Here is a 54936-nt window from a genome sequence, read left to right on the forward strand (position 1 = left end):
GGAAGGCACCGAGATGGTCATGCCCGGCGACAACATCGCCATGGAAGTCCACCTCATCGTCCCGATCGCCATGGAAGAGAAGCTCCGCTTCGCTATCCGTGAAGGCGGACGCACCGTCGGCGCCGGCGTCGTCGCAAACATCATCGAGTGAGTTCCGCACCAGCGGACTGACGGGACAGGGCGGCCTCGCGGCCGCCCTTTTCTTTTGCCCGCGGCGCCACGCGCAGGGCAACCGGCGCCCGCATCTCCTGAAGGGTCGAGCTTCGCCGCGATCCGTGCTGAACTGATCCCCGCAGGCCGCGCAGACGGCCGCGCCAGGGAGGTCCAGCCGATGCCGTTCCAGCCGCCGTTCACCGGCATCCACGCCATGCTCTTCGCCCTGTTCGACGACCAGGAGCGGCTCGACCGCGAGACGATGCGGCGGCAGACCGAGATCTGCCTGTCGCTCGGCGTCCACGGCGTCGCGGCGCTCGGCCTCGCCACCGAGGTCTCGAAGCTCAGCCTGCCCGAGCGTCGCCGGCTGATCGACTGGGTCGCCGAGGACGTCGCCGGGCGCGTGCCCCTCGCCTTCACCATCTTCGGCGGCTCGGTGGCCGAGCAGGTCGAGCAAGTCGCGGCCGCGCAGGCCGCCGGTGCCGACTGGGTCATCCTCCAGCCGCCCATGGTCGGCAGCTTCGGCGCCGGCGAATATATCCGCTTCTTCGGCCGCATCGCGGACGCGACCGGCCTGCCGGTCGCGATCCAGAACGCGCCGGCCTATATGGGCCGCGGCCTCTCGGCGCAGGATATCGGCGAGCTGGTGCGCCAGCATCCCAATATCTGTCTGATCAAGGGCGAAGGCCCGGTGACCGAGATCCGCCAGCTGATCGAGGTCACGGAAGGCCGCCTGCCGGTGATGAACGGCCGCGGCGGGCTGGAGCTCGCCGACAATCTGCGCGCCGGATGCGCCGGGCTGATTCTCGCGCCCGACACGATCGACCGCGCGCTGACCGTCTACGCCCGCCTGCGCGCCGGCGACGACGCGGGCGCCGAAGAGGCCTATCGCGAGGTGCTGCCGGCGATCGTCTTCATCATGCAGTCGCTTGAAAGCTTGGTCTGCTACGGCAAGCGCGTCTTCGGCGCCCGCGCCGGGATCGCGATCTACGACCGCGCGCCGGCACTGAGGCCGAGCGCCTACGGGCTGGAACTGGCCGCGCGCTACGCCGAGGCGCTGGGCCCCTACCCCGCCGGCTGAGGCCGTCGACGGAAATGGCGGGAGCGCGCACGATTTCGACTTGAAAACCGGGGCGCGTTCAGGCTAAGCAACCGCCACTGCAGGGGTATAGCTCAGTTGGTAGAGCGGCGGTCTCCAAAACCGCAGGTCGCGGGTTCAAGCCCTGCTGCCCCTGCCAGCAGTTTCGTCCGGACCGGCCCCTGAGGCCGGCCGAGACGCAAAACCGCAACGATCCAGCTCATATCATCGCGATCCAGCTGCCGGCGCCCGCGCCGCACGGCCTTGCCGCGTGCACCTCGTCTCCCCCGGCTGGCGCCGCCCGCTCGCGGAAAGGTGAATCACGCTGCCGATCGCGCTGTTGCGGCCGCCGCCCCGCCCTCTACGCTGCGCCGGCCTTTGACCCATGGGCATCCCCTTCGCAGCCATTCCGGGAGCCTCGTCATGATCCTGTCCGACCCTTCCCGCCGCGCGCTCTTCGCCGGCGCCGGCGCGCTGGCGACCGCCTCGACCCTCGGCGTCGCCGGCCCCGCCCTGGCCCGGTCCGTGCCACCAACGCAGAACCCAGGCTTCTACCGCTACAAGGTCGGCGACATCACCGTCACCGCCATCAATGACGGCTTCGCCCGCCGCCCGCTCGAAGGCTTCGTGCGCAATGCCGAGCTGGCCGACGTGCAGAAGGCGATGGAGGCGGCCTTCCTGCCGAAGGACGCCCTCTCGATCACTTTCACCACGCTCGCCCTGCAGATCGGCGACCGACTCGTGCTGATCGACACCGGCAACGGCGATTCGGGTGCGCCGACCTCCGGCTCCTGGATGGCCAACTTCAAGGCCGCCGGCTTCGATCCGAAATCCGTCTCCACGGTGATCTTCAGCCATTTCCACGGCGACCACATCAACGGCTTCCGCCTCAAGGACGGCACCGCCGTCTTTCCGAACGCCGAGGTGCTGGTGCCGGCCGCCGAATGGGGCTTCTGGACCGACGAGGCCCGCGCCGGCGCCGCGCCGGAGGCGATGAAGGGCGCCTTCGCCGCCGTGCGCCGCGTCTTCGGCCCGGTCTCCAAGGATGTGAAGCCCTTCGAGCCCGGCAAGGAGGTCGTCCCCGGCGTCACCGCGATCGCGGCGCCCGGCCACACGCCCGGCCACACCGTCTTCGCGATCAGCTCGAGCAATGGCCGACTGATGGTGATGTCGGACACCACCAACCATCCGGCGCTGTTCGTGCGGAATCCGGACTGGTCGGCGATCTTCGACATGGATGGCCCGGCCGCCGCCGCCACGCGGCGCAAGCTGCTCGACATGGCCGCAGCCGACAGGATGCAGGTCGCTTTCTATCACGCGCCCTTCCCCGCCACCGGCCACATCGCCCGGATCGGCAACGGCTTCGAGCTGGTGCCGTTGCAGTGGAGCAGCGCGATCTGAGCCGCGCGGCCCGCGCCTTTTTGCGCGGGCCGGCTCGCGGTGGCGGGCGCTCGCATGCTAAGCCCGGAAGCATGCCTTTCCGGATCGATGCATGACCGAGCACTTCACCGCCATCGCCTTCGTGGCCAGCGACACGGACGAGGCCCAGCAGGCGCGGACGCGGCTGTGCGAGCTCTATGGCGACGCCGACCCGACCGAGGCCGAGGTCGTCGTCGCGCTCGGCGGCGACGGGCTGATGCTGCAAACGCTGCATCGCTTCATGGGCACCGGAAAGCCGATCTACGGAATGAACCGCGGCTCGGTCGGCTTCCTGATGAACGAGTTCCGCGAGAAGGGCCTGCGCCGGCGCCTGCTCGCGGCGCAGCGCTCCGTCGTCCACCCGCTGGCGATGACCGCCGTCGACCGCGACGGCCGCCGCGTCGAGGCGCGCGCGATCAACGAGGTCTCGCTGCTGCGCCGCTCCTATCAGGCGGCCAAGCTGCGCCTCTCGGTGGACGGCCAGGTCCGGCTGACCGAACTTGTCGCCGACGGCGTGCTGCTGGCGACGCCGGCCGGCTCCACCGCCTACAATCTCTCCGCCAACGGGCCGATCCTGCCGCTCGACGCGCCGCTGCTGGCGCTGACACCGCTCTCGCCCTTCCGTCCGCGCCGCTGGCGCGGGGCGCTGCTGCCCGACCATGCGCGGGTCACCATCGCCGTGCTGGAAGCGGAGAAGCGCCCTGTCAGCGCCGTCGCCGACCATACCCAGATCGAGAACGTCGTCTCGGTGGCGATCGCGATCGACCGGACGGTCGACCTCGTCATGCTGCACGATCCCGGCCACAGCCTGGAAGAGCGCATCCTGCGCGAGCAGTTCGGCTATTGAGGCGGCGCGCTCAGGCCGCGCGCAGATCCGCCAGATCGAGTTCGACCAGAACGTCCGGGTCGGCCTCGACCAGCAGCGCCAGCGCCGCGTCGTCGGCCAGCGAATCGGCCAGCAGCCTCGCCTCCTCCCGCGCGGCCTCGGCATCGAGCCGGCGCAGCAGCGCCATCAGCGCGTGGCCTTCCAACCCCTCCGACAATTCGCAGGCGATCAACACCTCGGTGAGCAGGCCCCGGTCGAGCCCGCCGGCGGCCGGCCCCGGCTCGTGGCGCCCGCGCCGCTTCAGCGCCGCCACCGCGGCCCGGAAGGCCGGCAGCAGCGCCTCGGGCAGCCCCGCCTTGCGATAGAGCGCCTTGAGCCCGGCCCCGCCGCGATCCCACAGCAGGGCGCGGGCGCGGGTTTCCGGCAGCCCCGACAGATCGGCGAAGGCGGCTTCGGCCAGAGCGGGCTGGCCGCTCAGCAGCGAGCGCAGGATGACGCCCGGCGTCAGGCGGCCGTTCTCGCGCAGGCAGGCGACGATCGCAGGCGCGTCGCTCTCCTCCCCGCCCGAGGCCAGTGCCACGGCGACACGCTCGGTCGATTCGCGCGCCAGCCTGGCGCTGCGTTCCTCGCTCAGCCAGCCGCAGCCCGAGACGAAGGCCGCGAGCGCGTCTGAGACACGGCCGGCGATCGCCTGGCGCAGGCCCGCCGGCAGGTCGTTGCGGGCGAGCAGCGCCTCGCGGACGCGGCCAGAGGCGCCCTCGCGCTCGAAGATGCGCTCCAGCGAGAACAGCGGCAGATCGGCGGTCGGATTGCCGAGCAGCACGACCAGCGCCTCCTCGACGCCGACCTCGGCCAGGGCGGCGGCAGCGCCGCAGCCGAGATGGGGGCGCTGCGCGATCGCGCGCTGCGCCAGCCCGTCGCCGATCGCGGCGGCGTCGACGAGGTCCGCCTCGGTCAGTACCGGCAACTGCGCCAGCAGAAGCGCCGCGATGTCGCTCTGCTCGGCGATCAGGCCGAGCACCAGCACGCGCGGCGCTCCGGCGGCCCCGGCGATCGCCTCGGCAATGGCGCGACGCACCAGCGGCGACGGATCGTCGATCAGCGAGATCAACGCGGTCTCGGCCTCGCGGCGATCCTCCGGCGCCATGGCCGAGCGCAGATAGGCGCCGGCCAAAGCGGCTGCGCCGGCAGCGCGCGCATCGGCGGGAGCCGTGCGGGCCCAGAGCAGGAAACGGCGCACGATCATCCGCGCCTCCCGGTGGTCATGAAGGCGCTGAGATCGAGCGGGGCGCGGCGCGAGCGCGCGGCCGGGCGGCCCGCCAGCTCGGCCTGCGCAGGCGCGGGCTTGTCCAGGTCACGCGGGCGTCCGGGCGGCAGCGGTGCGACGACGGAGACCGGCGCCGGTCTGGTAGCTGCCTCTTCGGCCGTATCGGGGGCTGTGCTGGCCGTGCCGTCGAGCCGGGGGAAGTAGCGGCTCGCGCCCTCCTCCGCACCCTGGCGCGAGGCGACGCCGCTGCGCGGCGTGGTCCAGAGATTGGCGACCGCGCTGGAGACCGGCTGTCGCGAGCCCTCGGTCGAGAACAGGCCGATCAGCCCCTTGGCCCGACCCGGCGCCAGCGCAGCCGCGATCGGCACCGGCGGCGGCTCGGCGGACTGCGCCGTCTGCGCCGACTGGACCGAAGCGGCCGCGACCTGCGTCCCGGCATGGCTGGAGGCGAGCAGGGCGTAGACCTGCCGCACGCTGCGCGGCTGCCCGCTCTTGTCGAAGAAGATCGACCGGTTGGCGCTCGCGGCCTCGGGGAAGTCGCGCGCCGCGGCACGGTCGGGATCGCTGCCCGCGGTGCGGATCAGGTCGCTGGCACCGCGCGCGCCCAGCACATGGGCGATGTAGAGTTCGCCGGCATGCGGCTGGCGGCCGAGCGTGGCGGCGAGCTGCTCGCCATTGCGCTGCGTCAGCGCACCGGCCATCACCGCGGAGACCTTGGGATCGTTCCGCAGCTGCAGGATCGCCTCGCGCATCTGCGGATCGGCGACGGTAAGGCGGCCATTGCCGCTATCGCTGATCGCTTCCGCATAGGCGGAGAGCCCCTGCTTCGGGCCTTCCTGCCGGACGATCGACAGCCAGGTCTGCTCGATGAACTGGAAGAGCCCGGTGGCGCTGGAGGTGCGTGCCTTCGCCTCCGGCGTCAGCGACGATTCGCGCTGGGCGGTCTTCAGCAGATAATCGAAATCGGTCCCGGTCCGGTCCGCGCCCTGCTTGATCGCAGTGACGACCGGGTTCGCGGGCGTTGTCTCTCGGGCGCTCGACGTGCTGAAAAGGAACATGAAACCACTCGGGCAGCCACGGCTCCGACCGGACGGGCGGCAGCTGCGGAGACTGCTCCGATTATGGTAAGCGAAGCGTTAAGAGCGCGCGTCCGACGCGTCAGGAGGGCCCATGGCTGAAGCAGGCAGACACAGGCGCGGAGGCCTCTATTTCGAGGACTTCGAGATCGGCGTCGTGATCGAGCATCGCCTGACGCGCACCGTCACGCAGATGGACAACATGCTGTTCTCCAACATGACGCTGAACCCGCAGCCCCTGCACATCGACGCGCATTTCTGCGCGACCGAGACCGAATGGGGCCGGCCGCTGATGAACTCGCTGTTCACGCTCGGCCTGATGATCGGCATTTCGGTGAACGACACCACGGTCGGCACCACGATCGGCAATCTCGGCATGACCGACGTGACCTTCCCGGCCCCGCTCTTCGAGGGCGACACGATCAACTGCACCACCGAGATCGTCGCCAAGCGGGAATCGCGCTCGCGGCCCGATGCCGGCATCGTCGATTTCCACCATCGCGCCTACAAGCAGGACGGGACGCTCGTCGCCCAGTGCCGCCGGCAGGCATTCATGCGCAAGCGCCCGACCGGAGACGCCGCCTGATGCGCTCGCTGCTGTTCGTGCCGGGCGACAGCCCGAAGAAGCTGCAGAAGGGGCTGGAGAGCGCTGCCGACGCGCTGATCGTCGACCTCGAGGATTCGGTCGCGATCGACGCCAAGGCCGACGCGCGCGCCATCGCCTGCGAGTTCCTGAAGGAGGCTGCGCTGCTGCCGCGCCGGCCGCGCCTGATCGTCCGGATCAACGCGCTGTCGACCGGGCTGACGGAAGCCGATCTCGACGCGATCATGCCCGGCGCGCCCGACGCGATCATGCTGCCCAAGGCCGAGGGCGGCTCCGACCTCACCCATCTCGCCGCCAAGATCGCGGTGCGCGAGGCCGAGGCTGACCTGCCCGACGGCTCGACCCGGATCATTGCCATCGCCACCGAGACCGGCAAGGGCGTCTTCGGCCTGTCGAGCTATGCCGGCGCCAGCCACCGGCTGATGGCGCTGACCTGGGGCGCGGAGGATCTCTCCGCCGAACTCGGCGCCGAGACCAACCGACTGGAGAACGGGCAGTTCACCGATCCCTACCGGCTGGCGCGCTCGCTGCTGCTCTTTGCCGCCTCGGCGGCACAGGTCGACGCGATCGACACCGTCTTCACCGCCTTCCGCGACGAGGCCGGGCTGCGCGCCGAATGCCTGGCCGCCCGCCGCGACGGCTTCACCGCCAAGATGGCGATCCATCCGGCGCAGGTCGCGACGATCAACGAGGTGTTCTCGCCCGCGCCCGAGGCGCTGCGCCGCGCCGAGGCGATCATCGCGCTGTTCGAGGCCAATCCCGGCCTCGGCGTCGTCGGCCTCGACGGCGAGATGCTCGACCGGCCGCATCTGCTGCGGGCGAAACGGCTGAAGGCCCGTGCCGACAAACTGCGCGAATGAATCCGTGCAGCCCGTTGCGGAGACTCCGCTTTCGCCGGCGCGGATGGCAATGAGCTCTGGCCGCAGAACACGGCTCGCCCGCTACGCTTGCGCCCTGGCCCTCCTCGCCGCGTCAGCCGTGATGGCGCCCGTGAACGCCGCCGATCCGTCCGAGCCGCCGGCCGGGCTGGCCGATCCGGCCGTGACGCTGGCGCTGGAAGCCGCGCTCGCCGATGCCCTCGCGAGCCGGCCGCCGTCGGACGCGACCGAGCCCTTCGCCGAACGCGCCGAGGCGGTGCTTGATTGGGCTGTGGCGCTGGCTGCGCAGCCGCCGGAGCAGGTGGCGAAGCGGGCGATGGCGCTCGACGCCTGCGCCCATGCCGGCCTCGCGCTCAACCGGATCGTGCTGGGACTGGCGGATGGCGAAATCGCGCCCCTGCGGCAGGCCGGCGGCGGACCGCCGTCATGGACTCTCGCCGGAGACCTCGCCGAAGCCTATGCCGAGGCGATGGGGCGCTGCGAGCGCCTGCGGAACCTGCCCGCGAGCCCGCGCCGCATCGGCCCCGCGCCGGAATGAGCGGCGTGGCCTCGTGACTAGCCGCCGGGCGGGCGGGTCAGCGAGAACATCTCGGTGACCGCGGCATAGTCGGCATAGCCACAGCGGGCGACCGGCCCGGCGGCGGCCGTGTCGAAGCGCCCGTCCCGGACGAAGGCCTCGTCGAGATAGGCGGCGACCACCTGTCCGATCACCATCCAGCGCGGCAGTTCCTGCCCGTCGAGATCGCGCAGCTGCTGCAGCGAGATCAGCTTGCACTCCAGCGCTGCCGGGCTGCCGGCGACGCGCGGCGGCTTGACCAGACGCGAGGGCGCCATGGCGAGGCCGGCATGGGCATATTCGTTCTCGCCGCGCGGCAGCGGCGCCGAGGTCAGGTTCATCTGCTGCACCAGCGCGCGGGTCACCAGGCTGCAGGTGAACTCGCCAGTCTCCTCGATGAAGCTAACGGCGTCCTTGCGGTTCTCCGAGGAGAACATCACCAGGTTCGGCTTCGAAGAGATCGCGTTGAAAAAGCTGTAGGGCGAGAGATTGACCTCTCCCCGCGCGCTCATCGCGCTGATCCAGCCGATCGGGCGGGGCGCGACGATGGCCTTGAACGGGTCGTGCCGGAATGCGAGCTCGCGCCCGTCCTCGCCATAATACATGCCGCTCACGCTCCGAAATGGCTGACGATCGCCGCCATGTCCGGCCGCTCGCGATCGGCAGGACGGGTCTGCGGCGTGCCGATATGGACGAATCCAGCGATACGCTCCTCCTCCGCCACGCCGAAGGCGCGCAGCACCTCGCGGTCGAAGGAGAACCAGTTGGTCAGCCAGCTGCCGGCGAAGCCCATCGCCTCGGCCGCGATCAAGAGGTTGAAGCAGGTGGCGCCGGCGGACAGCTCCTGCTCCCAGACCGGGATCTTCTCGTGCTTGCGGGCGCGCGAGACCACAGCCACCACCAGCGGCGCATGCAGCAAACGGTTGCGCTCGAACGTGACCTTGTCCTCCGGCGCGTCCGGGGTGCGCTTGCGGAACACCTCGGCGACGCGCTCGGCGGCCTTCACCTTGCCCTCGCCGGCGAAGACGATGAAGCGCCACGGCACCAGCTTGCCATGGTCCGGCACCCGCGCGGCGATGGCGAGCAGCTCGGCGAGCTGGGCTTCGCTCGGCCCCGGCGCGGCGAGGAACTGCGGCGGAACGGAGCGGCGGTGCTTGAGTAGGGCGAGCGTGTCGGTCATGAGAGTTCCGGCGGCTTGGGATGTCGCGGCCGCCTCCGGGCCGTGGGACCCGGGGGCGTCGGCTAGCCCGCTCCGGCCGCGGGGCCGAAGGCGGACTGCGCTTCGTTCATGAGTTAGGGTTTTGCCATGATGAGGACAAGCCGAGCTGCTCCTTCTCCGGCGCAGGCAGGATGATGGCGCAACGCATGTTTCAAGGCGAGCAATTCCAGGGTGGCGTGATCCGGCGCGCCCCGCAGCAACCCCCGGCACGCCTGCGCGCCGCCGGTCGTCTCGCCTGCCTCGCGGCCCTGCTCGCGCTTCCCCTGCCCGCCGGCGCCCAGACCGGCATGCAGGCGCCCTCCATGCTCTCGCCGGACGGCTTCGTGCCGCCCATGCCCGACGCCCGTCCCGGGCAGGCGCTGATGACGCTCGGCGCCCGCTTCAGCGGCGGCGAGGGCAAGCCGATCCAGTCCGGGCTGGTCTGGCGCATTCTCTCGGAATCGGTCGACGGCTCGGCGCCGCGCATCGTCGCGCGCTCCACGGAGCCGCGCCCGCGCTTCACCCTGCCGCCCGGCGTCTATCTCGTCCACGCCGCCTATGGCTTCGCCAGCGGCACCAAGCGCGTCGCGCTCGGCCCGCAGGGCATCACCGAGCAGATCCCGATCAGCGCCGGCGCGCTCTCGCTGGCAGGGTCGATCGGCGAGACGCCGATTCCGGCCGGCCAGATCAAGTTCTCGGTCTTCGTGCCGCTGCAGGGCAATTCGGAAGGCCGCCTCATCACCGCCAGCGCCAAGGCCGGCGAGCTGATCCGCCTGCCCGAGGGCGCCTATCACGTCGTCTCGACCTATGGCGATTCCAACGCGATCCAGCGTGCCGACATCCGTGTCGAGGCCGGCCAGGTGACGCAGGCGACCCTGCATCACCGCGCGGCGCAGGTGACACTGAAGCTCGTCGCCGGCCCGGGCGGCGAGGCCTTCGCCGGCACCGCCTTCAGCGTGCTGACGCCGGGCGGCGACATCATCCGCGAGGCGATCGGCGCCTTCCCGCAGGTGATCCTCGCCGAGGGCGACTATGTGCTGATCGCCCGGCAGGAGGGCCAGGTGTTCTCGCAGGAGTTCAAGGTCGAATCCGGCCGCGACCGCGACATCGAGGTCATTGCCCGCTGACGGGCGCCGGGGCCGGCGTCGGCTCGGCAGTTGCGGGTGAGGCCTGCGCGGGTGAGGCCGCCCCGCCCTCGCCCGCCGGCAGCAGCGCCGCCGCGATGCCGTCCGCCAAGCGGATGGCGAGGCAGCGATAGCCGGCGTCGACGACCTGGAGGCCGTCCATGCCGACGAGCTCCTCGGAGGTGAATTGGCGGGTGCGCGACCAGCTGTTCATCATCGCATAGCGCGGAAAGACCGTGACGCCGTTCTTGGCCGCCGTCTTCGCCAATACGGCGCGATAATCGTCGTAATGCGGATAGCGGCTCTCGCGCGGCAGCCAGAGCAAATCCATCATGATCAGCTCGATGCCGGAATCGTGCAGCTTGCGGATGCCCTTGCCGAGGATGCGCGCCAGCTTGTCCTCGCCGATGTCGCGCACCGCGTCGGCGACAGCCGTCTGCCAGATCACCAGGCCTGGTTTCTCGTCGATGACGTCGACATCCATGCGCGCCAGCATCTCATAGGCCGACTGGCCGCTGGCACCGCGGTTGAGCACCGTGATCTCGCGCCCCGGCAGACGGCGCCGCAGCTCCGCCTGCAGCACCGCGGGATAGCTGCGGTGCTGGCCGCTGGCACCCGGCCCCGCCGTACTCGACGAGCCCAGCGCCACGATGGTCAGGCGCCCGGTCTCGGCCAGTGCCTGGCGCGACAATGGCAGCTTGGGCTCGAATGCGGCAACCGTCGCGGCCGCGCGGCAGCGATCGTCAGGCGTGCGGAAGGCGGGTTTCGGCTGCGCGAGGGCCGGCGCGGCAAGCACCAGCAGCGCGGCGATCAGGCCGTGGCGGCCCTTTCGCGCGCCACACCGACCGGACGTGCCGTAAGCGACTTGTACCACGACAGGAATAATCCTAGCCCTATCAGGAGGATAAGACCGCCGGCGACGAAAAGCAATTGAGCCCAGAGGGCGAAGGACATCTCGGCCATGACGATCTGGCCGATGATCGACAGCACGATGCCGACGCAGAACACCTCGAGCGAATGGCGGCCGGTCGCCGCGAGGCGGGTGCCGACGGGGCCGCGCAGCAGCCGGCTCTCGGCCGGGATCAGGCGGATGACGATCCAGGCCAGCGCCAGCAGGTGCAGCAGGCGGATCGTCGCGAGATTGGTCTTGTCGACGCCCATCTGCAGCCCCTCGATCCAGTCGGAGAGGAAGGCGACGCCGAAAGGGTTGCCGGTGCTGAGCTTCACCGCCGCCGAGAACAGCAGCAGCCCGGCCGCGGCGACGTCGATCGCCAGGATGCGCGGCTGGCGCACGCCGAGCGTGGCGAAACGGCCCATCACGATGCCGATCACGAAGATCGCCTGCCAGGCGAAGGGATTGAAGTACCAGCCGCTGCCGCCGGGTTTGCTCGGCAGGTTGAGATCGAAGGCCGAGGCCGCCTGCCAGAGCGCGAGCGAGGCGAGCAGCGCCGCCAGAGGGCTCGTCCGCACCGCGAGATAGGCCAGCGGGAACGCGGCCAGCAGCACGATGTAGAGCGGCAGGATATTGAGGTAATCCGGCTGGTAGCTCAGCTGCAGCGCGTTGATCACCGCCTCGACGGTGTCGCTGAAGAAGGGCAGGACGTTGATCCACTCCATGTAGAGCGAATTCTGCGTGCGGGCGATCGCGGTGGCGACCACGCCGCAGACCAGCACGAACAGCGCCAGATGCGCGACATAGAGCGTCCAGATCCGCGCGCAGACCTTGAGCGAGCCGACCAGGAGGCCGCGCTGGTCGATCTGCCGGCCATAGGCGAAGGCCGCCGAGATGCCGGCGAGCAGCACGAAGACGTCCGCCGCGTCGGAGAAGCCGTAATTGCGCGGTGTCACGAAGGAGACAACGTTGCCGGGGATGTGATTGACGAAGATGATCAGCAGGATCAGGCCGCGGATCACGTCGATGCGCAGGTCGCGGGCGGGGGCTTCCGCTTCGCGCGGCCCCTTCCCGTACAGCATCAGGCGCCAGAAACCGCTCACCTCGTCACCCATCCCCAAAGCTGTGTCACCAGCTGCGTCAGCCGCCGCATCGCGGCCAGCTACAGCGCCGCATTGTGGCGCCGGCATGGCCTGCAACGGGGCTCACGACACTGTGTGCGGAGTCTCAACGCCCGGAGGCGGCGCGCGTTCCCTTGGGTCACCGGAAAGCCGCTCGCCTCAGTAGGGCGGCTCGTCATGGACGCGCTTGCCGTCGATCAGCAGGCGCTTGATCGCGGCCGCCCCGGAGGCGTCGACCGCCGCCACGACCTCGATGCGGGCCCGCTCCGTCCGCTCGATCGCCAGCCCCGTGCCCTGCGGCACGAAGTAGCTCTCCAGCCCGTAGGCGACGTTGAGGCTGCTGACGCCCTTGGCGCAGTCGAAGATGCCGCCCTCGTCGCGCGCGCAGCTGGTCGAGAGCACGCGGGCCTTGAGCACCGTCTCGCCCGCGCCGACCGGCGGGAAGGCGCGATAGACCCCGCGCGCCTCGGCGAAGCCGCCGGCGCCGGGCGCCACGCGGACATAGACCCACTGGTCGCGCGCGAAGGTCTTGTCGCCGGCCAGCTTCGTCGTATCGAGCCGGCCGATCGTATAGCCGAGGACGACATAATCGCCGCGGAACAGGTCGCGCGGATCGACCGGGGCGGTCTGCAGGCGGATCTCGACGCCCGAACGCAGGATGCGGGCGCGCGATTCCACCAGCATCAGGATCAGGCCGGAGAGCACCAGCATGGCGGCGAGCATGCGCCAGAGCAGCGGAATGCGCCCGACCAGCGCGTCGGGTGTCGGCAGGCTGCGGATCACGACACGGCCTCCTGGCGCGGGGAGAGGCGGGCGAACAGGCGTCGCGACGCGACCGCGAGCCCGATCAGCAGCGCGCCGGCGACCAGGAAGAACAGCGACTGGTCGAGCAGCGTGCCGATGGTCTGCCAGAGCAGCACCATCACCGAGACGAAGAACAGCAGCGAGCCGGCGATGCTGAAGTGGCGCATGCCGCCGCCGGCACCGGCGACCACCAGCCCGATCGCCGTGCTGAGGACCAGCCCGGCCACGACGACCTTGCCGGCAAGCGTCGCCGCGCTGCCGCTCCAGAACACCACCGGCACCAGCAGGGCCGCGACCAGAGCCGCCGTCAGCGGCCAGGCGAAGCGCCGCGACCGCACCGTGAGGACGAGCGCCGCGACCGCCGGCAGCGCCAGCGCGTAGCCGACATAGCTGTGCCAGATCGCCATGGCGCCGCGCGCCTCATGCGCGTCGAGGATGCGCACGAGCTCGACGCCGAGCGTCAACACGAGCCCGACCAACCCCCAGGGCAGGAAGGCGCTGAACAGCCGCGGCCCGCCGCGCGACAGCGCGAGCGAGCCGATCGCGACGAAGGCGACGGACAGCGCCAGCCCATAGGCGATCAGTCCGTATTCGAAGCGATGGAGCACCCAGCGCTCGGGCAGCAGGCAGAACCACATGATAAGCGCCAGCACCGCGGCATGGTGGACGAGGCGGCTGCTACGCGTCGCCGAAAGCCAGAGGATCGGCAGGAAGAAGGCCCAGAACAGCGAAGGTAGCTGGCCGCCGGCCTCGTCCCAGCGCCCGACCGTCCAGGCGCAGAGCGCCGCGATCGCGATCACCAGCGCGCCGCTGGAGCGCAGCAGGATGGCGGCCACCAGCGCGCCGAAGCCGACGAGCAGGGCCCCGCCCGGCCAGTCGCTCGGCAGGTGATACATCTGGCCGACCAGCGCCACGCCGGCGCCGAAGACCAGCACCGCGCAGGTATAGGCCGCTTCCGCTCCGCCGCGCGCGCCGGAACGCTCCAGGCGCGCGCCGATGCCGATGACGCCGAGCAGCGCGAGGATGATGAAGACCAGCTTGGTCAGCCGCGGGATCAGCTCCCAGTTCGCCGCGACGAAGGCCGAGACGCTGGCGGCGATCAGCAGGCCACCGAACAGCCCGAGCAGCGCCGGGATGCGGGCCCCGCCGTCGCGCGGCACGGAGTTGCGGAGGGCGGAGGCGCTTTCGGGGCTGAGCAGCCCCTCAGCGACCCAGCGCGTCAGATCGGCGTCGAGCCGCTTGCGATAGGAACCTGTCAGCATTGCGGGCTATTTGGCACGGGCTGACAGGTTTTGGCGAGCGGGCGCGGGCCGACCGTGAACCCATGCCCGCAAGCCGTTGCAAAGACGAGCCAATCCCCGATACGAAACGATCCGGGACAGGCAGGCCCGTCCCGGATCGCGTCATGTCACGACGCCGGCTCGCGCCGGAGCTGCGGAATCGCTCAGGCCGACGCGACCTGCCGGCGGCGCGCCAGGTCCGGCGGCGTCGCCTCGCGCGTCAGCTCGGCCACCATGTCGGCGAGCGAGAGCACGCTCTGGTTCTGGCTGCCGAGGCGGCGCACCGTCACGGTCTTCTCCTCCGCCTCGCGCTTGCCGACGGCAAGGATGACCGGGACCTTGGCCAGCGAATGCTCGCGGACCTTGTAGCTGATCTTCTCGTTGCGCAGGTCGGCGCGGGCGCGCAGGCCGGCGGAGAGCAGCGCCATGGTCACCTCCTCGGCATAGGCGTCGGCCTCCGAGGTGATCGGGCAGACCACCACCTGCTCCGGCGCCAGCCAGAGCGGGAAATGACCGGCATGGTGCTCGATCAGGATGCCGGTGAAGCGCTCCAGCGAGCCGCAGATGGCGCGATGGACCATCACCGGCTGCTTCTTCTCGCCGTCCGAGCCGATATAGAAGGCGCCGAACCGCTCGGGCAGGTTGAAGTCGACCTGCGTCGTGCCGCACTGCCAGTCACGACCGATGGCGTCGCGCAGCACATATTCGAACTTCGGGCCGTAGAAGGCGCCCTCGCCCGGATTGATCTCGGTCTTGATCCGGTTGCCTGACTGCGCCGCGATCTGCTCCAGCACCGAGGTCATCACCGCCTCGGCATGGTCCCAGACCGCGTCGGAGCCGACGCGTTTCTCAGGCCGGGTCGAGAGCTTGATGACGAGATCGTCGGTGAAGCCGAAATCCTCGTAGACCGAAAGGATCAGGTCGTTGATCTTCATGCATTCGGCCGCGAGCTGGTCTTCCGTGCAGAAGATGTGCGCGTCGTCCTGCGTGAAGCCGCGCACGCGCATCAGCCCGTGCAGCGCGCCGGACGGCTCGTAGCGATGCACGTTCCCGAATTCGGCGAGCCGGATCGGCAGGTCGCGATAGCTCTTCAGCCCGTGCTTGAAGATCTGGACATGGCCCGGGCAGTTCATCGGCTTCAGCGCGAACATGCGCTGGTCCTTGTCGGGATCGCCGGGATGCTCCAGCGCCCCGGCCGACTTCACCGCGAACATGTTGTCCTGATACCAGCCCCAGTGGCCGGAGGTCTCCCAGAGCGACTTGTCGAGGATCTGCGGCGCGTTCACCTCCTCATAGTCGGCGGCAAGGCGCCGGCGCATATAGGCGATGATCTCCTGGAACAGGCGCCAGCCCTTGGAATGCCAGAACACGACGCCCGGCCCTTCCTCCTGGAAATGGAACAGGTCCATCTCCCGGCCGAGCTTGCGGTGGTCGCGCTTCTCCGCCTCCTCGATCTGCTTGAGGTGGGCGTCGAGCTCCTCCTGCTTGGCGAAGGCGGTGCCGTAGATGCGCGTCAGCATCGGGTTGTTGCTGTCGCCGCGCCAATAGGCGCCGGCCACCTTCATCAGCTTGAAGGCGTTGCCGACCTTGCCGACCGAGGTCATGTGCGGGCCACGGCACAGGTCGATCCAGTCGCCCTGCGCATACATCTTCAGCGTCTGGTCGGCCGGGATGGCGTCGACCAGCTCGACCTTGAAGGCCTCGCCCTTGTCGCGGAAGAAGTCCTTGGCCTTGTCGCGGCTCCACTCTTCCTTGGTGAAGGGTTTGTCGCGCGCGATGATCTCGCGCATCTTCTTCTCGATCGGCGCGAAATCCTCCGGCGTGAACGGCTCGTTGCGGAAGAAGTCGTAATAGAAGCCGTTCTCGATCACCGGGCCGATGGTGACCTGGGTGCCGGGATAGAGCTCCTGCACCGCCTCGGCGAGGACGTGCGCGGCGTCGTGCCGGATCAGCTCCAGCGCGCGTGGATCCTCGCGGTTGAGAAACTCGATCTTCGCGTCGCGCGTGATCGCGTCGCCGAGGTCGACGACGGTGCCGTCGAGCGCCATGGCGACGGTGCGCTTCAGAAGCGAAGGGGAAATGCCGCCCGCGATCTCCTTGCCGGTGATGCCGGAGGGAAACTCGCGCTGGGCGCCGTCGGGGAATGTCAGGGAGATCGTCATCGATCGGCTCCTGCTCACTCGGGGATACGAACCCCGTAAGAAGGCCGGCTGCCTTGGAAATCGCGCGGGTCGGCATCCGGAGGGGCCCGCGCCGGCCCGGCCTATACGAGCGCCCGGACGCAGGCAATCGCCGATTATGCGGCGCGGCGCTTTTCGCGGGCGTCGAGAGGTGACGGGGCCGGCAGAAGCGGCAGCCGCCCATCACGGGTCTATGGGTTGATCCTCCTCCGGCGGCGGGCCGTTGACGCCGCGCCAGCGGCCATAGGCCCAGGGCCGGTACCAGGCCGCCTCGGCCGGCACCTCCTCGCAGACGATGTCGATGCCGGAGGTGCCGAGCGGCGTGCAGCGGCAGATGCGCGCCAGCCCCATCCAGCCACCCGCCCACAGCCCGTGCCGCATGATCGCCTCGTCGGTATATTCCGAGCAGGAGGGCCAGTGCCGGCACTGCCTGCCGATCAGCATGGAGAGGCTGAGCTGGTAGCCGCGGATCATCGCATGCGCACCGAGTCGCGGCGCCCGTGCGGCCATCGCCCGCCAGGAAAGGGTTTGTTCAACATCTTCCGGCAGATATCGCATGGCTTGCTTGTGCCGGCGCTCCTTCATCCGTTTCCGTCCTCGTTGACTCCGGACATGACGCGCGTTCGATCCTTCGCCCTCACCGCCGCTCTCTGTGCCCCATTGCTGGCTTTCGCCACGCCCTCCTCGGCGCAGCAGAGACCCTATCTGCTCTGGCTCGACTCCGACCGGGTCGACGTCGCCAAGATCATGGGCCTGCCGCCCGATCTCAAGTCGCCCGAGCACCGCGCCGAATTCGAGACGGTGCTGGAGATCTCCGGCAACCGCACGCCCGAGCGCGAGAAGCAGGCGATCGCCGACCAGTACCAGACGCTCGCCGCCTTCCTGGAAGGCATGGACCACGCCTTTGTCGCGAACACGCATCGCGAGACGCGCCTGCTGATGCGCGAGGCGCAGATCGAGCTCTCCATCCTGCTACGCAGCGTCGGGCGCCTGACCAACCGCACCCGCCCCTTCGCGATGTGGAACAAGGTCCGGGTCAAGCCCTGCCCCGGCGCACGGCCGACCGGGACCTCCTTCCCCTCCGCCCACGCCGCGACTGCCGCGCTCTACGCCACCCTACTCTCGGAAGCCGTGCCGGAGCTGGCCGAGCGCTTCGAGGAGCGGGTCAAGAGCTATGACGAAAGTCGCCTGGTCTGCGGCTTCCATTACCCGTCTGACCTCACCGCCGGCGACAAGATCGGCCGCGCCGCCGCCAAGGCGCTGCTCGAGGACAAGGCCTTCCGCGCCCGCTTCGACGACACCCGCGACGAGACCCGCCAGGCCTTCGGCCTGAAGTGACGCAAGCCGGCCCGGCGCCTCAGCCGGGCCCGGCCGCCGCGGCCCGGCGCGCCTCGATCTGGCCGATCGCGTCGACCACCGCGTCGAATGTCAGCATGGTCGAGGCATGGCGCGCCTTGAAGTCGCGCACCGGCAGCAGCACCGCCAGATCCGCCCATTTGCCCTCCGGCGGCGCGCCGTTCTCCTTGAGGATCGCCAGCGCCTGCCTCCGCACCTCGCGCAGTTCCGCGGCCGTCGCGCCGACGACATGGCGCGCCATGATCGAGGACGAGGCCTGGCCGAGCGCGCAGGCCTTCACGTCATGGCCGAAGCCGGTGACCACGTCGCCCTCCATGGCGAGGTCGACAGTGACCGTCGAGCCGCACAGCCTGGAATGCGCCGTCGCGGTCGCGTCCGGCGCCGGCAGGCGTTCGAGCAGCGGGATGTTCGCCGCCAGCTCGAGGATTCGCTTGTTGTAGATGTCGTTCAGCATGGCCTGTCCGCGCGGGGGTGGATCGACCCGCCCGCCGCTCCAATATAGAGAGGGCGCGCCGCTTGCGGGAGTACCGTGGCGGCCGCCCCCGTCCGCAGTGGCGCAAGGCCGCATCGGCCCGCCGAGCGGCCCAGACAAGAAGGCACCACATGGACAGCGTGGTTAAGTCCTTACCCGTCGAGCGGGCGCAACGCCTGCCGGCCGACGGCCAGCCCTCCGCCGGCCCGACTCGCGAGGAGGCGGAAGCCGCCGTGCGCACCCTGATCCGCTGGGCCGGCGACGACCCGGCGCGCGAAGGCCTGCTCGACACGCCCCAGCGCGTGGTGCGGGCCTATCGCGAACTGTACGCCGGCTATGGCGAGGACCCGCGCGAGATCCTCGGCACCGTCTTCGAGGAGGTGGCGGGCTATCGCGACATGGTGCTGGTGCGCGACATCCCGTTCCATTCGCATTGCGAGCACCACATGGTGCCCTTCGTCGGCAAGGCGCATATCGGCTACTACCCGCAGGGCGGCGTGGTCGGCCTGTCGAAGCTCGCGCGCGTCGTCGAGCTGTTCGCCCGGCGGCTGCAGACGCAGGAGACGATGACCGCCCAGATCGCCGATGCGATCGAGGAGGCGCTGCGCCCGGCCGGCGTCGCCGTGCTGGTCGAGGCCGAGCACATGTGCATGTCGATGCGCGGCGTGGCCAAGCAGGGTTCGTCGACCCTGACGACGCAGTATCGCGGCCGTTGCGCCGACCCTGCCGAGCAGATCCGCTTCTTCACCATGGTGAAGTCGGCCGCGCTGTGAGAGACCCTTGCGCAGGCGCCCATCCGCCGCGCGTCCGGAGACCAAGATGAGCAGCTTCCCCACCCTCTCCGACAAGGCCGCACTCGAGGAAGGCCTCGTTCTGGCGCCGAAATTCGATCGCGACGGCCTGGTCACCTGCGTCACCACCGAGGCGGGCACCGGCGAGCTGCTGATGGTCGCCCATATGAACGCTGAATCCCTGCGCCTCAGCATCGAGACCGGCGAGGCCTGGTACTGGTCGCGCTCGCGCCAGGCGCTGTGGCGCAAGGGCGAGACCTCCGGCCAGCTCCAGACCATCGTCGAGATGCGGGTCGACTGCGACCAGGACGCGCTCTGGATCAAGGTCCGCGTCGGCGGCGACGGCGGCTGCTGCCACACCGGCCGCCGCAGCTGCTTCTACCGCGTCCAGCCTGTCGGCGGCGCGGCCGATGCCGGGCTCGCCTTCGCCTGAGCCTCCGGCGCAGCCAGCGACATCATTCCGTCAAGCGACGCGGCTAGATCGCGCAACGTCCGGCCGGCCGCCGCTCCCGGCGCCGGGCGTTCACCTTGTACTCATCATCGCGCGCGATCATGGCCTTCGACCGGAGGGACACGCCGATGATGCTCGACGGAATTGCCAGACGGGCCTTCGGCCTGGGAGGCGGCGGAGCGGTGATGAACGACCTCGGCAACCACCCGGTGCCGCGCGCGCCCAATCCGCGCATCGGCCTGGCGCTCGGCGGCGGCGCCGCTCGCGGCTGGGCCCATATCGGCGTGCTCCAGGCCCTGACCGAGGCGGGCTATGCGCCAGACGTGATCACCGGTACCTCGATCGGCGCCGTGGTCGGCGGCTGCTACGCCGCCGGAAAGCTCGACCGCCTGACCGACTTCGCCATCGGGCTGACCAAGCGGCGCGTCATCGGCCTGATGGACTTCCATCTCGGCGGCGCCGGGCTGATCTCGGGCGAGCGCCTGCGCCGCCTGCTCGACCGCGATCTCGACGGCGTGCAGATCGGCGACCTGCCGCAGCGCTTCGCGGCGATCGCCACCGAGCTCGGCACCGGCCACGAGATCTGGCTGACGCGCGGCCCGCTCGTCGCGGCGCTGCGCGCCTCCTACGCCCTGCCCGGCGTCTTCGACCCGGTGAAGCTCGGCGGGCGCTGGCTGATGGACGGGGCGCTGGTCAATCCGGTGCCGGTCTCGGCCGCACGCGCGCTCGGCGCCGACGTCGTGCTCTGCGTCAACCTGAACACAGAGATCGGCGGGCGCGGCACCGTGATCCAGACCCATGGCGCCGATCCCGACACCGATCTGGAGCCGGCGCCGCAGGGTCGCGCCGCAGGTTGGCTCGGCGGGGTACGCCAGCGCATGCGCGGCTTCGTCGGCCGCGACGCCGGCCAGCCGGGACTGGCGGGCGTGATGATCGACGCCTTCAACATCACGCAGGACCGGATTTCGCGCTCGCGCCTCGCCGGCGATCCGCCCGATGTGATGATCGGCCCGAAGCTCGGCCGCGTCGGCCTGTTCGACTTCCATCGTGCCGACGAGGCGATCGCGCTCGGGCGCCAGGCGACCGAGCGCGCGCTCGACGACATCGCCGCCGTGATCGCCGCCAACCGGCTGCCCGCCGGCTGAGGCCGGCGCCGTCAGGCCATCGCGATATAGTCGCGCATCGCCTGGCTCTCGGCCTCGATCTGCGCGACGCGATGCTTCACCACGTCGCCGATCGAGACGATGCCGGCGAGCCGGCCGTTCTCGACCACCGGCACGTGGCGGAAGCGCCCGACCGTCATGATCTCCATCAGTTCGTCGATGCTGGTTTCCGGCCGGCAGGTCACGACCTTGCCGGTCATGGCGCGCGAGACCGGCGTGTGCAGCGCCTCCGCGCCGCCGGCGCCGAGCGCGCGGATGATGTCCCGCTCCGACAGGATGCCGTGCAGGCTGCCATCGGCATCGGTGACCACCACCGCGCCGATGCGCTTGTCTGCGAGCGTGCGCACCGCCTCGCCCAGCGTGCGATGGGGCTGCACGGCCACGACTTCGCGACCCTTGTTTCCGAGGATGTTGGCGACGTTCATCGAGTGTTCCTCCGACTGTTCGGGCGCCGTTGACCGGCGCTCATGGCCTTTGGGACTCTCGCGGCGCAGGCCGGTGCGGGCGTCATGCCCGGCCGGCCGCGCCGCGGTCGATGCGTGAACTGTGATGGAACTCTGCGGCGCTCGCAAGGCGGCGACCGCCGCACTTTGCCGGCGGCCCGGCTCAGCGCGGGCGCACCGGCCCGCGGTCGAGCAGCGGGAAGAGCAGGAGCCCGGCGACGAAGCCGCCGATATGCGCCTCCCAGGCGATGCTGCTCTCCTCGCCGAAGATCGGCACCAGCCCGGCCCCGAACAGGATGTTGGTGACGAACCAGACCACGATGAACAGCAAGGCCCGCGAATTCCGCCAGATGCCGCCGAATCGCTCGGCGGGGATCGCGCGCACCGCCGCGTCGTCGCCGAGCCCGGAGAAGTGCACGCCCGGCGAGAACACGAAGCGGATCGCCGCCGCCATCGCACCCGAGACGCCGGCCGAGGCACCGACCAGCGGCAGGACCTCCAGCGGCCGCGCCCACCAGTGCAGCAGCGCCCCGCCGATCGTCGCCGCAGCGAAGAGCAGCAGGAAGCGCATGGGGCCGAGCCTGCGCGCCACCGGGCTGCCGAAGGCCGCGAGCCAGACGACATTGGTCAGGAGATGCGGCCAGGAGCCGTGCAGAAGGCCGTAGGTCAGCAGCGTCCAGGGGTAGCCCTCGCCGTCGCCGAGCAGGAAGCGCGCCAGCCGCAGATGCTGCACCACGCCGGTCGAGCCCGCCGCGCCGATCGATTCGACCACCTCGTTCAGACGGTCGGGCGAAAACCACACCGTCATCCGGGCCGGCACGAAGGCGAACTGGACCATCGCCAGGAAGTCGTCCTGCGCCGACAGGAACTCGCGCACGACATGGACGAGGGCCAGGACCGCGATCAGCCCGATCACGGCGCCCGGCAGGTTCAGGATCGGCTCGCGCGGCCGGCCGCCATGTCGATGATCGGGGTTCGCTGACATCGCCGCCTCACTGGCGCATGGCCGCCCCCGTGGCAACAGAAAAGGGGAGCGCCGGGCGCTCCCCTTTTCCAGCCCCGGTCCGGTCACGTCGCCGGCCCACCCGGTCTCGTGGCGTGGCGCCTTTCGGCGCCGACGCCGTCCTGACGATCTCTGACAGTTTTAACGGTTATCCACAAAGGTAACCCTTCGTTAACCCTAACGACCCCTTGCCCGCTCACCTGGCGGCCGGCGCGTGGCAAGACGGCATGCGTGCTGCGTCCTTCTCTCGCGGAAGGCCCCGAACGTCCCCGCCTCGAACGATTGCGACCCGGAACGGGACGCGTCTGCGGTGGCGTCGGGCGGCGCAAGACCGGACTGGACCATCGCATGAAGAATCCGAGCACTCGCCTGGTTTTCGACTACTGGGACACGCTGCGCGGCGAACGCAGCGCCCCCGAGCGCGGGGAGATCGAGCCCGGCGCGCTGCGCCATGCGCTGGCCGACACCTTCGTGCTCGAGAACGACCAGATCGGCCCGGTCTTCCGCCTGGCCGGCACGCGGCTCTGCGCCCTGTTCGGCCGCGAGCAGCGCGGGCGCCCCTTCGCGGCGCTATGGACCGGCGTCGAGGCGCAGGGCGACATGCGCCGCCTGGTGCAGACCGTGATGGACGAGAGCGCCGGTGCCGTCGCCGGCCTCGCCGCCGAAACGGTCGAGGGGCAACCGCTGCACCTCGAGCTGCTGCTGCTGCCGCTGCGCTATCGCGGCCGCACCCATGCCCGCGTGCTCGGCGCACTCTCGCCGGCCGTAGCGCCGGAATGGCTCGGTCTCGACACGCTCGACACCATGCGGATGGTCTCGCTCAGGATGATCTGGCCCGACGCCGCCCCCGCGCGCCCGCCGGTCGAGGCCGCCCCGCCCCGGGCCCGGCCGAGGCTGATGCTGCTTCCCGGCGGCCGAAGCTGAAAAAGGCTAACCAACGCTTAACCGGCGCGCCATAATCTGTGCTGCGTTAAGACACCGGAACGTCACATGCCGAGCGCGCCAGCAAGCCCGAAGAAGGCATCGGCGCCTGCCGAGCGCAGGCGGCACCAGCGCATGAAGATCGTGCTGCTGGGCCGCTACATGCTGCCCAACCGGCTGGAATACCCCTGCCAGAGCACCGACATCTCGCCCGGCGGCCTTCACCTCGTGGCGCCGACGCTGCCCGAGATCGGCGATCGCATCATTCTCTACCTCGATCATCTCGGCCGGGTCGAAGGCCAGGCGGTGCGCCTGACGCCGGACGGCTTCGCGATGACGATCACCGCCACCAGCCGCAAGCGTGAGAAGTTCACCGCGCAGCTGACCTGGCTCGCCAACCGCGAGGCGCTCGGCCTGCCCGAGGACCGCCGCCACGAGCGCGTGGTGCCGCGCAATCCGCGCTGCATGCTGGCGCTGGAGGACGGCACCGAATTCGCCGTCCGGATTCTCGACATCTCGCTCTCGGGCGCCGCCTTCGCCACCGACCAGGAGATCGCGATGGGCACGCCGGTGCGCCTCGGCAGCACCCAGGCCCGCGTCGTGCGCCGCTTCGACGGCGGCTACGCCACCGAGTTCCGTATCCCGCTCTCCGCCGACGATCTCGGCGAGAACCTCGAGCTCTGAGTCCGGCGGCGGCCACGGCCCGCCGGATCTCGAGCCCCCTCCCCTCACCATCCGATCCCGCTGCAACGCACCCGCACCCCGCGGGCACGCGGAGCCTGCGTGCGCAGCCGCAGCGCCGGGCGACCGTCGCCCGATCCCGCCATGGCCACGGCCTGCGGCCCCGCGAGTCGTTGCGTCACCTGCAGCGGAAGAAACGCTTAGCCTTACCCGTTTCTGATGGTTCACAAATCGTAACAGGAACGCGAGAAATCCTTACTGTCGATTTTATACTTGGTTTTCTCTGAGAAGACCGAAGATCAGGAAAGCTGAATTTGATAAAATTGCACGCTTTCACTTCAAGTGATCTCTACAGGCCAACGCCATGGTCGTCCCCGGGACAAGGAAAGGGGACATCATGCTGTCTGTTCGCAACACCGCCACCGCCCTCATCACCGCCGGCGCCATGCTGGTCGCCGGCAGCCTCGCCGCCCAGGCCGACTCGCGCAGCGCAGCCGGCCTGCCGGTCGCCAGCGCCCCGATCGAGGCCGGCGGCGACGCCCGCGCGCCCTATGCCTGGACGGATTTCTGCAAGCGCACCCCGAGCGAGTGCGCGGTCGACCGCCGCCAGGCCGACACGGTCCAGCTCTCGCCGCAGCTCTGGAAGACGATCGTCGCGACCAACCTCTCGGTGAACCGCGAGATCGAGCCGGTGACCGACATGGACCATTGGGGCGTGGTCGATCGCTGGGACATCCCGACCGACGGCAAGGGCGATTGCGAGGACTATGTCCTGCTGAAGCGCCAGCGTCTGGCGGAGGCCGGCATCCCGCGCCGGGCCATGCGCGTCACCGTCGTGATCGACGAGGAGAACGCCGGCCATGCGGTGCTGATGATCCGCACCAACCGCGGCGACTTCATCCTCGACAACAAGCGCAACGCGATCCTGCCGTGGAGCCAGACCGGTTACACCTATGTCAAGCGTGAATCCCAGGACCGCGTCGCCTGGACCTCGCTCGGCGGCCGCGCGACCTCGACCGTGGCGTCGCTGCGCTGAGCGAAAGAACCGGTCCGCACCGGCCCCGCGCCGGTCCGGATCGACCGAGATCGGCCGCCTGTCACGAGGCAGCGGCCCAAGGAATGGCGAGGTCCGGTCACGTCCCCACCCACCCGTCCCCGACCGGGCACCGTCCAGGGCCGGCTCCTACCCCGGGAGCCGGCCCGCTCTTTTTTTTTCGAGCGGGCCTTGCCGGGCGAGGCGTCGTTTCAGTCGATCCGCTTCATGCCGGCGGCGAACTGCTTCCAGCGCGCGACATAATTGGCGGCCGAGGCGCGCAGTCCCGCGATCGCGGCTTCGTCGAGCGTACGGATCGCCTTGGCGGGCGAGCCGACGATCAGCGAATTGTCGGGAAACTCCTTGCCCTCGGTCACCAGCGCATTGGCCCCGACCAGGCAGTTGCGGCCGATCCGCGCCTTGTTGAGCACGGTCGCGCCCATGCCGATCAGGCTGTTCTCGCCGATGATGCAGCCATGCAGGATGGCGCGATGGCCGATGGTGCAGCCGGGGCCGACCTGCAGCGGACAGCCGGGATCGGTGTGGAGCACGCAGCCTTCCTGGACATTGCTGCCCTCGCCGATCTCGATCCACTCATTGTCGCCGCGCATCACCACGCCGAACCAGACGCCGACATCGCGCGCCAGCCGCACGCGGCCGACGAGATGGGCATCGGGCGCCAGCCACCAGGTGCCTTCCGGCGGGGTCTCGGGCGCGATTCCGTCGAGCGTGTAGAGCGGCATGGGCGTCGTCCTCCTTGATTTCCCAGGAGGAGTGCAGGCCCGCGGCCCCTGTCGTCAAGCCGCGCCGGGCATCGAGACCCGCGTGCCGGCGGGCCCGTCCGCACGAAAGTGAAGCCCCGCAAACGGTGGTGAGGCGGCGCCGGTATGGTTTACGGCGCGTTAAGCCGGCTCTGGCTTACTGGCTGCGAAGTACCGCCGCACGCGCCGCGGACGGATCCTGACCAGCCGATACGAGCCCGCCATGAGCCTGCGTGCCTCCCAGCCTGCCTATCCGCATCACCATGCCATGCGCGGCGACATGGCCGGCGCGATCCGCGAGCGGCTGGGCCGCCGGGCCATGCCGGCCCTGCCGAGCGCCGACGGGTTCCTGCTGAAATGTGCGGCTGCGATCCTGCTGGCCGGCCTCGCCGGCACCGGCTTCGCGCTCTATGCCGCGCGGCCCGGCCCCGATACCGGCGCCGAGCTGGAGCCCGCGCGCGTCGGCGATGTGGCGCTGGCAATTCCGCACAATCTCACCGGCGCTGATTCCGCCGATGGCCGCCTGGTCGGCATGGCGCGGCTGCGGCTGGACTGGCCGAGCCTCGGCCCGGTCACGCCCGACAGCCGGGCGCGGCTGCTGGTGACGCTGAGCCCGCCCGACAAGGTCAACGAGCCGGCGACGCAATTGTCGGTCTATGCCCGCTTCCTGACGCCGACCGTCTGGTCGAATCCCGGCGGGCTCGTGGTGCGCGCCTTCCGCAAGGGCTCGCCCTTCGAGAGCGACGAGCTCTTCGTCTCGGCCCCGGACGGGCGGGGCTTCGCCGCCCGCTGCCCGGTCGAGGTCGCCGGGCGCGGCCCGGAGGAGCTCTGCCGCGTCACCTTCCGGCATCGCGGCATGGACGTGAACATCCGCTTCCCGCGCAAGATCATCGTCGACTGGCAGCTGATGCTGGGCGGCGTGCGCCGCTCCATCGACAGGCTGGTCCGCTGACGGGCGCGGGGAAGAGGCCCTGAGGCCTCAGTCCTCGAGATCGACGTCGAGGATCGCCATGGTGAAGTTGAACGAGCGATCGCCGTCCTCGTCGTCGACATGGATGATGCCGATGAACTCCTCGCCGAGATAGACCTCGGCCGAGTCGGTCTTCTTCATCCGCGCCCGCACGCTGATGTTGAGGTTCGAGAACGTGCGGCGCAGATAGGCCTCGAGCTTGGCCAGTTCTTTCTTGTCCACGGTAGGGTCCTTTCGCTGAGCGCGGACGGATGCCACGCAGCGGGGGTGAGAGCAAGCCGCCAGAGGCCGCCCGCGCCGGTTCCTCCCCCGCCCAGTGCGGCCCGGCTTGCCCGGTACCTGCCCCTCAGCGGACGTAGTGCAGCCTGTCGAAGCGGCGGCGGAAGGCGGTGACGTCGGAGGCGATGGCTTCAGGCGCACGCGCTCCAGAGAGCGCCTCCGCGATGTAGCCCGCCAGTTCCGGCATGTGCTCCGTCGTCATGCCGAAGCGCACGATCTCGGGCGTGCCGAGCCGCAGGCCGTTCACGTCGCCCGCCACCGCCGGCAGCGGCAGGCCGATGCCGCAGCTCAGGATGTTGGCGGCCCGCAGCGTCTTCGCCGCCGCCTGCCCGCCGCCATAGGGCGCGGCCTCGATGGCGAACTGGTGCGAGGTCGTCATACCGGCGTCGCGGGCGAAGATCGGCACCTGCCGCTCGGCGAGTTCCTGCGCCAGCTTGTGCGCGGTGGCCGCCATCATCGCCGCATAGTCCCGGCCGAACTCGAGCCAGTCCATCAGGCTGATCGCCAGCGAAGCTGATTTGGCCGCGTCGAAATTCGCGGTGAGGCCGGGATAGGCGATGGCGTCGAGTCGCTCGGCGAAAGCGGCGTCATTGGTGACGATCAGGCCGGAGGGCGGGCCGCCCAGGCTCTTATAGGTGCTCATCGTCATGACGTGAGCGCCCTCCTCCAGCGGCTGTTGCCAGGCATGGCCGGCGATCATGCCGGAGAGATGCGCGGCGTCGAACAGCACGATCGCGCCGACTTCGTCGGCGATGGTGCGGATCTCGCGGATCGGATGCGGGAACAGGTTGAGGCTGCCGCCGATGCTGATGACCTTGGGCTTCAGCCGCAGCGCATCCTCGCGCAGCTTCGCCACGTCCACCGTATAGCCCGCCGCATCCACCGGCGCGGGATGGGTGACCACCCCGTAGAGCCCGGCCGCGCCGGCGCCGTGATGGGTGACGTGCCCGCCGATCGAGGCCGGCGGCGCGATCACCACCTCGCCGGGCTTCGCAGCCGACATGAAGACGTAGAGATTGGCGATCGCACCCGAGGGCACGCGAATCTCGGGGTAGCGCGCCCCGAAGACCTCGGCCGCCAGCTCGGCCGCCATCACCTCGATCTGCTCGATCGCCTCGAGCCCCATCTCGTATTTGTCGCCGGGATAGCCGAGCGAGGGCCGCGTCCCGAGCCCCTGCGCCAGCACCGCCTCGGCCCGCGGGTTCATCACATTGGTCGCGGGGTTTAGGTTGACGCAGTCGCGCTCGTGGATGATGCGGTTCTCCGCCACCAGCCCGGCGAGGCGGGCCTCGCGCGCCGCCCGGTCCTGGCCTGCGACCGCCTCGGCGATCCCCAGCACATAGTCTTCGCTCGCCGCGGGCACCCAGCCGCGCCGTGCCAGTTTCGCCGTCATCGCAATCCCCGTCGGTCCGCTCGATCCTGCCGGCATTGGACAGGTTTGGCGTGGCGGCCGCAAACCAGTTATCGTCGCGCAGAGGCCGAGAAAATCTCGCCCTCGCGCCTGTCACTCCGGCCGCGCTCCCGTCCGAGGCACGCTTCGCCATGTCAGTCCGGCCGCCCCGCCAGCCGCTTCCGCCGCTCAACGCGCTGCGCGCCTTCGAGGCGGCCGCCCGGCTCGGCAGCTTCGCCCGTGCCGCCGAGGAGATCGGCGTGACGCCGGGTGCGGTGGCCCAGCAGATCCGCCGGCTGGAGGACTTCGTCGGGGTGCCGCTGTTCCGCCGCCTGCCGCAGGGCGTCAGCCTGACGGACGCCGCGCAGGCCGCAGCGCCGCGGCTGGAGGCGGCCTTCCACGAGTTGGCCGAGGCCGTCGGCACGCTGCGGGCCAGCTGCGGCGACCGCGCGCTGACCATCGCGGCCCTGCCCTGCATCGCCCAGCTCTGGCTGGCGCCACGGCTCGGTGCGCTGCAAGCCGCGTTTCCGGGGCTGGCGGTCTCGATCTCCGCGATGGAGGAGCCGCCGGCCGGCAGGCAGGCGGCGCACGATCTCGCGCTGTTCTATCTGCACGAGCCGCCCCCCGGCGCCTCGGCCCTGCCGGAGGACCGGCTGCTTCCCGTCTGCGCCCCGGCGCTGGCCGGGCGCCTCGCGGCTCCGGCCGATCTCGCCGGCATGCCTCTGCTGCACGATTCGGTCTGGCGCGATCACTGGAGCCGGTGGCTTCGCGCGGAAGGGCTAAGCCGCATCGATGCCGGCCGCGGCGCCTCCTACTCGCTCTATGCGCTGGCGCTGGACGCGGCGCTGGGCGGGGCCGGCGTGCTGATCGGCCGTCACAGCCTGGTGGCGCGCCATCTCGCCCGCCGGGACCTGGTGGCGCCCTTCGACCGGCCGCTGCCGAGCGGCGACCGTCTCTGCATCCTGAAAAGCGCCGGCGCACGTCCGCATCCGAACCGCGACGCCGTCGCCGACTGGCTCGAAGCCTCGGCCTGAGGCTGGCTCAGATGCCGGCACCGAGCCCGGCGGCGACGACCTGGTCCATGGAGCGCGCCGGCTCGGCGCAGCCGGCCTCACCCACCACCTTGGCCGGCACGCCCGCAACCGTGGTGTTGCGCGGCACCGCCGCCAGCACGACCGAGCCCGCCGCGACGCGCGCGCACTGGCCGACCTCGATATTGCCGAGGATCTTCGCGCCGGCGCCGATCAGCACGCCCTTGCGGATCTTGGGATGGCGGTCGCCGCCCTGCTTGCCAGTGCCGCCGAGCGTGACGCCCTGGAGCAGCGAGACATTGTCCTCGATCACCGTGGTCTCACCGACGACGAGGCCGGTCGCGTGGTCGAGGAAGACACCCTGCCCGATCCGGGCGGCCGGGTTGATGTCGGTCTGGAAGACCTCGGAGGAGCGACTCTGCAGATAGAGCGCCAGGTCGCGCCGGTCCCGGCGCCAGAGCCAGTGCGCCAACCGGTGGGTCTGCAGGGCGTGGAAGCCCTTGAAGTATAGCACCGGCTCGAGCAGCCGGTAGCAGGCCGGATCGCGGTCGAGCACCGCGACCACGTCGGCACGGAAGCCGAGCCCGATCGCCGGATCGTCGGCGATGGCCGCGTCGAAGGTCTGCACGATCAGCTCGGCCGGCAGTGCGGGATGGGCCAGGCGGCCGGCGACGCGATGGGCGACCGCCTCCTCGAAGCTGCCCTGGTTCAGCACATTGGAGAGGATGAAGCTGGTCAGCGCCGGCTCGGCGGCGATCGCCGCCTCGGCCTCGCGGCGTAGGCGCGTCCAGACCGGGTCGACCCTGTCCAGGCCCGTGGCGAGGTCGCGGATCTCGGCATTGCTGCGGCCGGCGGACATGACATTCTCCACGGAAAGGCGGACGGCGCCCGCGAAAGCAGGCCCCATCGAGGTCAGGTGGCGATGCCTTCTAGCTGAATCAAGTTATGAAGGGCAAGAATCGACCTGTGAGATACCCGCCACAAGCCCTTGATATGGAATAAAATTCTACGCCCGGAGAACATCATTCTCCGAAAAGCGCCGATCAGGGCCGCCGGCCCAGGAACGAGACGACCGCCTGCTTGTGGGAGCGGTCGCCCACCGCGAGATTGTGGTCGCGCCCCTCGATCGGGAAGAACTCCGCCCCCGGGATCAGCGCCGCGAGTTCCGGCCCCGAGCCCGAGACCTCGTCGCGCGTACCGACGCTGATCAGGGTCGGCATCGCGATGCGGGCGACATCGGCCTCGCTCAGCGTCTGGCGGGTGCCGCGAATGCAGGCGGCCAGCGCCTTGAGGTCGCTGCCGGTATTCTCGGCGAACGCCCGGAACATGCGCTGCATCGGATCGGTCAGGTCAGCCAGCGACGGCGCCTCCATCGCATCGGCGATGCCGAGCGGCAGGCCGACGCCCTGCACGAGATGGATGCCGAGGCCGCCGAGCAGCAGCGAGCGCACGCGCTGCGGATGCGCCAGCGCCAGATGCGCGGAGATGCGCGCGCCCATGGAATAGCCCATCACATCGGCCCTCTCGATGCCGAGATGGTCGAGCAGCCGGCGCGCATCCTCCGCCATCAGGTCGGAATGGTAGAGCGCCGGATCGTAGAGCTTCTCGCTGCGGCCATGGCCGCGATTGTCGAACAGCACGACGCGGCGCCCGTCATGGGTGAGCGTCTTCGTCCACTGGGTGTTGACCCAGTTCACGGCATGGCTCGAGGCGAAGCCGTGGATCAGCAGGATCGGGTCGCCGCTGCCCTCGGCGGTCGGCGCCAGGTCCTGATAGGCGATGGTCACGCCGTCCGAATCGAAGCTCTGCATCTCGTCACGCCACACGGATCGTCGGGAAGGATGCGGAAAGCTCTGCCATGTGCGAACCGCTTTGAACAGCACGCCCCGCTCATGCCGCCCTGACGCCGCGCCCTCGGGCGGCGGCGCGAGGCCCCTTCCCCGCCACCCCCGCGCCGCTTATGACGAGGGCATGAGCGAACGCACCCACGCACCGGCCGGCGGCCGCATCGAACTGGTCGATCTCGGCCGCGGCATCGCGCTGCTGGCGATGTTCGTCTACCATTTCGCCTACGACCTCTCCTTCTTCCGCCTGATCGACACCGATGTCGTCGCCCATCGCGGCTGGCAGATCTTCGCGCGGCTGATCGCGGGCTCCTTCCTGGCGATCGTCGGCTTCAGCCTGGTGCTGGCGACGCGGCGCGGCTTCGATCTCGAGGCCTATCTGCGCCGCCTGGCGCTGGTGGCCGGCGCCGCAGCTCTGGTCACCTTCGCGACCTGGTACGCGGTCCCCGACAATTTCATCTTCTTCGGCATCCTGCACCACATCGCCGTGGCGAGCGTGCTGGCGCTGCCCTTCCTGTGCCTGCCGACGCTCGCGATCGCACTCGCGGCTGTCTTGGTCTTCGCCCTGCCCTTCGCGCTCGGCAACGCCGTCTTCGACCAGGTCTGGCTGTCCTGGCTCGGCTTCGGCCCGGTGCCGCGCACTGCCGATTTCGTGCCGCTCTTCCCCTGGTTCGGCTGCGTGCTCGCCGGCATGGCGCTGGCCCGCCTCGCGCTGGCACGGGCGCCCGAGGGCGGCTGGGCCGCCTGGCGGGCTGGTTCGCCGCCGGCACGGCTCGTCTCGCTCGCCGGCCGCAACAGCCTCTTCGTCTACCTCGTGCACCAGCCGCTCTTCATCGGCGCGCTGCTGGCCTTCATGCATTTCGCCGGGCCGAGCCTGCCTACCGCCGATGCCGAGGCCGCGCCCTTCCTCACCGCCTGCCAGCGCAGCTGCGTCGCCACCGGCTCTTCGAAGGAGGCCTGCGAGCGCGTCTGCTCCTGCTCGATGACCGGACTGAAGGAGGCCAATCTCTGGCAGAAGGTGCTGGCCGACGCGCTCAGCCAGGCCGACACCGAGAAGGCCCGCGAGATCGGGCTGAGCTGCGCCCGGCAGCGCTGAGCGGCGAGTCGTCGCGGGTGGCCGGCGAGGTTTGCGTCGCGCGCGGCTGGGAGTATATGGGGCGGGCGACGAGCGTGCCGCCGCGAGCAAGCGAGAGAGCGACCATGGCCGACCACGGCACACCGCATTTCCACAACGATCCCGGCGTCGCCGTGATCCATACCGGCGCGCGCGAATTCATGTGCATCGGGGCGAAGCCGCCCTTCGACCACCCGCACGTCTTCCTCGACATGGGCTCGGACGACGAGATCGTCTGCCCCTATTGCTCGACGCTGTTCAAATACGATGCCTCGCTCGGCAACGGCCACGCCAAGCCGGCGGAGTGCGAGTATCACGACGCGGCCCGCGCCGCCTGACTCCGGCCCGCCGGCTGCCGGCGGAAGGACATCATGACTTCCCTACCCATTCTGATCGCCGGCGCGGGGATCGGCGGATTGACCACTGCCATCGCCCTTGCGCGGCGCGGCATTCCGCTTATCGTCTGCGAGAAGCGCACCCGCTTCCACGAGGTCGGCGCCGGCATCCAGGTCTCGCCCAATGCCGGCCGCGTGCTCGAATCGCTCGATCTCGGCCTCGCGCTGCGCCGCATCGCGGTCAGGCCCGACCGGCTCGAGATCCGGCACTGGAACGGCAACGACGTCCTGACCATGCCGTTCAGCGCCGGCCCCGCCGACCAGACGCCGTTCCGCACCGTCAAGCGCGCCGACATCCACCAGATCCTGCTCGACGCGGCCCGGACCATGCCGAACATCCGCTGGCTGATCGGCCGCGGCCTCGCCGAGGTCAAGGATGAAGGCGACCATCTCGACGTCACCCTGGCCAGCGAGACCGGCCAGACCGAGACCATGCAGGTGATGGGCCTCGTCGGCGCCGACGGCGCCTGGTCGCGCAGCCGCGTTCTGGCTGGCGACGCCCGCCCGCCCCGCTTTACCGGCTGGGAGGCCTGGCGCACGCTGGTGCCGGTCGCCGGCCTGCCTGCGAGCCTGCGCGCTGCCAAGGTGACGCTGCAGCTCGGCCGCGCCCGCCACGCGGTGTACTACCCCGTCGCCTCCGGGCAGGAGATCAACCTCGTCATCATCCGCGGCGCGCGGCACGGCCAGGACGGCTGGTCCCGCCCCGGCCAGGCGCAGGAACTCTCGGCGACGCTGAGCCATGCCTGCGGCGATCTGCGCCGGCTGGTGGCGGATGCGCCCGCCTGGCATGTCTGGTCGCTGCACGACCGTCCGCCGACCGCCATGGCGAACGGCCGCATCGCCCTGCTCGGCGACGCCGCCCATCCCGTCCTGCCCTTCCTGGCGCAGGGCGCCGGCCTCGCGATCGAGGATGCGGCGGTACTGGCCGACGCGCTGTCACACCGTCTGGCTGAAGGCGGCGCCGCGGCCCTGCCTGCCGCCTTCGCGGCCTATGCCGCAGCCCGCGCCCAGCGTGCAGCCCGCATGCAGGAGACCAGCCGCAACAATGGCAGCGCCTATCACCTGGCGAAGCCCTGGAGCTATGCACGCGACATGGTGCTGCGCCGGCTCGGGCCGGACGGGCTGCGCCAGCGCCATGCCTGGGTCTATGACTGGATGCCGCCCGCCGGCTGACGGGCGCATCGTCGCGGCGGCGCACGGACATCTCGCCATCGCCGCATTCGCTTCCTACATTGCGGGCATGACGCGAGACGAACCCCTCCCATGATCCGCATCGACATCAACAAGGCCGCCAATGCGCGCATGGCGCGCCTGCCCCGCTGGGCGAGCTGGCTCGTCATGGCCGGCGCCTTCGCGGTCGGCGTCCTGCTGTTTCTCGTGGCCGCCAGCCTGGCGCTGATCCTCGTGCCGGTGGTGATCGCCGGCGGCGCCATCGCCGCATGGCAGATGCGCCGCAAGCTGCGCGCGGCCGGCATCGATCCGCGCGACCCGTTCCGCGAGGCGGCCTCCACGCAGGGTGCTGGCGAGATCGTCGATGCCGAGTACCGCGTAATCGAGAGCGACGACCGCCGTCGCTGAGCAATAGTACCCTCTCCGAAACGACGAAGGCCGGCCGCATCATCCGCGGCCGGCCTTTTTTCTGATCTGCGGGGAGCGTGGAAAATCCCCCTCGGGTCAGGCGATGCGGCTGACCAGCACCTTGTCGATCCGGCGCCCGTCGAGATCGACGACCTCGACCCGCCAGTTCTCCTTCTCGAAGCTCTCGCCGACGCCGGGCAGGCGGTTCATCTCGGCGAGCACGAAGCCGGCCACCGTCTGGTAGTCGGCATCGCGCGGCACCGGCACGCCGAGTTCATGCGCGAACTCGTCCACCGGCATCCAGCCCGCCACCAGGTAGGAGCCGTCCGAACGCATGACGATCGGCGGCTCGTCCTCGTCCTCCTCCTGGAAGACGCCGGTGATCGCCTCGAGCACGTCGCTGGAGGTGACGATGCCCTCGAAATGCCCGTACTCGTCGAAGACCAGCGCCATATGGACGCGGGTGGTGCGGATGGCGCGCAGCACGTCGAGCGCGCCACTGGTGTCGAGCACCACGGGCGCCTCGCGCACCAGGGCGCGCAGGTCGGGCGTGCCGTCGGCGAAGGCCTCGATCAGTTCCTTCACCTCGATGATGCCGATGATCGAATCGGCCTCGTCGTCCTGCACCGGCAGGCGGTTGCGCTTGGTGTGGCGGATCTGCTGGCGGATCTCTTCGAGATCGTCGGTGAGGTCGATCGCCTCGACATCGCGCCGCGGCGTCATCAGCGCGCGGGCGGAACGGTCGGCGAGGCGCATCACGCCCGAGATCATCTCGCGCTCGTCGCGTTCCAGAACGCCGGCCGTCTCCGCCTCGGCGATGATGGTGCGCACCTCCTCCTCGGTGACGCGCTCCTCCGTCTCGCCCTTCTGGCCGAGCAGCGCCAGCACCAGCTTGCCCGAGGCATCGAGCAGCCAGACCAGCGGCGCGGCGATCTTGGCGAGAACCGCCATGGCCGGCGCGATGCGCGAGGCGATCCGCTCGGGATCGCGCAGCGCGATCTGCTTCGGCACCAGTTCGCCGGCGATCAGAGACAGATAGGTGATGAGGACGACGACGATACCGACGCCGAGCGTGTCGGCGACAGCCTTGCTTAGGCCCTCATCGAGAAGCCAGTCCGAGAGGCGCAGGCCGAGGGTCGCGCCTGAGAAGGCACCCGAGAGGATGCCGACGAGGGTAATGCCGATCTGGACGCTCGAGAGGAAGCGGCCGGGGTTTTCGGACAGCCGCAGCGCCGTCGCCGCTCCCTTGCTGCCCTGTTCGATGAGGACCTTCAGTCTTGCCGGCCTCGACGAGACCACTGCGAGCTCCGACATGGCGAGCACACCGTTGATGGCGGTGAGCACGACGACGATCACTATCTCCGTTAACAAAACTGGCTCTGAGGCTGCGGGATCGCACTCGCTATCGACCCGCTTCTGCTCCGCTTATAGCGTATTCGCGATGGAACGCGATGGGGGAACAGCGATGGCGACGGACGAACGGCGCTTCGCCGCCGCAACCGAGCGCAACCGCGAGCCGATTCTCTCCGTGCTGCGCGAGGCGCTGCCGGCGCGGGGACTGGTGCTGGAGATCGCCAGCGGCTCCGGCGAGCACGTCATACATTTCGCCAGGGCCTGGCCGGAACTGCGCTTCCAGCCCTCCGACCCGGATGCCGGAGCCCGCCGCAGCATCGACGCCTGGACCGCGCATGCGGGCCTCGGCAACGTTTTGCCGGCGCTGGCGCTCGACGCCGCCGCGCCCGACTGGCCGATCGCGCAGGCGGACGCGCTGATCTGCATCAACATGGTGCATATCTCGCCCTGGGCGGCGACGCAGGGGCTGATGCGGGGTGCGGGCCGGCTTTTGGCCGCGGGCACGCCGCTCTACCTCTACGGCCCCTACCGGCAGGAGGGCGTGCCGCTGGCGCCGAGCAACGCCGCCTTCGACGAGAGCCTGCGCTTGCGCGATCCGGCCTGGGGCCTGCGCGACGTTGAGGCGGTGGCGGCGCTGGCCGCGGAGCAAGGCTTTGGCCCGCCGGCGATCACCGCCATGCCGGCCAACAATCTGAGCCTCGTCTTCCGAAAGCGCCCGGCCTGAGCGGCCGGGACCGTTGGCTCAGAGCACCATGGGCAGGACGAAGAAGCCGGCGACGATGATCAGCGCCAGCGCCAGCGCCGTCATCGGCAGGTGCTTCTCGATGAAGATGCGGATGTCGTCGCCGTAATAGCGCAGCGCCACCGCGATCATCGCGAAGAAGGTGACGCGCGACACCACCATGCCGACGGTGAACTTCCACAGGTCGAAATGCAGGAAGCCCGACATGATCGTGACGATCTTGAACGGGATCGGCGTCAGCCCCTTGGTCAGCAGGACCCAGAACCAGTAGTCCTGGGAGGTGGCGATCAGCGTCGCGGCCTTCTCCTGCAAGCCGTAGATGCCGATCAGCCAAGCGCCGAGCGATTCATAGAGCAGCGCGCCGATCGCATAGCCGAGATAGCCGCCGGTGACCGCGCCGAGCGAGCAGATGCCGGCATAGAACCAGGCCCGGTCCGGCCGGGCGATGCACATCGGGATCAGCAGCGGGATGGGCGGAAGCGGGCTGACGGAGCTTTCGACGAAGGTGATCGTGAAGAGCAGCCACGGGGCCGCCGGGTGCGAGGCGTAGGAGACGCACCAGTCGTAAGCACGCTTCAGCATGTAAAGATCGACCGCTCCCGGATTCCGCTCCCTGCCCGGGAGGATCCCGTGCGAGTCGCACCTACGTCATGGCTGGCGAGAGTGCCAGACATCTCTTACGGCAGCGTCAATTGCATGACGTTCGTGGCGGGAATGCGAGCCGTGAGCCTTGCTTCACCCGGCCGCCGGTCACGGTGCCGGCGGCACCGTGACGCAGGGTCGGGATCGATCCTTCGCGGCTCAGGCCAGACGCTCCAGCGCCTCGGCGATCCGGATCTTGCGGGCCTCGGCGCTCGCCTTGCGCTCGCGGTTCTCCTCGACGATCTCCTCCGGCGCGCGCGCCATGAAGTCGGGGTTGCCGAGCTTGCGCTCGACCGCGGCGATGTCCTGGTCGAGCTTGGCGAGTTCCTTGCTCAGGCGCACGCGCTCGGCGTCGAGATCGATGATGCCGGCCAGCGGCAGGGCCGCGATCTCGCCCCGCACCACGATCTGCGCCGACTGCGCCGGGGCCTCGTCGGCAAAGGCAATCGAGGACAGCCGCGCCAGGCGCTCGATCATCGGCGCCCAGGCCTCGACCGTGGCGCGCGTCGCCGCGCTGGCCGATACCAGCACAAGCGGCACCTGCGCCCCGCCCGGCACGTTGGTCTCGGAGCGGACCGAGCGGATATCCGAGATCAGGTCGACGACGAAGCCGATCTCGGCCTCCGCCGCCGCGTTGACCAGATGGCCCAGCTGCGGCCAGCGCGTCAGGCAGACCAGGTCCGGCTCGCCGGCCGCGACCGTGCGCGGCGCGCCGACGCCGGCCTTCTGGGCCCAGAGCTCCTCGGTGAGGAAGGGCATGAACGGGTGCAGCAGCTGGCAGATCAGGTCGGTGACGAAGGCGACGGTGGCCTGCGTCTCGGCCCGGGCGGCGGCGCCGGCGGCATCCGTCTCCTCGGCCTGCAGCACCGGCTTCGACAGTTCGAGATACCAGTCGCAGAACTGGCCCCAGACGAAGCGATAGGCCGCATCGGCCGCCTCGTTGAACTTGAAGCTCTCGATGCCGGCAGCGACCGCGTCGGCCGCGCGGGCCGCCTCGGAGAGGATCCAGCGGTTGAGGGGCAGCTTGACCGCGGCCGGATCGAAGCCCTCGGCGCGGGCGCAGCCGTTGATCTCGGCGAAGCGGGCCGCGTTCCAGATCTTGGTCGCGAAGTTGCGATAGCCCTCGACGCGCGCGGTGGCGAGCTTGATGTCGCGCCCCTGGGCAGCCATGGCCGAGAGGGTGAAGCGCAGGGCGTCGGCGCCGTATTTGTCGACCAGCACCAGCGGGTCGATGACGTTGCCCTTCGACTTCGACATCTTCGCGCCCTTCTCGTCGCGAACGATGGCGTGGATGTAGACGTCCCTGAACGGCACCTCGTCCATGAAGTTGAGGCCCATCATCATCATCCGGGCGACCCAGAAGAAGATGATGTCGAAGGCCGTGACCAGCGTCGCAGTCGGGTAGTAGCGCTTCAGCTCCGGCGTCTCTTCCGGCCAGCCCAGCGTCGAGAACGGCCAGAGCGCCGAGGAGAACCAGGTGTCGAGCACGTCCTCGTCGCGGCGCAGTTCGACCGCCCCGCCATAATGGCCGAGCGCCAGCGCCTGCGCGGCGGCCTCCGACTCCGCGACGAAGCACTCGCCGTCCGGCCCGTACCAGGCCGGGATCTGGTGGCCCCACCAGAGCTGGCGCGAGACGCACCAGGGCTCGATGTTCTCGAGCCAGTCATTATAGGTCTTGGTCCAGTTCTCCGGCGTGATCTTGGTGCGCCCGTCGGCCACCGCCTTCAGCGCGCGCTGGGCCAGCGGCTTGACGTCGACATACCACTGGTCGGTCAGCCAGGGCTCGATCACCATGTCGGAGCGGTCGCCATGCGGCACGGTATGGGTGTTCGGCTCGACCTTCCGCAGCAGGCCGCGCGCCGCCATCATGCCGACCACGGCCCGGCGCGCCGCGAAGCGGTCCTGCCCGTGCAGCGCCAGCGTCTCGGCCTCCGGCGTGGCGCCGGCCAGGAACTCCTCATTGTCCTGGAGCAGGATGCGGGCCTCGCCGTCGAGCACGTTGATCACCGCGAGCCCGGTGCGCTTGCCGACGTCGAAATCGTTGAAGTCGTGCGCCGGGGTAATCTTGACCGCACCGGTGCCCTTCTCCGGATCGGCATACTCGTCGCCGACGACCGGGATGACGCGCCCGACCAGCGGCAGCACGAGCTTGCGCCCGATCAGCCCCTTGAGCGTCTCGTTCTCCGGGTGGATCGCCACGCCGGTATCGCCCAGCATGGTCTCGGGCCGCGTCGTCGCCACCGTGACATAGGTCGCAGGATCGGCCGGATCGTAGGTCGTCCCCTCGATCGGATAGTCGAAATAATAGAGATGTCCGCTCGGATCCTTGGCCAGCGCCTTGTCGAGCTTCGCGGCATCGAAGGCCTCCTCGCCGTCGCGCTGCCATTTGAAGCTGCCGGTCTTTTCGACCTGGAGCACCTCGAGATCGGAGATCGCGGTCTGGAACTTCGGATCCCAGTTCACCAGCCGCTTGGCGCGGTAGATCAGCCCCTGCCGGTGCAGGGCGACGAAGACCTTGAGGACGGCGGCCGACAGCCCCTCGTCCATGGTGAAGCGCTCACGCGACCAGTCGCAGGAGGCGCCGAGGCGCTTGAGCTGGTTGACGATCGTCCCGCCGGACTCCTCCTTCCACCTCCAGACCTCGGCCAGGAACGCCTCGCGGCCCATGCTCCGGCGGTCGGTCTTGTTCTCGGCCGCGAGCTTGCGCTCGACCACCATCTGGGTGGCGATGCCGGCATGGTCGGTGCCGGGCTGCCAGAGCACGTCCTTGCCCTGCAGGCGGGCGAAGCGGCAGAGCACGTCCTGCAGCGTGTTGTTGAGCGCGTGGCCCATATGCAGCGAACCGGTGACGTTCGGCGGCGGGATCACGATGCAATAGGGCTCGGCGCCGGGCTGCGCGCCGCGGCCCGCCCGGAAGGCCTGCGCCTCCTCCCAGGCCTTGCTGATCCGCGCCTCGACGCTGGCGGGCTCGAAAGTCTTGTCCATCATCGCTTCGCTCGAACGAAAAGCGGCCGGGGACCAGCCCCCGCCGCGAAAAACGCAAGGTCAAAAGGTCTGCCGCCTTAAGAGCCCATGCGCATGCATCCCGTCAACGCCTTCGGCGGCGGCGAGGCTCAGGCGGCGTTCGCCTCGAGGAACCACAGGGCCTTGTCGAGCGCCCGCGAATAGGCGGTGAGGATGTCGGCGCTGTCGGGATCGCCGGCCTCGTCCGCCTCGTCGATCGACTTGCGGACCGCGTTGGCGGCATCGGCATAACGGTCGATCAGCGCGGCGAGATGGTCCTTCACCGCGACGATGTCGGTCGGATAGGGCGCGAGCTTGCTGCCCGCCGCGACGGTCTGCGTGGTGCCGAGCGCGAAGCCGCCGAGCTGCGACACCCGCTCCGCGACGGTGTCGGCATGCAGGTCGATATCGGCGCGGAAGGTGTCGAGCATCTCGTGGATGCCGATGAAGCCGGGGCCGCGCAGGTTCCAGTGCGCCTGCTTGGTGATCAGAGCGAGATCGATCGCATCCGCCAGCCTGTCGTTGAGGAGGGCGATCAGCTGCGTCTTCGTGTTGGACTTCAGGTCGATGCGGGAACTCGGCTTGGCCATGATGGCACCTCACGCTTTTCGTCGCCGCCCTCTCGCTCCCCCGCCATGGCGAGGCGGAAGAACCGGGCGCGGAAGGGGAACCCCGTCGCGTCTCGATGGTTTCAAATCCCGAACAAGGAGAAACCCGCCATGGCCCACGATACCGCCCGCGACCCGGACAGCAAGCGTGCCTGGGAGATGATCGAAGACATCGGCCTGTGCATGCTGGTCAGCCACGACGTTCAGGGCGACCGCCTACGCGCCCGGCCGATGAGCGCGCATGTGCGCCGCGATGAGGACGCGATCTACTTCCTCACCGACGTCCGGGACCACAAGGACGACGAGATCGAGATCAATCAGAACGTCTGCCTGAGCTTCGCGGACAACGGCTCCTATCGCTACGTCTCGGTCTCGGGCACCGCCAATGTCCTCGACGACCGCGCCAAGGTCGACGAGATGTGGTCGACAGCCGCGCGGGCGTTCTGGGAGAGCAAGGACGATCCCAACATCCGCGTGCTGCGGGTGCGGCCCGACTTCGCCGAGTACTGGGACAGCCCCGGAAAGCTCGTCACCGGCGTCAAGATGGCCGCCGCGGCCCTGACCGGCTCGAAGCCGGATCTCGGCGAGAACCGCAAGGTCATGCTCTGACCGTCACGAGGAGAATCGGCGCATGCGTCTTCTGGTCCATCTCGTCGGCGCCTGGGTCGCGGCGGAAGCCGCCTCCGGGCGCTATCCCAAGCCAGTCTCGCTGGCACTCGGCGTGCTCGTTTCCCGCCTCGGCCCGCCCACCGCGATGATGGCGCTCGCCGGCTACGCCATCCACAAGCTGCGCGAGGGCGGCGCCTTTGACAAGGTCATCCCCGCGGCCGAAAGCCGCCTGCGTGAACGCGGACGCCGCCGGCGCCGCTGATACGCGCTGGGAGTGACACGGCTTGGCCGTGCGGACGCCTGCATGACCGCCGCGACGCTCTTGGCTGACGCCTCATAGAAACGACAACGCCCCGGGCTCGCGAGCTCCGGGGCGCTTCTCGTCTGCCGGGCCCGAGGCCGAGATCGGTCATTAGACCGTCACGCCGGCCTTGCCCGAATGCTGATGGACGCCCCGCGATCCGCGATGATGCGCCTGAAAGGCGATGCAAAAATCCTAGTGGCGGCCACCGCGCGCGACGCGCTCGATCTCGGCGCGCACCAGACGCTCGACCATGCCCGGCAGGTTGTCGTCGAGCCAGGTCTTGAGCATCGGCTTCAGCATGTCCTTCACCAGGTCTTCCAGGGTGCGGGCATTGTTGCTGAGGACGGTATTGGCCAGCGCGCCGAAGGCGTTCTGTACGGCGGCGCCGGTCTGGTCGGAAATCAGCCCGGCCATGTCGAGAGCCGGCGCGGGCGCCGGTGCGGGCTGCACGGGCGGCGGCGGCATCGCGATGGCAGGCTGGGGTTCGGGCGCCTCGGGTACGACGAGCTGCACGGGCGGCTCCGCGGCGGCCGCGGGCTCTGCGAAATCGACATCGTCCGCGAGCGCGACCTCGGCGTCGACGCTCGTCGCTTCGGCGCCGAGATCGAGGACATCGTCCTCCTCGGGCTCCGGCTCGATGACCGGCGTCACCGGCGGCTGTTCGGCGGGCACAAGGGCGACAGGCGCCGCCTCGGCCTCCGCCGGCTTCTCGTCATCAGCGATGATCCGCCGGATGGAGGCGAGAATCTCCTCCATGGAGGGTTCGTTGGCCTTCGGCTGCGCGCTCATGCTCGATCCGGATCACTCGACACCGAGGCCGCCCCGAGAATCAGCGCCCTCCCTCGCAGAAGTATTTCACCGTCGAGCGGCCATGCAAGGCGAGCATGGCCGCGCCCACAGGAGAATCGGGAGAGAACGGGCCGGTTCAGCTACGAAAGTCCCGCAACCCGGCCCGCGACCTCAACGGCCGCTGGGCGTCTGAGTGCCCCAAAGCAGGCCCTTGACCTGCTCGTAATGCTTGCGCTCGTCATAGCGCTCGGTCTTGAGCTTGAGCGTCCGGCCCGAAAGACGACCGGTCGCCGACAGCACCGCATAGGAGGCCACGACCCGGTCGCGCTGCGCGGTGACAAGGGTCGAACGCGCGCTGACCAGCTCCTGCTGGGCGTTCAGCACGTCGAGCGTGGTGCGCTGGCCGACCTTCGCCTCCTCACGCACGCCGGCGAGCGCGGTTTCGGCCGCCTGCACCTGCGCCTGGGCGGCGGTGATCTGCGCCTTGGCGGCCTCGAGCCCGCCCCAGGCCGAGACCACGGCGGCGCGCACCGTGTCGCGCGAGGTGTCGACCTCGATGCGGCGCTGGCCCGCGATCTCCTTGGCCTGGCGGGTCCGCGAATAGACCTGCCCGCCTTCGTAGATCGGGATCGTCAGCGTCGCGACGGCGCTCGCCGAGGCGCGGCGGTCACCGAACATCTGGTTGTCGTAGCGCTGCGCCACCGTGCCGCGCACGCCGAGCGTCGGATAGAGATCGGCTTCCGAGACCTTCACCTGCAGCTCGGCAGCGTCGACGCCATGCAGCGCCGCGATGATCGCGGGATGGTTGGTCAGCGCGGCGTTGAGCGCGGCCGGCAGATTGCGCGGCAGCAGGTTCTCGACCGGGCGGCCGGGCGCCAGGCGCTTCGGCTCGGCGCCGACATTCTGGCGATAGCGCGCGATCGAGGTCTTGAGGTTGGCTTCGGCCAGAATGGCCTGCGACTGCGCCGAGGACAGGCGCGCCTCGGCCTGTGCGACGTCGGTACGCGTCACCTCGCCGACCTGGAAACGGTCGCGCGTCTGCCGCAGCTGCTCCTCGAGAACCTCGACGTTGTTGCGGTTGAGGTTGAGGATCGCGGTGTCGCGCAGCACGTTCATATAGGAGGTGGCGGCGTCGAGCAGGACGTTCTGCTCGGTGTTCAGCAGCTGCGCGCGCCCGCCGAGCACCTGCGATTCGGCCTGGCTGACGGAGTTGCGGGTCTTGCCGCCGTCGAAGATGTTCTGGTCGACGCTGAGCCCTACACCGCGCGGGTTCAACCGCAGGGTGTTGCTGCCATGCGGCGCGCCCGTGCGCGGCATCGCCGGCGTGTCGCTCTCGGTGATGCTGGCGCCGATGTCGCCCGAGGCGTTGATGCGGGGCCGATAGCCGGACAGCGCCTGCGGCACATTCTCGTTGATGGCGCGCAGCGCGGCGCGCTGGGCGTTCAGGGTCGGGTTGGCCGAATAGGCGCGCGACAGCGCCTGCTCCATCGTCTGCGCCGCCACCGGCGCGCTGACCGCCAAGGCGAGCCCTGCGATGATCGCCATGCGGCTGGCGGTCTTCTTGAGAAACTGGGTCGATACGGTCACCGGACGCCTCTTGTGCGGACTCGTGTCACGCCCAGGCATCGCCCTAGCCTCGGCACTCTCTGCGCGGAATCTATAGGGCCGGAGCCCGGCATCGCCAACGCAGTTGCGGGAAACCAGCTGTTAACAAATCCCGACTGCCGCAAAAATGCGACAGTCCTGCGCCCTCCCGACCCCGCCATTCCGGCCGGGCCGATGGGCGCGATCAGAAGACGAAGGCCTCGGCCTTGCGGAATTCGGCGAGCAGCGGAGCTGCCGCATCGAAGACCGGGCGGGCGCTCAGGCTCTCGCCGACATGCCGGTAAAGCATCGCGCGCGCCGCACGGCCATGGCCCTCGATCACGATCAGCCGGCCGCCGGGAGCGACATGGCCGAACAGCGGCTCCGGCGCGATTTCGCAGGCGCCGGAGACCAGCACCGCTTCGAACTGCGCATTGGCCGGCAGCGAAGCGACCGCCTCGACCGACGGCACGTCGTCACGCGCGAAGGCGGCCTTGGCCAAAGCGAGCGCCGCCTCGTCGGTTTCGAGCAGGGTGGCCTGCGCGCCCATCTGCGCCATCAGCGCGGCGCCATAGCCGCCGGCATATTCCAGCACGCTCTCGCCGGGCTTGACCTCGAGGAACTGCAGCATGCGCGCGGTCACCATCGGCGCCGGCAGGGCGCGCCCGGTGCCGGGCAGCGCGATCGGCTGGTCGATATAGGCCAGATGCGACAACTCGCCCGGCAGTAAGGCCTCGCGCGGCACGTGGTCGGCCGCCGCCAGGACGGCCCGATCGGTCACGTCATAGGTGCGCAGCTGGCAATCCACCATCATGCGCCGCAGATCCGCGAAGCTGGCCATGCTCAAATCTCCGACTATCCGGCCCCGGCCGGCAGCGGGGTTTTGGGCGACGGCGCGGCAAAAGGCAAGGCCGCGCGACCACCCGCGCCGCGTCATCGGCGCACGGCTGGCGCGCTGCCCGATCGATGCTGGTTTGCGGGGGTGTCCGCGGAGCTTCGCGATACGCTCAGAAGCGCGATGGCGAACAGGTCCGGCGGGAAATCGTTTGGAGGCCTCGCCCGGAATCGAACCGGGGTGCAAGGATTTGCAGTCCTCTGCGTAACCACTCCGCCACGAGGCCATCCGAAGAGCGGTCGCGGCGGAGCGACCGATCCGGCGCCGGCTATACCGGGATGCGCGACGCACCGCAACCATGCCGCGCGCGAATTCAATGCCGGCCCACAGCCCGTCGTGCAGAATTGTCCACCGATGCACATTCGGGGCTTGCGCCCGGCCACCGGCTGTGGCTATACGGCGCCATCGATCCCGGATAGCTCAGCGGTAGAGCAATCGACTGTTAATCGATTGGTCGCAGGTTCGAATCCTGCTCCGGGAGCCACCTTTCCAGACGCGCGAGATCGCGCGCCGATGATCTGGAAAGACACGACCTTCATGACATCGCGACGATAACCGGACGCCAGCTGTCGCAGGCTGTTGATCTGCTTGCCGCGAGCAGCCGCCTGCGCAGCCTACAGCACGGGATTTTGCAGTTCTGACCGGGCTCAACGGCCGAATCCGCATATCTCCCCGATGCCAAGAGCACCTTTCCGTCTCGCTCGGCGCCTCCTCTCCCGACGCAACGTACCGAGCCGATCGGCCGCGAATCCGGACATCATCGGTTCGACACCTACCGGCCGAATCGCAGCCACCGCCGCGAATCGCGCCGCGGGACGCCTCGTCGGCTCCCGCGGCGCGGATATCGATCAGTCGGCCGCGACGATCTTGCCGCCTTCCCAGCGGAACATCGCGAAGCTCGGCGAGGTCAGGTCGCCGGTGCTGCCATAGGTCAGCGGGCCGATCGCCGTCTTGATCGGCTGGCCGTCCTTCAGCGCCTTGGTGACCGCCTGCGCGTCGGTCGCCTTGCCGGCCTTCTCGATGCCGGCCTTCAGCACCTCGACGGCGGCATAGGCGTTGAGCGTGAAGGCCTCGGGCGGGATGCCCTTCTCCTTCAGCTGGGCCACGGCCTCCGCAGAGGCGGGGTTCTTCAGGGCGTCTGTGGCGTTGGTGAACAGCGTGCCTTCTGCCGTTTCGCGGCCGATCGCCCAGAGCTCGGTGTTGGAGAGCCCCTCGCCGCCGACGATCGTCGCCTTGATGCCGGCTTCGTGCAGCTGGCGGGCGAGCAGGCCGCCCTCGGGATGGTAGCCGCCGAAGTAGATCACCTCGACATTGGCCGCCTTCAGCCGCGTCACCACCGCGGCGAGGTCCTTCTCGCCCGGCGTCAGCGTCAGATAGGCGACCTCGTTCACACCGCCTTTGTTGAGCACCGCCTTGAAGGCGTCGGCCAGGCCCTTGCCATAGGTGCCCTTGTCGTGGAGCACGGCGATGCGCTCGTCCTTGAGCTTGGCGAGGACGTAGTTCGCCGCGACCTCGGCCTGCTGGTCGTCGCGCCCGCAGGTGCGCAGCACGTTGGACAGGCCGCGATTGGTCAGCGCCGGCGCCGTCGCGGTCGGGGTGACCATCAGCACCCCGCTCTCGGCGAAGACGTCGGAAGCCGCCATCGCCACGCCCGAGGTGACCGGGCCGACCACGAAGCGGACATTCTCGCCCACCAGCAGGTTGGCGCCGGAAACGCCCTGGCGCGGATCGCCGGCATCGTCGACCAGCTTGAGCACCAGCTTCTCGCCGAGCACGCCGCCCTTGGCGTTGATGCCGTCGACGGCGACCTGCGCGCCGTTCTTGACCTGCTCGCCATAGGCGGCGACCGGGCCCGTCAGCGGCGCGACCAGGCCGATCACGATATCGGCGCGGGCCGCGGTGCCCGCGATCAGGAGGGCGGCCGCCATGGCAGCGCCCGAGAGGAATCTGGCTCGCATCATCTGCATCTCCTCGACGTCACGATTATTGGCTCAGCTCCCGGCTTCGCCCTGCCGTTATAGGCCAGCCCTGCGGCGGCGGACACCGCAGGCCGGTGCGGGAACGCCGCGGGCGGCACGGGCCGGGGCGCAAGAGGCGAAGCGGGGGCGAGCGCCGCCGGCCGTGCGGTCCCGGCAGGCCAGCTAGGCGAAAGGCGCTCTATCCCTGCGTTACGGCGCCTGTGCTATAGCGCAAGGCGGTGAGGCCATGGCGTGTGACGCGCTCCGGCCCCACGCTGCGGACGTGGCGAAACTGGTAGCCGCACGAGACTTAAAATCTTGCGTCTTCAATGACTTACGGGTTCGAGTCCCGTCGTCCGCACCATCTCCCCATCATCACATCGGATGAACGTCCGCGCGCGGCGATCGCCCGCGTGCCTGATTCCCGCACGCCCTGTGCGCCAGCTCAGGCCGCCGCGCGCGGCCGGCGCTGGCGCTTGCGGCTGTAGAGGCTGTCGTCGGTCTGCGCGATCATGTCGCGGAAGGTCTGGCCCTGGCGGCAGAGCGCGAAGCCGCAGGAGAGCGAGAGCTCCGGCTCCGCGAGCCCGGTACGTTCGCGGAACTCGCGGGCGGCGCGCTTGCAGATGCGGACGAAGAGCTGCTCGGGGTCTCCGGAACGTTCCAGCGGCACGAAACCGCAGAATTCGTCGCCACCGATCCGCGCCACCAGGCTGCTGTCGCCCAGAACCTCGCGCAGCGCGATCGCCGCCGAGACGATGGCCTCGTCGCCGACGAGATGGCCGTGGCGATCGTTGATCGGCTTGAGGTAGTCGACATCGGCGATCAGGAAGCCGCCCTTAACCCCGTGGCTCAGCGCCAGGTCGAACTGCTCGGCGAAGCTGCGGCGGTTCAAGAGCCCGGTCAGCGGGTCGGTGCTGGCGCGGCGGGCGAGTTCCGTCGTGCGCTTCATCAGGTCGCGATAGGCGTGGTCCAGCCGCTCCATTCGGCTGAACCAGATCAGGCCGAGCGGGATCGCGATCAGGAACGGCAAGACGAGGCGCACGATGATGGTGACCAGGTCGGCCTGCGCCCCGATCAGGATGCGGATGCCGGTGGACACCGAGATCGAGATCGTCGCGGCGATCAGGGTCACGACGGCTGTCCGCCGCAGGACATATCTTGAGGGCAACTTCAACGCACACGCCACCTGCACGAGAACGACTTGCGAGACGATCTCATTCATAGCGCGGCGGGCGCCCGGACAGGCGCACGCCGCGGCCGAAACCTGCGGTCGATCTTCCTTAGCGGTAACGCGCGGGCGCGGAAAGCCCGGCCGTCAGCGGCGGCGTGCCGGCTTGTACCATTCGACCCCGTCGGGATCGACATAGAGGCCGGGCGCGACATCGGCCCCGATCCGCTTCTGCTGCATCGGCACGCGCACCGTGTCATCGCGGTCGCCGCGCGAGACGAAGCCGCCTCCGCCCCCCTGGCCCGCGCGCCCCGTCGCCGGAGCGGCGCCGATCACGCCACGGCGGCCGCTGATGCGCTCGTCGAGCGCGTCGACCCGACGGGCGGCGAACACGGCCTTGCCCTCGACAACCGGCGATGCCTTGGCGCTCGCCCCCTCCCCGGTGACGCGGATGCCGGCGAAGCGCGGCACATAGGTCGCCGCGCCGCCGCCGCGCGCCAGCGCGTCCCAGCCACCGCTGGTCGAGACCTGGGCGCCGCAGCGCTTGTGCGCGCGCTCGCAGGCCGCGCGCGAGGCGTAGCGCGGCGCATCCTGCTCGAAGGCGGCGCGGGCGTTGCGATAGGCGAACTCGCACTGCTCGGCGGAGAGCCTGCGGCCAGCGATGCACTCGTCGCGGCGGACATAGACCTCGGCGGCTCCTTGCGCATAGGCGGCGCCCGGCCCGACGAGAAGACCGGCGAGGGCGCGGCCCATAAGGCCGGCGAGACGAAGCGGCTGCGTCATCCTTGGTCCCCTCTCCGGCCGCCCGCGCATCAAAGCAGTGGCCGCATCGTAGCGGCGAGCTCGCGCGTGCCGCCATAGTCGATCTTGCCATTGCCCAGCACCGGAACCGAGCCGGTGACGAGCACGGCGCGCGGCACCCAGAGCTCGGCGAAACCGCGGCTGCGCGCCTCGTCCTGCAGGAGCTTGAGGTCGGCATCGGGCTTTTCGGTGACGAGGACCAGTTGCTCGCCCTTGCGGGCATCGGGCAGCGCGACCACGACGTGGTTGAAGCCCGGCCAGAGCCCGGTGATCATCGATTCCACCGCCGCCAGCGAGACCATCTCGCCGCCGAGCTTGGCGAAGCGGCGTGCCCGGCCGGTGATCGCGACGAAGCCGTCCTCGATCGTGACGATGTCACCGGTGTCATGCCAGCCGCCCTCGGGCGGGACGGGTACGCCGGGGCGCGCCTCGTCGAGATAGCCGAGCATGACGTTCGGCCCCTTCACATGCAGCCGCCCGCCCGCGGTGATGCCCTCCACCGGGTCCAGCCGCGCGGTGATGCCGGGGAGCAGGCGCCCGACCGTGCCCTCACGCAGCGCCTGCGGCGTGTTGACCGCGAGCACCGGCGAGCATTCGGTGCAGCCATAGCCTTCGAGGATCGTGGTGCCGTAGGGCTCCCAGAGCTGGCGGGTGGCCGGCTTCACCCGCTCGGCCCCGGCCACGACATGGCGCACGCTGACGAGGTCGCCCTCGGAAGCCGCGCGCGCATAGCCCTGAAGGAAGGTGTCGGTCGCCAGCAGGAAGCTCGCCTTGGTCTCGCCGATCAGCTTGGGAACCTGCTTGTAGTGCAGCGGGCTCGGATAGAGCACGACCTTCATGCCGTGCAGCAGCGGCACCAGCAGCCCCGCCGTCAGCCCGAAGGAGTGGAAGCAGGGCAGCGGGTTCATGAACACGTCGCGCTCGGAGATCGCGCCGGCGGCGTGCACGAAGACCTGCCGTGCGTTCGAGACGAGGTTGGCGTGGCTGAGCACCACGCCCTTGGGCTTGCCCTCTGTGCCGGAGGTGAACAGCACCACCGCCGGATCGTCCGGCTGCCGCGCATGGCCGCGCAAGGCGAGACCCGGCGCCAGCGCCGAGACCGCGCCAATCGCCTTGTCGAGGCTCGTCAGGCTCTTGCGGACATCCTCGAGATAGATCACCCGCCGGCCCGTGCCGATCGCGGCCAGAACCTCGTCGAGCTTGCCCTGCTCGACGAAGCGGCGCGAGGTCACGATGGTGCGCAAGCCCCCGCCCTCGCAGGCCGCCAGCAGATTGCGCTGACCGGCGGTGAAGTTGAGCAGCGCCGGCACGCGCCCGAAGGCGGAGAGCCCGAACAGCGTCACCACCATCGCCTGGACGTTCGGCAGCATCAGGCCGACGATCTCGCCGGGCTGCGTCGTGGCCGCGAGCTTGCGCCCTAGCACCAGCGCACCCAGCACCAGCCGGCCATAGGTCAGCGGCTTGCGCTCCGGATCCTCCAGCGCCGGCCGCGAGCGGCCATGGCGCGCCACCGTCTGCAGCAGGCTGGCGAAAAGCGTGGTGCGGGCGCCTGCGACATCGAAATCGCGCGCCGGAAACTCGGTAGCCGTCATCTCTGCCCTTGCGTCTCCTCACGCGGCGCGAAGCCTCGTGCCGCAAGGTAGTGGCGACTGCGCGCGATGCAATCCGGCCCGGCGCTTTTTGATTCTCCGCCAGCGCCTTGGGGGCGGCGGCGGATTCGATCTCTCAGCCGCGCGGCGCCCCCTGCCCGCTCAGCCGAAGGCGCCGATCTCGTGCTGGATCACGCCCGAGATCTCGCGCAGCAGCCCGAAGCAGTCGCGCATCGGATCGACCACGTCGCGGTGGAAGGCGGCATAGGCGCCACCCTCGCGCGGGCCCGGCGGCTCGCCGAAATCCAGGCCGAGCGCCGCGTCCGGATTGAGCGGGAAGATCTCTCCGAGCAGCGCGATCGCCCCGTCCATGTCGAGGCGCAGGATGCGCTCGACCAAGAGGTCGCGGGTAAGCCCGGCATGCGGGCGGAAATCGGGAACATGCGTCGCGAGCAGCCAGATCCGGTGCAGCAGCGCCAGCCGCAGCGTGTGCAGAGCCACCAGCCGCTCCGACATCGCCGGCAGCGTACCCGCCGCCTCGCGCAGCTTCATCCGGTCGGTGGCGAAGCGCCAGAACAGCCGGCGCAGCGCCGGCGCGAGGTCGAGCCGGGCCAGCGCCTGCGCCACCGCCATCAGCTCGTCGCGGCGCCCCTCGCGTTCGGTGCGGCGGGCGCGGTCGAACCAGTTGCCCGGGTCCAGCGTGTCGAGATAGGCGCGCAGCACGTCGAGATCGCTACTGGCCAGCGCATGGGCGGCGAGGCGATAGGCGCGTCCGAACCGCTCCGAACCGTCGCGCATCGCGACGAAGGTCTCCGGCGCCCGCGAGGCCGCCAGGCCGATGCCGTGCACGCTGTTGGCCAGCCAGCCGAGTTGCTGGAGGATCGCATTGTTCGGGATGGCCCGCAGTTCGCGCGGATGGCGGATCACCGCCGGCCCGCCGGCATCGCTCTGGCGCGCGGCCGGGCGCGAGCCCGTCCGGTCGAGCAGCGAGGGTCCGAAGGTGCCGATCAGGGCGGCATAGCCCGGATCGTCGACGAGATGGGTCATCTCGTCCCGCACGGTCTGGAAGAACTCGCTGGCGAAATCCGGCTCGTCGTAGATCGGATCCGGCGCCTCGCCGGGCGGCGCGAACACGGCCTCGGCGATGCGGGCGATGGTGGCGCCGGCCAGCGCGGGCGTGCCGAACAGCAGATAGCCGTCGCTGCCCTGGAAGCTGCTCTCGCGCGTCATCGCGACACCGGCCCGGGCGAAGGCGCGGCGCGGCCATTCCGGGTCGAGATAGGCCAGCCGGTCGGCGAGGCTGTCGGGATGGGCGCCGCGCCCGGCCGATTCGCCGTGGGTGTCGAAGATCACCAGCTCGATCTCGTTCAGCCCGTAGCGGACCAGCAGGTCGAGGATGCGGCTGCGCAGCCGCTCGACCCAGAAGGTCGCGGCGACCTGCCCGATATAGCGGCCGGAATCGGAGTAGCCGAACTGGACGCAGAGCCGGCCATGGCGCTTGAGATAGTCGCGCCAATGCGGGCTGCGCAGCGCCTCGTCGATGATGCGCGGCCCCTGCTCCAGCGCGTCCGAGGTCTCGAACAGCGGCGAGATCTCGATGAGGTCGGCGATGCCGAAGCGCTCGGCGAGATAGAGCGCGCTCAGCAGTGTGTAGCCGGTCTCGGTCTCAGCGATCAGGAAACGCACGGGCCGCGAGCCGTCGACATGCTTCACGATCTGCGTGATCGTCATCATCATCCGCGCGGCGGAGGCACGCTCCACCGCCAGCGCGCCGAAATCGACCGCCGAAGGCTCGACCTCCGCCAGCGCGGCGTTGACGGCGGCGAGGAAACCGCGCCGCAGCGCCGGCTGGGCCGGGTCGCCATCATCGGCGATGACGCCGCGCATCGCATTGTGGACCTGCGCGGCGTTGAGCCGGAAATGCGGCAGCGCGATCGAGACGCCGTGGGTGACGACGCCGGACCGCACTAGCACGAGCGCAGCGGCGCTCTCGGCATCGGCCTCGGCGATCGCCGCGTCGAGCAGAGCGAGCAGGCGCGTCGCGTCGGGCTGCGCCACCTCCCGCTCGCCGACCAGCGCCAGCGCGAAGGCCTGGAGCGCGGCGAGCGACGGCTTGCTGTTCAGCGGCGGGCAGAGCGCGAGCTGGCGCTCGACCGCGGCCAGGGCTTCCTCGCAGAGCTGGCGCACCGGCGCGGCGGCCTCGGCCTCCGGCAGCGTCTCGAGGATGCGGACGAACTGGCCGCGCTTCGATTCCAGCCGGTAGCGCAGCGTGTCCCACCAGCCGATATCGGTCCGCCCGTCGGTATCGCAGCCGACCCAGGAGGCGAGTTGCAGCGCCCGCGGCCGCAAGCCACGCCAGCGCTCCGGCCAACGCACACGCGCCTCGTTCAGGAAGGCGGCGTTGAGCCGGTCGATCGCGTCGCGGGCATGGCGCACCGCATAGCGCGCCTGCTCGAACTCGTCCTGCAGGGTGATCGTCGCGTCGGGGCGGAAGGAGAGGTCCGGCGCCGCGAGACGGGGGTCGTCGTTCCCCTGGCCGGATGTCAGCGCGGCGAGCGCCATCGCCACCTCACGGCGCATGCCGAAGGTCGGGTGCGCGGTGAAGACCGCGGCGAAGCGGGTGCGCGCCAGGCCGGCGGCGAAGGCCGCGAAGGGATCGTCGGAGGCGTCGGCCTCCTCGGCCAGCCGGCTCGCCAGCGCCGCGCAGGCGGCGTCCTCGTCGCGATCGAGGCCGACATAGGCGGCGAGGCGCACGGCGCGGTCCGCCAGCGCCTCGCGCCCGAGATGCCGGATCAGCGCCGCGGCCTGCGCGAGCGTGATCTCGCCGCGATCCATGCGGCGCGTCAGCCAGAGCGTCACACGCAGGACCGGATTGCCGAACGGGTCCTCGCGGGCCCCGGCACGGGCCTGCCGGATCGCCTCCGCGAGCTGCCCGGCCAGCGCCTCCGGGGCGCGATCGTCTCCGTCAGCCATGACGCTCTCCCTGCAGGCACGCAAAAATCGGTGCAGCAGACGGCGATTCCGGATTTTTCGCAACTGCGAGAGATCGGGCGGCGACCGATCACGGCCGCGGAGCCCAGCTTGAATCGATCTGCGCGCCGTCCTGCCTAAACATTTGTCCGACAAGGCTTACCGGACATGCACATCCGGCGCGGGGCGCGTTGCGCTTCGGACGAGCCCTGCCCTAGCATGCCCCATCGCTCCCAGCCCAACTGCCCCATGCCGCGAGGACCTGCCCGTGCCGACCGCCAGCCTGCAATCCGTCGTCGACTACGCCATCGCCCACGAGTCGCCCTGGCCGCGCAGCATGTACTACCCGGACGGCTCCTATGTCGGGAACGTCGAATGGAACGAGCGGGGGCCGTGGACCGAGATCGTCGGCCCGGTGGCCGAGCGCGGCGGCCCGGCCGGCGTGATCATGCGCGGCGGCGAGACCGTCGCCGAATGGGGCAACACCGCCCGCACCGACATGACCTTCTCGATCGCCAAGAGCTATCTCTCGGTGCTGACCGGCCTCGCCGTCGCCGATGGGCTGATCCCCGACATCGACCGCCCGGTGGCCGAGACGGTCGACGGCCCGGTCTTCGCCGGCGCGCATAACGGCGCGATCACCTGGCGCCACCTGCTGCACCAGAACAGCGAATGGCAGGGCGAGCTGTTCGGCAAGTCCGACCAGGTCGACCATTTCCGCCAGATTGGCCCCGGCGCCGACAACAGCCGCAAGGGCCAGCGGCGCACGCTCGGCGCACCGGGCAGCGTCTACGAATACAACGACGTGCGGGTGAACGTGCTCGGCTACGCGCTGCTGCGCCGCTTCCGCCGGCCGCTGCCGGAGGTGCTGCGCGAGCGCATCATGGATCCGATCGGCGCCTCGCGGGACTGGCGCTGGGAGGGCTACGAGAACGCCGATGTCGATATCGACGGCCGCATGATCCGCTCGGTACCCGGCGGCGGCCATTGGGGCGGCGGCCTGTTCATCGGCGCCCGCGACCATGCGCTGTTCGGCCAGTTGGTCGCCGCCAAGGGCAGCTGGCAGGGCCGGGAGCTGATTCCGGCGTCGTGGCTGGCCCAATCGCTGGCGCCCTCGCCGACGCTGCCGAATTACGGCTTCCTCTGGTGGCTCAACCGCGGCCCGACCGCGAACCCCAAGCTGCCGGCCGGCAGCTTCAGCGCGCTCGGCGCCGGCAGCAACGTCATCTGGATCGCGCCGGAGCTCGACGTCGTCGCGGTGGTGCGCTGGATCGACAAGGCCGCGGTCGACGGCTTCTGCGAGCGCCTGGCGGCCGCCCTCGCCTGAGCAGGCCACACCGCCCCGGCGCCCATGCGTGCGGCGGGGGACGGCCCGCGCGGGTGATGCTTGCAGGCGAAGCGGCCAGGGCGCATAAGCCCGGCCGCTTTCCGCCGCCTGCCCGAGCCCCGACGTGTCCCAAGCCGTGCCCGCCCTCTCCCGTCCGGCCGCGGGCTTCGTCTGCGGCCTGCTCGCCGCCCTGGTCTGGGGCGTGCAGGCGGTGGTCTCGCGCCAGTCGGTCTCGGACGGGCTGACCGCCGGCGACGTCACCATCCTGCGCTTCCTCGCCGCCTCACTGGTGCTGCTGCCGCTGGCCCTGACGCGGATGCGGCCCTTCCCGGTCGGCCGCCTCGGCTGGCGGCGTGCGCTGATCCTGACCGCGCTGGTCGGGCCGAGCTACAGCCTGATCCTGGTCGGGGGAGCGCATTTCGCGCCGGCCCTGCATTCGGCCGTGATCTCGCCGGGGCTGAT

The 54936-nt window shown here is 70.1% G+C and carries 56 protein-coding genes and 4 tRNA genes (1 of these 60 only partly in view); 29 read left to right on the top strand and 31 right to left on the bottom strand.

Annotated elements, in window-relative coordinates:
- From ABE438_RS00005 to ABE438_RS00025, 5 genes are all read left to right on the top strand, one after another.
- The coding region (locus ABE438_RS00005; RefSeq protein ID WP_465248538.1) for an EF-Tu C-terminal domain-related protein at nt 1-151 on the top strand (151 nt) is incomplete at its 5' end.
- A 180-nt stretch (nt 152-331) separates the two neighbouring features.
- Entirely contained in the window at nt 332-1234 is a 903-nt protein-coding gene (locus ABE438_RS00010; RefSeq protein WP_346499997.1) for a dihydrodipicolinate synthase family protein, read from the top strand.
- An 81-nt stretch (nt 1235-1315) separates the two neighbouring features.
- Nucleotides 1316-1391: transfer RNA gene (locus ABE438_RS00015), tRNA-Trp, on the top strand.
- A 263-nt stretch (nt 1392-1654) separates the two neighbouring features.
- The gene (locus ABE438_RS00020) at nt 1655-2632 is read left to right on the top strand and encodes an MBL fold metallo-hydrolase (protein WP_346499999.1); all 978 of its coding nucleotides are present in this window, start codon (nt 1655-1657) and stop codon (nt 2630-2632) included.
- Between the two features lie 91 nt (nt 2633-2723).
- Nucleotides 2724-3497 carry an NAD kinase gene (locus ABE438_RS00025; RefSeq protein ID WP_346500000.1) on the top strand — a complete coding sequence of 258 codons (774 nt, stop codon included), beginning with the start codon at nt 2724-2726 and terminating at the stop codon, nt 3495-3497.
- A 10-nt stretch (nt 3498-3507) separates the two neighbouring features.
- Here the strand turns inward: ABE438_RS00025 and ABE438_RS00030 are convergent, their stop codons facing one another.
- Entirely contained in the window at nt 3508-4722 is a 1215-nt protein-coding gene (locus tag ABE438_RS00030) for a DUF2336 domain-containing protein (RefSeq protein WP_346500002.1), read from the bottom strand.
- A complete protein-coding gene (locus tag ABE438_RS00035) occupies nt 4719-5801 on the bottom strand; it encodes a lytic transglycosylase domain-containing protein (protein WP_346500004.1) in 1083 nt (360 codons plus the stop codon). Before ABE438_RS00035 ends, ABE438_RS00030 begins: the two co-directional genes overlap by 4 nt.
- Nucleotides 5802-5913: 112 nt before the next feature.
- Between ABE438_RS00035 and ABE438_RS00040 the strand changes: the two genes are divergently transcribed.
- The 3 genes from ABE438_RS00040 to ABE438_RS00050 all read left to right on the top strand — a co-directional run bounded on the left by ABE438_RS00040 (nt 5914) and on the right by ABE438_RS00050 (nt 7839).
- On the top strand, nt 5914-6405 hold the full coding sequence (locus ABE438_RS00040; RefSeq protein ID WP_346500006.1) for a MaoC family dehydratase: 492 nt from the start codon (nt 5914-5916) through the stop codon (nt 6403-6405).
- A complete protein-coding gene (locus tag ABE438_RS00045; protein ID WP_346500008.1) occupies nt 6405-7283 on the top strand; it encodes an HpcH/HpaI aldolase/citrate lyase family protein in 879 nt (292 codons plus the stop codon). Before ABE438_RS00040 ends, ABE438_RS00045 begins: the two co-directional genes overlap by 1 nt.
- A 130-nt stretch (nt 7284-7413) precedes the next feature.
- Nucleotides 7414-7839: a hypothetical protein gene (locus ABE438_RS00050; protein WP_346500010.1), complete on the top strand. Its 426-nt coding sequence runs from the start codon at nt 7414-7416 to the stop codon at nt 7837-7839.
- A 17-nt stretch (nt 7840-7856) separates the two neighbouring features.
- Here ABE438_RS00050 and ABE438_RS00055 read toward each other — a convergent pair whose 3' ends face one another.
- Together ABE438_RS00055 and ABE438_RS00060 are read right to left on the bottom strand one after the other, a co-directional pair.
- On the bottom strand, nt 7857-8462 hold the full coding sequence (locus tag ABE438_RS00055) for a flavin reductase family protein (protein WP_346501008.1): 606 nt from the start codon (nt 8460-8462) through the stop codon (nt 7857-7859).
- Between the two features lie 5 nt (nt 8463-8467).
- A complete protein-coding gene (locus ABE438_RS00060) occupies nt 8468-9037 on the bottom strand; it encodes a nitroreductase family protein (protein WP_346500012.1) in 570 nt (189 codons plus the stop codon).
- Between the two features lie 185 nt (nt 9038-9222).
- On the opposite strand from ABE438_RS00060, the gene ABE438_RS00065 reads away from it, so the two are divergent.
- On the top strand, nt 9223-10182 hold the full coding sequence (locus ABE438_RS00065; RefSeq protein ID WP_346500014.1) for a hypothetical protein: 960 nt from the start codon (nt 9223-9225) through the stop codon (nt 10180-10182).
- Here ABE438_RS00065 and ABE438_RS00070 read toward each other — a convergent pair.
- The 6 genes from ABE438_RS00070 to yidD all read right to left on the bottom strand — a co-directional run bounded on the left by ABE438_RS00070 (nt 10169) and on the right by yidD (nt 16966).
- Nucleotides 10169-11053, bottom strand: coding sequence for an SGNH/GDSL hydrolase family protein (locus ABE438_RS00070; RefSeq protein WP_346500015.1), 885 nt, complete (start codon nt 11051-11053; stop codon nt 10169-10171). The two genes, ABE438_RS00065 and ABE438_RS00070, sit on opposite strands and share 14 nt — an antisense overlap.
- Nucleotides 10990-12174 (bottom strand): OpgC family protein, encoded by a 1185-nt coding sequence (locus ABE438_RS00075; RefSeq protein WP_346500017.1) that lies wholly within the window; start codon nt 12172-12174, stop codon nt 10990-10992. Before ABE438_RS00075 ends, ABE438_RS00070 begins: the two co-directional genes overlap by 64 nt.
- A 177-nt stretch (nt 12175-12351) precedes the next feature.
- A complete protein-coding gene (locus ABE438_RS00080; protein WP_346500019.1) occupies nt 12352-12975 on the bottom strand; it encodes a GDYXXLXY domain-containing protein in 624 nt (207 codons plus the stop codon).
- A complete protein-coding gene (locus ABE438_RS00085) occupies nt 12972-14258 on the bottom strand; it encodes a DUF2157 domain-containing protein (RefSeq protein ID WP_346500021.1) in 1287 nt (428 codons plus the stop codon). Before ABE438_RS00085 ends, ABE438_RS00080 begins: the two co-directional genes overlap by 4 nt.
- 182 nt (nt 14259-14440) lie before the next feature.
- On the bottom strand, nt 14441-16438 hold the full coding sequence (gene thrS, locus ABE438_RS00090) for a threonine--tRNA ligase (RefSeq protein ID WP_346500022.1): 1998 nt from the start codon (nt 16436-16438) through the stop codon (nt 14441-14443).
- A gap of 201 nt (nt 16439-16639) precedes the next feature.
- Nucleotides 16640-16966: a membrane protein insertion efficiency factor YidD gene (gene yidD / locus ABE438_RS00095; RefSeq protein WP_346500024.1), complete on the bottom strand. Its 327-nt coding sequence runs from the start codon at nt 16964-16966 to the stop codon at nt 16640-16642.
- Nucleotides 16967-17068: 102 nt separating this feature from the next.
- Between yidD and ABE438_RS00100 the strand changes: the two genes are divergently transcribed.
- Nucleotides 17069-17794, top strand: a complete 726-nt coding sequence (locus ABE438_RS00100) for a phosphatase PAP2 family protein (protein WP_346500026.1) — start codon at nt 17069-17071, stop codon at nt 17792-17794.
- A gap of 19 nt (nt 17795-17813) precedes the next feature.
- Here the strand turns inward: ABE438_RS00100 and ABE438_RS00105 are convergent, their stop codons facing one another.
- Complete coding sequence (locus tag ABE438_RS00105) at nt 17814-18266, bottom strand: iron-sulfur cluster assembly scaffold protein (RefSeq protein WP_346500027.1); 453 nt, start codon at nt 18264-18266, stop codon at nt 17814-17816.
- 149 nt (nt 18267-18415) lie between these two features.
- Here ABE438_RS00105 and folE point away from each other — a divergent pair, with 149 nt between their 5' ends.
- The 3 genes from folE to ABE438_RS00120 all read left to right on the top strand — a co-directional run bounded on the left by folE (nt 18416) and on the right by ABE438_RS00120 (nt 20671).
- Complete coding sequence (folE, locus tag ABE438_RS00110; RefSeq protein WP_346500029.1) at nt 18416-19057, top strand: GTP cyclohydrolase I FolE; 642 nt, start codon at nt 18416-18418, stop codon at nt 19055-19057.
- Nucleotides 19058-19103: 46 nt separating this feature from the next.
- Nucleotides 19104-19508, top strand: a complete 405-nt coding sequence (gene hisI, locus ABE438_RS00115) for a phosphoribosyl-AMP cyclohydrolase (RefSeq protein WP_346500030.1) — start codon at nt 19104-19106, stop codon at nt 19506-19508.
- A gap of 146 nt (nt 19509-19654) precedes the next feature.
- On the top strand, nt 19655-20671 hold the full coding sequence (locus tag ABE438_RS00120; RefSeq protein ID WP_346500032.1) for a patatin-like phospholipase family protein: 1017 nt from the start codon (nt 19655-19657) through the stop codon (nt 20669-20671).
- An 11-nt stretch (nt 20672-20682) separates the two neighbouring features.
- Here ABE438_RS00120 and ABE438_RS00125 read toward each other — a convergent pair whose 3' ends face one another.
- Entirely contained in the window at nt 20683-21114 is a 432-nt protein-coding gene (locus tag ABE438_RS00125) for a CBS domain-containing protein (RefSeq protein WP_346500034.1), read from the bottom strand.
- A 181-nt stretch (nt 21115-21295) separates the two neighbouring features.
- The gene (locus ABE438_RS00130) at nt 21296-22117 is read right to left on the bottom strand and encodes a rhomboid family intramembrane serine protease (protein WP_346500035.1); all 822 of its coding nucleotides are present in this window, start codon (nt 22115-22117) and stop codon (nt 21296-21298) included.
- 366 nt (nt 22118-22483) lie between these two features.
- On the opposite strand from ABE438_RS00130, the gene ABE438_RS00135 reads away from it, so the two are divergent.
- The 3 genes from ABE438_RS00135 (at nt 22484) to ABE438_RS00145 (ending at nt 24773) form a co-directional block, all read left to right on the top strand.
- Complete coding sequence (locus ABE438_RS00135) at nt 22484-23059, top strand: PAS domain-containing protein (protein WP_346500037.1); 576 nt, start codon at nt 22484-22486, stop codon at nt 23057-23059.
- Between the two features lie 66 nt (nt 23060-23125).
- The gene (locus tag ABE438_RS00140; protein ID WP_346500039.1) at nt 23126-23740 is read left to right on the top strand and encodes a PilZ domain-containing protein; all 615 of its coding nucleotides are present in this window, start codon (nt 23126-23128) and stop codon (nt 23738-23740) included.
- Between the two features lie 394 nt (nt 23741-24134).
- On the top strand, nt 24135-24773 hold the full coding sequence (locus ABE438_RS00145) for a transglutaminase-like cysteine peptidase (RefSeq protein WP_346500041.1): 639 nt from the start codon (nt 24135-24137) through the stop codon (nt 24771-24773).
- Between the two features lie 209 nt (nt 24774-24982).
- Here the strand turns inward: ABE438_RS00145 and ABE438_RS00150 are convergent, their stop codons facing one another.
- Nucleotides 24983-25513 (bottom strand): gamma carbonic anhydrase family protein, encoded by a 531-nt coding sequence (locus tag ABE438_RS00150; RefSeq protein WP_346500043.1) that lies wholly within the window; start codon nt 25511-25513, stop codon nt 24983-24985.
- 241 nt (nt 25514-25754) lie between these two features.
- Here ABE438_RS00150 and ABE438_RS00155 point away from each other — a divergent pair, with 241 nt between their 5' ends.
- Entirely contained in the window at nt 25755-26483 is a 729-nt protein-coding gene (locus tag ABE438_RS00155; protein WP_346500045.1) for a hypothetical protein, read from the top strand.
- Between the two features lie 27 nt (nt 26484-26510).
- On the opposite strand, the gene ABE438_RS00160 is transcribed toward ABE438_RS00155, so the two are convergent.
- Nucleotides 26511-26723 carry a DUF3126 family protein gene (locus ABE438_RS00160; protein ID WP_346500047.1) on the bottom strand — a complete coding sequence of 71 codons (213 nt, stop codon included), beginning with the start codon at nt 26721-26723 and terminating at the stop codon, nt 26511-26513.
- A 124-nt stretch (nt 26724-26847) separates the two neighbouring features.
- A complete protein-coding gene (locus tag ABE438_RS00165; RefSeq protein ID WP_346500049.1) occupies nt 26848-28173 on the bottom strand; it encodes a serine hydroxymethyltransferase in 1326 nt (441 codons plus the stop codon).
- 149 nt (nt 28174-28322) lie between these two features.
- Between ABE438_RS00165 and ABE438_RS00170 the strand changes: the two genes are divergently transcribed.
- Complete coding sequence (locus tag ABE438_RS00170; protein WP_346500050.1) at nt 28323-29204, top strand: LysR substrate-binding domain-containing protein; 882 nt, start codon at nt 28323-28325, stop codon at nt 29202-29204.
- Between the two features lie 7 nt (nt 29205-29211).
- Here the strand turns inward: ABE438_RS00170 and cysE are convergent, their stop codons facing one another.
- Together cysE and ABE438_RS00180 are read right to left on the bottom strand one after the other, a co-directional pair.
- A complete protein-coding gene (gene cysE, locus ABE438_RS00175) occupies nt 29212-30060 on the bottom strand; it encodes a serine O-acetyltransferase (RefSeq protein WP_346500052.1) in 849 nt (282 codons plus the stop codon).
- A 184-nt stretch (nt 30061-30244) separates the two neighbouring features.
- The gene (locus ABE438_RS00180) at nt 30245-31012 is read right to left on the bottom strand and encodes an alpha/beta fold hydrolase (RefSeq protein WP_346500054.1); all 768 of its coding nucleotides are present in this window, start codon (nt 31010-31012) and stop codon (nt 30245-30247) included.
- Nucleotides 31013-31172: 160 nt separating this feature from the next.
- Here ABE438_RS00180 and ABE438_RS00185 point away from each other — a divergent pair, with 160 nt between their 5' ends.
- The 4 genes from ABE438_RS00185 to ABE438_RS00200 all read left to right on the top strand — a co-directional run bounded on the left by ABE438_RS00185 (nt 31173) and on the right by ABE438_RS00200 (nt 34132).
- Nucleotides 31173-32141: a heparan-alpha-glucosaminide N-acetyltransferase gene (locus ABE438_RS00185; RefSeq protein WP_346500056.1), complete on the top strand. Its 969-nt coding sequence runs from the start codon at nt 31173-31175 to the stop codon at nt 32139-32141.
- A gap of 104 nt (nt 32142-32245) precedes the next feature.
- Nucleotides 32246-32497 (top strand): zinc-finger domain-containing protein, encoded by a 252-nt coding sequence (locus tag ABE438_RS00190; RefSeq protein WP_346500058.1) that lies wholly within the window; start codon nt 32246-32248, stop codon nt 32495-32497.
- 33 nt (nt 32498-32530) lie between these two features.
- The gene (locus ABE438_RS00195; RefSeq protein WP_346500060.1) at nt 32531-33727 is read left to right on the top strand and encodes an FAD-dependent monooxygenase; all 1197 of its coding nucleotides are present in this window, start codon (nt 32531-32533) and stop codon (nt 33725-33727) included.
- A gap of 90 nt (nt 33728-33817) precedes the next feature.
- On the top strand, nt 33818-34132 hold the full coding sequence (locus ABE438_RS00200; protein ID WP_346500062.1) for a hypothetical protein: 315 nt from the start codon (nt 33818-33820) through the stop codon (nt 34130-34132).
- A gap of 96 nt (nt 34133-34228) precedes the next feature.
- Here the strand turns inward: ABE438_RS00200 and ABE438_RS00205 are convergent, their stop codons facing one another.
- Nucleotides 34229-35488 carry a hemolysin family protein gene (locus ABE438_RS00205; RefSeq protein WP_346501010.1) on the bottom strand — a complete coding sequence of 420 codons (1260 nt, stop codon included), beginning with the start codon at nt 35486-35488 and terminating at the stop codon, nt 34229-34231.
- Nucleotides 35489-35597: 109 nt separating this feature from the next.
- On the opposite strand from ABE438_RS00205, the gene ABE438_RS00210 reads away from it, so the two are divergent.
- The gene (locus tag ABE438_RS00210) at nt 35598-36209 is read left to right on the top strand and encodes a DUF938 domain-containing protein (protein WP_346500064.1); all 612 of its coding nucleotides are present in this window, start codon (nt 35598-35600) and stop codon (nt 36207-36209) included.
- A gap of 18 nt (nt 36210-36227) precedes the next feature.
- Here ABE438_RS00210 and ABE438_RS00215 read toward each other — a convergent pair whose 3' ends face one another.
- The 3 genes from ABE438_RS00215 to dps form a co-directional block, all read right to left on the bottom strand.
- On the bottom strand, nt 36228-36809 hold the full coding sequence (locus tag ABE438_RS00215; protein WP_346500066.1) for a YqaA family protein: 582 nt from the start codon (nt 36807-36809) through the stop codon (nt 36228-36230).
- 219 nt (nt 36810-37028) lie between these two features.
- Complete coding sequence (locus ABE438_RS00220; protein ID WP_346500068.1) at nt 37029-39857, bottom strand: valine--tRNA ligase; 2829 nt, start codon at nt 39855-39857, stop codon at nt 37029-37031.
- A gap of 125 nt (nt 39858-39982) precedes the next feature.
- Nucleotides 39983-40462: a DNA starvation/stationary phase protection protein Dps gene (gene dps / locus ABE438_RS00225; RefSeq protein WP_346500070.1), complete on the bottom strand. Its 480-nt coding sequence runs from the start codon at nt 40460-40462 to the stop codon at nt 39983-39985.
- A gap of 129 nt (nt 40463-40591) precedes the next feature.
- On the opposite strand from dps, the gene ABE438_RS00230 reads away from it, so the two are divergent.
- Both ABE438_RS00230 and ABE438_RS00235 read left to right on the top strand, forming a co-directional pair.
- Nucleotides 40592-41089: a pyridoxamine 5'-phosphate oxidase family protein gene (locus ABE438_RS00230; protein ID WP_346500072.1), complete on the top strand. Its 498-nt coding sequence runs from the start codon at nt 40592-40594 to the stop codon at nt 41087-41089.
- 22 nt (nt 41090-41111) lie between these two features.
- Complete coding sequence (locus tag ABE438_RS00235; RefSeq protein WP_346500074.1) at nt 41112-41351, top strand: hypothetical protein; 240 nt, start codon at nt 41112-41114, stop codon at nt 41349-41351.
- A 234-nt stretch (nt 41352-41585) separates the two neighbouring features.
- Here the strand turns inward: ABE438_RS00235 and ABE438_RS00240 are convergent, their stop codons facing one another.
- From ABE438_RS00240 to ABE438_RS00255, 4 genes are all read right to left on the bottom strand, one after another.
- Entirely contained in the window at nt 41586-42182 is a 597-nt protein-coding gene (locus tag ABE438_RS00240; protein ID WP_346500076.1) for a PopZ family protein, read from the bottom strand.
- A 171-nt stretch (nt 42183-42353) separates the two neighbouring features.
- The gene (locus tag ABE438_RS00245; protein ID WP_465248539.1) at nt 42354-43727 is read right to left on the bottom strand and encodes a TolC family outer membrane protein; all 1374 of its coding nucleotides are present in this window, start codon (nt 43725-43727) and stop codon (nt 42354-42356) included.
- 244 nt (nt 43728-43971) lie between these two features.
- Nucleotides 43972-44607, bottom strand: a complete 636-nt coding sequence (locus ABE438_RS00250) for a protein-L-isoaspartate O-methyltransferase family protein (protein WP_346500080.1) — start codon at nt 44605-44607, stop codon at nt 43972-43974.
- A gap of 206 nt (nt 44608-44813) precedes the next feature.
- Nucleotides 44814-44887, bottom strand: a tRNA-Cys gene (locus tag ABE438_RS00255).
- Nucleotides 44888-45070: 183 nt separating this feature from the next.
- Here ABE438_RS00255 and ABE438_RS00260 point away from each other — a divergent pair.
- Nucleotides 45071-45145 (top strand) — tRNA-Asn (locus ABE438_RS00260).
- Nucleotides 45146-45509: 364 nt separating this feature from the next.
- Here the strand turns inward: ABE438_RS00260 and ABE438_RS00265 are convergent.
- A complete protein-coding gene (locus ABE438_RS00265; protein WP_346501012.1) occupies nt 45510-46619 on the bottom strand; it encodes a branched-chain amino acid ABC transporter substrate-binding protein in 1110 nt (369 codons plus the stop codon).
- A 277-nt stretch (nt 46620-46896) separates the two neighbouring features.
- Between ABE438_RS00265 and ABE438_RS00270 the strand changes: the two genes are divergently transcribed.
- A tRNA-Leu gene (locus tag ABE438_RS00270) sits at nt 46897-46983 on the top strand.
- Nucleotides 46984-47064: 81 nt separating this feature from the next.
- On the opposite strand, the gene ABE438_RS00275 is transcribed toward ABE438_RS00270, so the two are convergent.
- From ABE438_RS00275 to ABE438_RS00290, 4 genes are all read right to left on the bottom strand, one after another.
- The gene (locus ABE438_RS00275) at nt 47065-47793 is read right to left on the bottom strand and encodes a GGDEF domain-containing protein (protein WP_346500081.1); all 729 of its coding nucleotides are present in this window, start codon (nt 47791-47793) and stop codon (nt 47065-47067) included.
- A 141-nt stretch (nt 47794-47934) separates the two neighbouring features.
- On the bottom strand, nt 47935-48570 hold the full coding sequence (locus ABE438_RS00280; protein WP_346500083.1) for a DUF1190 domain-containing protein: 636 nt from the start codon (nt 48568-48570) through the stop codon (nt 47935-47937).
- A 29-nt stretch (nt 48571-48599) separates the two neighbouring features.
- Nucleotides 48600-50180, bottom strand: coding sequence for an AMP-binding protein (locus tag ABE438_RS00285; RefSeq protein ID WP_346500085.1), 1581 nt, complete (start codon nt 50178-50180; stop codon nt 48600-48602).
- Between the two features lie 159 nt (nt 50181-50339).
- The gene (locus ABE438_RS00290) at nt 50340-53150 is read right to left on the bottom strand and encodes a phosphoenolpyruvate carboxylase (RefSeq protein WP_346500087.1); all 2811 of its coding nucleotides are present in this window, start codon (nt 53148-53150) and stop codon (nt 50340-50342) included.
- 265 nt (nt 53151-53415) lie between these two features.
- On the opposite strand from ABE438_RS00290, the gene ABE438_RS00295 reads away from it, so the two are divergent.
- Both ABE438_RS00295 and ABE438_RS00300 read left to right on the top strand, forming a co-directional pair.
- On the top strand, nt 53416-54474 hold the full coding sequence (locus tag ABE438_RS00295) for a serine hydrolase domain-containing protein (RefSeq protein ID WP_346500089.1): 1059 nt from the start codon (nt 53416-53418) through the stop codon (nt 54472-54474).
- Between the two features lie 124 nt (nt 54475-54598).
- Nucleotides 54599-54936, top strand: partial view of a DMT family transporter gene (locus ABE438_RS00300; protein ID WP_346500091.1) — the 5' end (the start) only. 571 nt of this gene lie beyond the right edge of the window; only the first 338 of its 909 coding nucleotides appear in the window; the start codon lies at nt 54599-54601; its stop codon lies beyond the right edge, outside the window.

This window comes from Allobosea sp. TWI1241, assembly GCF_039673065.1.
In the GTDB taxonomy this organism is placed as follows: Bacteria; Pseudomonadota; Alphaproteobacteria; order Rhizobiales; family Beijerinckiaceae; genus Allobosea.

Coding starts and splice junctions, on each gene's coding strand:
- ABE438_RS00010 (WP_346499997.1), top strand. CDS start 332: ATGCCGTTCCAGCCGCCGTTCACCGGCATCCACGCCATGCTCTTCGCC.
- ABE438_RS00020 (WP_346499999.1), top strand. CDS start 1,655: ATGATCCTGTCCGACCCTTCCCGCCGCGCGCTCTTCGCCGGCGCCGGC.
- ABE438_RS00025 (WP_346500000.1), top strand. CDS start 2,724: ATGACCGAGCACTTCACCGCCATCGCCTTCGTGGCCAGCGACACGGAC.
- ABE438_RS00030 (WP_346500002.1), bottom strand. CDS start 4,722: ATGATCGTGCGCCGTTTCCTGCTCTGGGCCCGCACGGCTCCCGCCGAT.
- ABE438_RS00035 (WP_346500004.1), bottom strand. CDS start 5,801: ATGTTCCTTTTCAGCACGTCGAGCGCCCGAGAGACAACGCCCGCGAAC.
- ABE438_RS00040 (WP_346500006.1), top strand. CDS start 5,914: ATGGCTGAAGCAGGCAGACACAGGCGCGGAGGCCTCTATTTCGAGGAC.
- ABE438_RS00045 (WP_346500008.1), top strand. CDS start 6,405: ATGCGCTCGCTGCTGTTCGTGCCGGGCGACAGCCCGAAGAAGCTGCAG.
- ABE438_RS00055 (WP_346501008.1), bottom strand. CDS start 8,462: ATGTATTATGGCGAGGACGGGCGCGAGCTCGCATTCCGGCACGACCCG.
- ABE438_RS00060 (WP_346500012.1), bottom strand. CDS start 9,037: ATGACCGACACGCTCGCCCTACTCAAGCACCGCCGCTCCGTTCCGCCG.
- ABE438_RS00065 (WP_346500014.1), top strand. CDS start 9,223: ATGTTTCAAGGCGAGCAATTCCAGGGTGGCGTGATCCGGCGCGCCCCG.
- ABE438_RS00085 (WP_346500021.1), bottom strand. CDS start 14,258: ATGCTGACAGGTTCCTATCGCAAGCGGCTCGACGCCGATCTGACGCGC.
- thrS (WP_346500022.1), bottom strand. CDS start 16,438: ATGACGATCTCCCTGACATTCCCCGACGGCGCCCAGCGCGAGTTTCCC.
- yidD (WP_346500024.1), bottom strand. CDS start 16,966: ATGGCCGCACGGGCGCCGCGACTCGGTGCGCATGCGATGATCCGCGGC.
- ABE438_RS00100 (WP_346500026.1), top strand. CDS start 17,069: ATGACGCGCGTTCGATCCTTCGCCCTCACCGCCGCTCTCTGTGCCCCA.
- ABE438_RS00105 (WP_346500027.1), bottom strand. CDS start 18,266: ATGCTGAACGACATCTACAACAAGCGAATCCTCGAGCTGGCGGCGAAC.
- folE (WP_346500029.1), top strand. CDS start 18,416: ATGGACAGCGTGGTTAAGTCCTTACCCGTCGAGCGGGCGCAACGCCTG.
- hisI (WP_346500030.1), top strand. CDS start 19,104: ATGAGCAGCTTCCCCACCCTCTCCGACAAGGCCGCACTCGAGGAAGGC.
- ABE438_RS00120 (WP_346500032.1), top strand. CDS start 19,655: ATGATGCTCGACGGAATTGCCAGACGGGCCTTCGGCCTGGGAGGCGGC.
- ABE438_RS00125 (WP_346500034.1), bottom strand. CDS start 21,114: ATGAACGTCGCCAACATCCTCGGAAACAAGGGTCGCGAAGTCGTGGCC.
- ABE438_RS00130 (WP_346500035.1), bottom strand. CDS start 22,117: ATGTCAGCGAACCCCGATCATCGACATGGCGGCCGGCCGCGCGAGCCG.
- ABE438_RS00135 (WP_346500037.1), top strand. CDS start 22,484: ATGAAGAATCCGAGCACTCGCCTGGTTTTCGACTACTGGGACACGCTG.
- ABE438_RS00140 (WP_346500039.1), top strand. CDS start 23,126: ATGCCGAGCGCGCCAGCAAGCCCGAAGAAGGCATCGGCGCCTGCCGAG.
- ABE438_RS00145 (WP_346500041.1), top strand. CDS start 24,135: ATGCTGTCTGTTCGCAACACCGCCACCGCCCTCATCACCGCCGGCGCC.
- ABE438_RS00150 (WP_346500043.1), bottom strand. CDS start 25,513: ATGCCGCTCTACACGCTCGACGGAATCGCGCCCGAGACCCCGCCGGAA.
- ABE438_RS00155 (WP_346500045.1), top strand. CDS start 25,755: ATGAGCCTGCGTGCCTCCCAGCCTGCCTATCCGCATCACCATGCCATG.
- ABE438_RS00165 (WP_346500049.1), bottom strand. CDS start 28,173: ATGACGGCGAAACTGGCACGGCGCGGCTGGGTGCCCGCGGCGAGCGAA.
- ABE438_RS00170 (WP_346500050.1), top strand. CDS start 28,323: ATGTCAGTCCGGCCGCCCCGCCAGCCGCTTCCGCCGCTCAACGCGCTG.
- cysE (WP_346500052.1), bottom strand. CDS start 30,060: ATGTCCGCCGGCCGCAGCAATGCCGAGATCCGCGACCTCGCCACGGGC.
- ABE438_RS00180 (WP_346500054.1), bottom strand. CDS start 31,012: ATGCAGAGCTTCGATTCGGACGGCGTGACCATCGCCTATCAGGACCTG.
- ABE438_RS00185 (WP_346500056.1), top strand. CDS start 31,173: ATGAGCGAACGCACCCACGCACCGGCCGGCGGCCGCATCGAACTGGTC.
- ABE438_RS00190 (WP_346500058.1), top strand. CDS start 32,246: ATGGCCGACCACGGCACACCGCATTTCCACAACGATCCCGGCGTCGCC.
- ABE438_RS00195 (WP_346500060.1), top strand. CDS start 32,531: ATGACTTCCCTACCCATTCTGATCGCCGGCGCGGGGATCGGCGGATTG.
- ABE438_RS00200 (WP_346500062.1), top strand. CDS start 33,818: ATGATCCGCATCGACATCAACAAGGCCGCCAATGCGCGCATGGCGCGC.
- ABE438_RS00210 (WP_346500064.1), top strand. CDS start 35,598: ATGGCGACGGACGAACGGCGCTTCGCCGCCGCAACCGAGCGCAACCGC.
- ABE438_RS00215 (WP_346500066.1), bottom strand. CDS start 36,809: ATGCTGAAGCGTGCTTACGACTGGTGCGTCTCCTACGCCTCGCACCCG.
- ABE438_RS00220 (WP_346500068.1), bottom strand. CDS start 39,857: ATGATGGACAAGACTTTCGAGCCCGCCAGCGTCGAGGCGCGGATCAGC.
- dps (WP_346500070.1), bottom strand. CDS start 40,462: ATGGCCAAGCCGAGTTCCCGCATCGACCTGAAGTCCAACACGAAGACG.
- ABE438_RS00230 (WP_346500072.1), top strand. CDS start 40,592: ATGGCCCACGATACCGCCCGCGACCCGGACAGCAAGCGTGCCTGGGAG.
- ABE438_RS00235 (WP_346500074.1), top strand. CDS start 41,112: ATGCGTCTTCTGGTCCATCTCGTCGGCGCCTGGGTCGCGGCGGAAGCC.
- ABE438_RS00240 (WP_346500076.1), bottom strand. CDS start 42,182: ATGAGCGCGCAGCCGAAGGCCAACGAACCCTCCATGGAGGAGATTCTC.
- ABE438_RS00245 (WP_465248539.1), bottom strand. CDS start 43,727: ATGGCGATCATCGCAGGGCTCGCCTTGGCGGTCAGCGCGCCGGTGGCG.
- ABE438_RS00250 (WP_346500080.1), bottom strand. CDS start 44,607: ATGGCCAGCTTCGCGGATCTGCGGCGCATGATGGTGGATTGCCAGCTG.
- ABE438_RS00265 (WP_346501012.1), bottom strand. CDS start 46,619: ATGCGAGCCAGATTCCTCTCGGGCGCTGCCATGGCGGCCGCCCTCCTG.
- ABE438_RS00280 (WP_346500083.1), bottom strand. CDS start 48,570: ATGACGCAGCCGCTTCGTCTCGCCGGCCTTATGGGCCGCGCCCTCGCC.
- ABE438_RS00285 (WP_346500085.1), bottom strand. CDS start 50,180: ATGACGGCTACCGAGTTTCCGGCGCGCGATTTCGATGTCGCAGGCGCC.
- ABE438_RS00290 (WP_346500087.1), bottom strand. CDS start 53,150: ATGGCTGACGGAGACGATCGCGCCCCGGAGGCGCTGGCCGGGCAGCTC.